Below are 55,281 nucleotides of genomic sequence, written 5' to 3' on the forward strand. Positions count from 1 at the left end.
CGCGTGCGCGGCTGCACGGCACGCGGCACGCGCTACTTCCCCGGATCCTTGACGTCGGCGAACTTGTCGAACTCCACGTTGTAGAGCTCGCCCCCCACTTTTTCCACGCGGCGGATATAGACCGACTGCACCACGTCGCGCGTGGCCGGATCGATGGTGATCGGGCCGCGCGGGCTGGCGATCTTCATGCCCTTGAGCGCGGCCAGCAGCTTGTCGCCGTCGGTGACGCCGCCGGTCTTCTTCAGCGCGTCGTAGATGGCGTGCATGCCGTCATAGGCGGCCACCGCCATGAAGTTGGGCCTGCCCGCGCCCGGGTTGGTCTCGGCGAAGGCCTTCAGGAAGGCCTTGTTCTCGGGCGAATCGTGCGCCATGGAGTAATGGAAGGACGTGATCACGCCGAGCGTGGCGTCGCCCATGGCCGGCAGCACGTGGTCGTCGGTCAGGTCGCCGGTGGCGATCACGCGGATGCCGGCCTCGGCCAGGCCGCGCTCGCGGAATCCCTTCATGAAGGCCACGCCCTGTTCGCCAGCGGGCAGGAAGAGGAACACCGCCTCCGGCCTGGCGTCCTTGATCCGCTGGATGAAGGGGGCGAACTCGGGATTGCGCAGAGGCACGCGGATGGACTCGAGCACCTGTCCGCCGCCGCCGATGAAATTGGTCTTGAATGCGGTTTCCGCATCGATGCCCGGCGCATAGTCCGCCACCAGCGTCACCACCTTGCGTACCTTGTTCCTGATGGCCCAGGTGGCCATCGGCGCCGAGATCTGCGGCAGGGTCATTGAGACCCGCGCGATGTAGCCGGACTTGGTCGTGATGGAAGACGATGCCGCATTGAAGATCACCATTGCCTTCCTGGCCTGCTCGGCGATGGGGGCCACCGCCAGGGCCTCCGGCGTGAGGCCGAAGCCGGCCAGCACATCCACCTTGTCGCGTACCACCAGTTCCTGCGCCAGCCGCTTGGCCACGTCGGGCGCGGGGCCGGTGGTGTCCTTGCTGATGATCACCACCTTGCGTCCCGCCACGGTGTCGCCGTTGAGCTTCTGGAACGCCTTGACGCCGCCCTCCATCTGCTTGCCGTAGTCGGCAAAGCTGCCGGAAAAGGGCGCGATCAACCCGATCTTGACCGGCTCGGCGGCGTGCGCGGGCGAGGACGCCACGGCAAGCGCGCCGCAGGCCGCAAGGGCGCGCAGCAAGGGGGCAAGAATCATCGATGTCTCCTGGATGGTTGCGCTCTGGTACGCGGCGCGCGGGCCGCGGATGTGCTGGCGCGGGCACTGGACGCAGAGTGTAGGGGGGTGATGCGTTCGGTGCAATCGGTGCAATCGGGAGTAGCGCTTGCAGAATCCGGGGGAGGGTTCATGCCGGTATCGTGGGGCAGTTATTTCGATATTTCAATAAATGTCGAAATAACTGCCAGCGACCTGGCCGCTGAATCAGGCATGCATCTGGTTGCTGCCTGCCGTTGCGCTGGCGACGCAGCGCGCCGGTCCGGGCCGGAGCCCGTCCCGTGCCGTTCGGTTTTACGTCTCGGGGGCTTCCGACGCGCGCTTGTCGGCGTCACGCAGGCGCTTGACTGCCTTGCCCAGCAGACCGCCTTCGCTGTTCGCGATCGATTCTTCCAGCGTGGCCAGGGCAGCCTTGACGGCCGTGCCATGGGCGGGGGAGAGCGCCTCGCTTTCAATCAGGGTGTCGGCTTCCTTGCGTGCGCGCTTGCCGAGCTTGCGGCTGAACTCGGGATCGAGCTGGCCTTGCGCGGTGGCGTTGGCAATGTGGTCAAGCAGGGCGATCAGGCCTTGCGCCGTGGTCGTGGCCGGGATCGACTCCTCGGCTTTCCTTGGCTTTTTTGGCATTTTTTTCCTCCAGTTAGGATTTGATTCTATCGTCCGGGAGGAGAGGCTTCCTGCTTCCCAGTATGAAGAGATTATGACAACTGTCATAAAGCGCGGCTTGGCACATTGCACGCGGGCGCCGCCGTCCCTGCTCGCGCGGCGGACGGTTGGCGCGGCCGGGATCGAGATTGCGCACGAGGTCCACGCAGTTCATCGCGCGTTGTCCTTGCTTGGCTGTGATGCGCGCCCGCAGGCACTGGCATGCGGACCGCAGCGGACCGCATGCGGAGCATACGCGGTGGCCGTGCTTTCGGCTACCGGGCTTCTTGTTCGCCGGCCTGTTGCCCGGATCGCCGGGCTGCCACGGCGGGTTCGGGGCCGCCGTCGTCGGCGCGCAAGCGTGCGGCCATCATGCGCACGCGCAGGTTGCCGTATTTCCTGAGATACCAGATGCCCACCAGCGCCGCCGAGAAACCTGCCGCGGCGCCGATGCCAAGCGCCCAGCGCGGGCCGAAGCGGTCCGCCACCCAGCCGMCGACCRGCGCGCCGAGCGGCGTGCCACCCAGCACGATGGCGAGCAGGATCGCCACCACGCGCCCGCGCATGGCCGGTTCGGTGGAGAGCTGGACCAGGCTGTTGGTCGAGGTGGTGATGGTCTGGGCGGACATGCCGATGATGACGAGTGCGGCACCGAACAACGCATAGCCGGGCATGACCGCGGCCAGCGTGCAGCCGATCCCGAACACGGCGCAGGCACTCGCCAGCAGCGTGACCTTGGGTTTCGCGCGCCGGGCCGCCAGGAGCGCCCCGGTGACGGAGCCGATGGCCATGGTCGATGACAGCAGGCCGTACTGGCCGGCGCCGGCGTGGAAGACGCCCACCGACATGGTGGAGATGAAGATCGGGAAGTTGAGGCCGAACGTGCCGATCAGGAAAAGCATCAGCAGTACCGCCTTCAGGTCGGGACGCTTCCAGACATAACGGAAGCCGTCGGCGAGGCCCGCGCGGCTGTGGGGCGTCTTCTCTTTCCGGTGCAGCTCGTGCAGGCGCAGGCGGCTCAGCGAGCCGATCACCGCCGCGAAGGATGCCGCGTTGATCAGGAACACCCAGCCCGAGCCCACCGCCGAGATCAGGCCGCCGGCGATGGCCGGGCCGATCATCCGCGCGGCGTTGAAGGACGTGGAGTTCAGCGCCACGGCATTGGACAGGTCCGCCTCGCCGACCAGTTCCGAGACGAAGGTCTGGCGCGCCGGCGCGTCGAACGCGGTGACGCAGCCCAGCAGGAAGGCGAACAGGTAAACATGCCAGAGCTGCACCAGCCCGGTGACGGTGAGGATGCCCAGCCCCAGCGCCAGCGCGCCCATGGTGGCCTGCGTCGCGAACAGGAGCTTGCGCCGGTCGAGGTGATCTGCCGCGTAGCCGGTGAGCGGCAGCAAGAGCATCTGCGGCCCGAACTGGAGCGACATGACGATGCCCACGGCGGTCGCGTTGTGGCGCGTGAGATGGGTGAGGACGATCCAGTCCTGGGCGGTGCGCTGCATCCATGTGCCGATGTTGGATACGATGGCGCCGCCGGCCCAGACGCGGTAGTTGAAGGTGCGCAGTGAACGGAAGGTGCTGGCCACTATGGTGTGCCCCGGTTCGCGGTCGTGCGGGCGGGGCCGGTCATGCGCGGGTTCGGCCTAGCAGTGCGATGATTTCCTGCGTGGTGCCGGTCTCGCCCAGCCGCGGGAAGATGCGCGTGACGCTGTTGGCATGGGCGTCGGGGTTCATGTCGGTCATGGCATCCACGGCCAGGGTAACGTTGAAGCCGAGTTCCTGCGCCTGGCGCGCGGTCGATTCGACGCCGATGCTGGTGGCGATGCCGGCAATCACGACCTGCGTGACGCCCAGGCTCCTGAGATGCGCCTCAAGGCCTGTGCCGGTGAACGCGCCCCAGGTCCGCTTCGTCACAAGGTGGTCCGCGGGCTGCCGGTTCAGTTCGGGGACCAGGTCGGTCCACCCGGGCGGCAGCTGCCCGAGGTTGCGGGCCTGTTCGGCCCGGCCCGGGGCGCCGCCGGCCACGTTCACGAGTACTACCGGCAGGCCGTGGCCGCGGAAGGCGCTGGCCAGTGCGCTGGCGTTCTCCACGATCCCGCCCACCGGATGCACGGTGGGGTATGACACGATGCCCTGTTGCAGGTCGATGACGATGAGGGCGGTCCTGGGGTCGAGCGTGGTCGTTGTCATGCTGTCTTCCTTGCGGTGATCAGGGCGATGGTGGTTGTGCGCAAGCGGCTTGCCGGGAGTCAGGACTCCACCAGCCGCGCGAGCAGTCCGACGACCCCCGCGAGCTGTTCTTGCTCTGCCGGGGCGAGCTTGGTTTCGATGGCGTGGAACAGCCAGTCCTCGCGCGCCGCGCGGCCGGCCCTGACTGCTTCCACGCAGGCCGGCGTGAGGGACAGGACGGTTTGCCGCCCGTCCGTGGGGTCCGGCGCGCCGCTGACGAGTCCGGCGCTCTTCAGGGCGGATACGGTTTCGCCCATGGATTGCGGGCGCATGCCCTCGGCGCGTGCGAGGGCCGACACCGTGGCCGGCCCGTCGCGCTCCAGTCGCAGCAGTACGCGCAGCTGGGTCCAGCTCAGATGGCTGAAATGCGACTTTTCGCGCAAGCGCCGGGTCAGTTTGCCGAGTACGACCCGCAGCTCCGCCGCCAGGGCATGCGCCGTGTCGGAATCGCTGTGTGGAGCGTTCATGGTGGGAGGGAGATGTGAAGGGTGTCTGTGAAGGTTACCTTCACAAATGGGCGGCAGTCAAGGCGCCACCGGGAATGTGACGCCAGGCGCAAGGCCGGCCGCAAGGGGCAGGCCTGGGGTGGTCCGGTCAGAGTCCGGTAGCGATGTCGAGTCCGGCGAGCACCACGATGCAGCTAAGCGCCAGCATGGCCGACGAGTGTTGCCCGAAATAGACCAGTGCGGCAGCGGACCAGCTTGCCACGGCAAATACGGCGAAACGTTTCATGCTGTCATCGCCGGGGCCGGCGACCTACGGATGAAAAAAAACCCGCCCACGAGGGGCGGGTTGAATCCATGTCTTGGAGACAAGGAGGAGACAGGGGCTAGTATAAACCCTAGGTGTACCGAATCCAATACCCGGATTGGAGCGATTGCTCAAAAACACTGTTGCAACAGCGCATCGTGCACATCCGCGCGCATTGCGGCGCCTGATGCGCCGCATGGCGGGGCGGCCTGCGTGGCGGTGCTCCAACATCGAAGATTGACCTCGTCACGCCTGTTGCTCATCCGGCACCCGGTACGTTGCCAGCCAGACGCGCCTGCCCGTTGAAATAGGCAAGGTTGCCCGCGAAGAACAGCGCAAGCAGCATCGCCGCGATGCCCCAGGCCAGCGGCGGCAGCCACGGCAGCACGGCGGCGACGTCCGGGTGCCTGCCCGCGCCGGCGGCCATCATGGCGATGCGCATGAAGGCCGCCAGCGCGGACAGCGCGAAGACCAGGCCGGTAAACCTGCCTTCGCGCCCGACACGGCCGGCATCCAGGGCCGCATTGGCGGCCGTGCCGAAGATCACGCCCCATAAGCCGCCCGCGGCGCATTGCATGACCAGCACCCAGGCGAGCGATGGCGCGGCGGTGAATCCGCAAAGCGCGAGCGCGCCGAGCGCGGTGGCCGCCAGCAGCAGCACGTGCGCGGGGCATCGCCTGAAGACCGCCGCGCGCGGCAGCAACACGCAGACGGCAAAGCCGATCCAGAAGGCCGGCATGAAACGCGCCAGATCGGCAGCCGGCGCGAAGCGCATGTAGGCCGGCGCCGAATTGACGGCGGTGTGGACCTGGAATCCCAGCGCCAGGCTCCACACGGCAGCAAAGAACAGCCAGGCGGCGCGGATTTTCTCGCCAGGCGCGCCTTGCCTGTCGGCGGCACCGGGCTCGGGCAGATGATCGAGCCAGCGCAACGCCATGACGGCGGCGACCAGCCCCGCGCTTGCCACGGCAAACGGCAAGGTCGGCGAAACGTGGCGCATCCATATGGTCAGCATGGGCGCCAGCGCGGCAGCCACGCCCAAGCCCAGGAGCGAGCACGCCACAAGGAAGGGTGCCGCCGACCGGTGTGTCCTCCTGGCGATGATCACCATCGGCGGCGCGCGCAGCGCGGACGATGTCGCGGCCCATAGCGCGGTCAGTCCGATCAGGAGGATGGGTGAAGTCGTCCTGGGCAGCAGGACAAAGGCAGCGCCCGAGGCTACGCTCAGGGCCAGGATCCAGCCGCCCAGATGCCGCATGGCATTCGCGACGCGGTCCGCCGCGATGCCAAGCGCGCAATCCGTCGCGACGAAGATCGCCTGGTCCATCAGCAGGATCCAGGCGATATGCTGCTTCGCAATGCCAGCTTGCGCCGCCAGCTGCGGCAGGAACGCGAGGTAGAGCGTCCACGTGACCGCAAGCAGGAATTGCACAGCGCAGAAGACCACGGCGCGCATTTGTCTCACCGATCCGACTCGTCGGTACGCAGCCGATGAACGGGGGCTTCATCGGGGGCCGTGCGGCGGCACTTCCCCGACGCCACGCACTTCGTAGCTAAGCATAGAACAGGCTTCCGGCACCGGAAAGCGCCTACTCGACCGTCACGGACTTGGCCAGGTTGCGGGGCTTGTCGATGTCGGTGCCGCGGGCCAGCGCGGTATGGTACGCAAGCAGCTGCATGGGAATCGTATGCAGGATCGGTGACAGCGGCCCGTAGTACTCGGTGAGGCGAAGCACTTCGATGCCGGGGCTTGGCGCGATGCCGCAGTCGCTGTCCGCGAACACGAACAAGCGTCCGCTGCGCGCGCTGACTTCGTGCATGTTCGACTTGAGTTTTTCCAGCAGGCGGTCGTTGGGCGCGACCGCCACCACCGGCATCTCGTTGCTGACCAGCGCCAGCGGGCCGTGCTTGAGTTCCCCGGCAGGATAGGCCTCGGCATGAATGTACGAAATCTCCTTCATCTTCAGCGCCCCCTCCATGGCCACCGGATAATGCATGCCCCGGCCGAGGAAGAGCATGTTCTCCCGGCCTGCCAGGAGCTCCGACCACGCCATGATCTGCGGCTCGAGGGCCAGCACCTTGCCTATGGCGTCCGGCAGGTGGCGCAGCGCCCGCAGGTGCTGCTGCTCGTCGTGCTCGGAGAGGCGCTGGCGGATCTGTGCCAGCGTCAACGCCAGCAGGAACAGCGCGACCAGCTGCGTGGTGAACGCCTTGGTGGACGCCACGCCGATCTCGACCCCCGCGCGCGTGATGAAGGTCAGGGCGCATTCGCGCACCAGCGCGCTGGTGGGAACGTTGCAGATCGCCAGCGTGTGCTGCATGCCTTGCCGCCTGGCGACTTCGACCGCGCCGAGGACGTCGGCCGTCTCGCCGCTCTGCGATACCGCGACCACGAGGGTGCGCGGGTTGGGCACGCTCTCGCGATAGCGGTACTCGCTGGCGATCTCGACGCTGACCGGCAGTCCGGCCAGGCTTTCGATCCAGTACTTGGCGGTCAGCGCGGCATGGTAGCTGCCGCCGCAGGCCAGCAGCAGCACCGAATCCACGCCATTGAACACGCGCCACGCCTTGTCGCCGAACAGCTCCGGCATGATGGCGGTGACATCCTGCAAGGTGTCGGCAACGGCCTGCGGCTGCTCGAAGATCTCCTTCTGCATGTAGTAGCGGTAGGGGCCCAGCTCGGCGCTGCTGCCGTGCGCCGCCACCTGCTGCACGGGGCGCTCCGCGCGCTGGCCGGCCGCGTCGACGATCCAGTAGCGATGCAGCTGCACATCCACCACGTCGCCGTTTTCCAGGTAGACGATCCGGTCCGTGACATTGGCCAGCGCCATGGCATCGGAGGCCAGGAAGTTCTCGCCTTCGCCCACGCCCACCACCAGCGGCATGCCGTTGCGGGCGCCCACCAGGCGGTGCGGCTCGTCGCGGCACAGCACCGCGATGGCAAAGCTGCCGCGCAGCCGGGCACCGCCGCCTTCACCGCCTCGAACAGGTCGCCGTCATAGAGCTGATCGACCAGGTGCGCGATCACCTCGGTATCGGTCTGGCTGGCGAAGACATAACCGCTGCTCTCCAGGCTGGCGCGCAGCTCCTCGTGGTTCTCGATGATGCCGTTGTGCGAGAGCGCGATACGCGCCGCATCCTCGCGCGGCGAGAAGTGCGGATGGGCATTGTCGGTGACCGGCTTGCCGTGGGTTGCCCAGCGCGTGTGGGCGATGCCGGTGTACCCCTGCAAGCCCTGCCGGGCGATGTCCGCCTGCAGGGCGGCGACCCGGTCCACGCTGCGCGCGCGCACCAGCTTGCGATCCGAATGCAGCGCGACACCGCACGAGTCGTATCCGCGGTACTCCAGCCGCTTCAGGCCCTCGACAAGATTCGGGACGATATCCCGCTGCGCGACGGCGCCAACGATTCCGCACATATTGCTTCCCTTTCGTGATCAGCCTAACTGGCAGTGGTCAGGATGGTAGGGTGGGTGTTATGTAATTTTCTTTCATTATTTAAAGGCCAATGAAATAATCGAGCTACTAGTATTCATGGTGAAATTTTCTTTCATCTCAATGCGGCTTGATATGGAGTATTCGTGACTGGCGTGCCCCTGGACGATCTCGATCTGCGCATCCTCAGGATCCTGCAAACGGATTCGGCGATCTCGAACACCGAGCTTGCCGAGCGTGTGCATGCGTCCGCGCCGACATGCCTGCGGCGGGTGCGCAGGCTCAAGGAGAGCGGCGTCATCCAGCGGGAGATCGCCGTGCTGGACCACCACAAGACCGGCACGCCGCTGACCGCGATCATCGAGATCAGCCTGGACCGCCAGACCGCCGAGGACCACGACGCCTTCGAAGCCTATATCTGTGCCGAGGCGGCGGTCACCCAGTGCTACCGGGTATCGCCCGGCCCGGATTTCGTCGTCACGGTGGAACTGGCCGACATGGCTGCCTACGACGCGTTCGCACGCCGGCTGTTCGCCGGGGCTTCGAACGTCCGCAACGTGCGCACGTTCTTCTCCACGCATCGGGCCAAGTTCGAGGCGAATGCGCCGGTGGGCGGGAATGTGGGTGGCCGAGATTAGGGCGGAAGTCCGGATTTGACATGGGCGTGCGGCTGCTGGAGAATCCCACACGTCACCCCAAACAAGGGTGGCCGGGCGTGGAAACCCGAAATTCGTCACAAGCGGACTGCCGCTATCTGCGGCATTTTTTTCGTCCGTTGCGTTCGCGCGCGCCTATAGCTTTCCTATGGCGGGCCGGGCGGGGCAGCTCTCGGGCTGGCCGGAGCTTGTGACGCCGGTATTTCCACCTCCGCTGCGGGCCCGCCACCCTCACGTGGAAATGAGCGGCGGGCCGTCCATGAAGTCACTGGAGGCCGTCATGCCTAGTACTTTTGCTCGTTCTGAGCCATCCACTCATATCGATCCACCAGCGTTCGCTCTTCCCCGGCAAGCTGATCTGATAGCAGAACTGATTCAAGTCACCTTTCCTGCGGATACCCCGGAGCGACTGCGGGTGCAGGAACTGGCCTGTCAACTTGACGAAGCTCGCAGCAGCATCCAGTGCGCCGCGCAGGACGGCTGTGATGCATTGCTGCGTGTCAGTGCAGGGATTGGCGCAGTGCTGCGGCTGCTCGAAGCGGACGGCGATTTGTCCGCCCCCGGTCACGAGGTGCACTGCCTGCTTGCGCCACTCAAGGCGCAGCTCGACGTGGCCGTGAACCGGGTGCAGGCGATGCTGTAAAGGGCAGGGCACACCAACGGCGACGCCGGGATGGCGCTGCCGTTCTTTCCTAGGTGGCGCTCTTGGGGTGCGCGGCGTCTGCCGCCGGCGATCGCAGGAACGTCTTCGTGATGGGAGGAGGGAGGTGGCGGCCCGGTCACGACCCGGGCCGCGAAGCCGAGGCGGGGCGCGCGCCCCACCGCGGATAACGCCAATCAGACCACGGTAGCCAGCGCCAGCGTCAGCAACAGCGCCACCACGGAGATGATCGTCTCGCAAACCGACCACGTCTTGAAAGTCTGGGCCACGGTCATGTTGAAGTACTCCTTCACCAGCCAGAAGCCGCCGTCGTTGACGTGCGACAGGATCAGCGAACCGGCGCCAGTGGTCAGCACCAGCAGTTCGGGGCGCGTGCCCGGCACGCTGGCCGCGATTGGCGCGACGATGCCCGCGGCCGTGGTCATGGCCACGGTGGCCGAGCCGGTGGCGATGCGGATCAGCACGGCGACCAGCCAGCCCAGCATCAGCACCGAGACATGCGCGCCGGTGGCGACGTCGACGATGGCGTTGGAGATGCCGGAGTCGCGCAGCACGCGGCCGAAGCCGCCGCCGGCGCCGACCACCAGCGTGATGATGGCGGTGGGCGCCACGCATTCGTTGGTGAACTTGAGGATGCTCTCGCGGGTGAAGCCGCGGGCCTTGCCGAAGGTGTAGAAGCTGACCAGCGCAGCGATCAGCAGGGCCATCACCGAGTTGCCGATGAGCTTGAAGAAGTCGTTGGCGAAGGTCTTCGGCGTGGTGAACAGGTCTGCCCAGCTACCGATCAGCATCAGCGCCACCGGCAGCAGGATGGTGAACACCGTGATGCCGAAGCTCGGCAGGTCGTGCGTGCCGGGGCTGTCTTCCTCGGTGAACTGCGCGGCCAGCGGATTGACATCGGGCAGCTTGACGTAGCGGTCCATCAGGCGCGCGAACAGCGGGCCGGCGAGGATGGCGGTGGGAATGCCCACGATCAGCGCGTACATGATGGTCTTGCCGATGTCGGCGCCGTAGGCCGTCACGGCCAGCAGCGCTGCCGGGTGCGGCGGGATCAGCCCGTGCACGACCGACAGGCCGGCCACCATCGGGATGCCGACCAGCACCATGGAGGTGCCGGTGCGCTTGGCGACGTTGAAGGCGATCGGCACCAGCAGCACGAAGCCGACTTCGAAGAACACCGGCAGGCCGACGATGAAGGCGATGGTGACCATGGCCCAGTGCACGTTCTTCTCGCCGAAGAAATCGATCAGGGTGCGCGCGATGCGCTCGGCGCCGCCGGATTCCGCCATCATCTTGCCGAGCATGGTGCCCAGGCCGATGACCAGCGCAATGTGCCCGAGCGTGCCGCCGACCCCGGCTTCGAACGATTTCACGATGTCGCCCATCGGCATGCCCACGGCAAAGCCGAGCAGTACCGAGACGACCACCAGGGTGATGAAGGGGTTGAGCTTGAACTTCGCGATCAGCACGACCAGTGCGATCACGGCGATCAGCGCATACAGCAATAGTGTGGTTCCTGTTACGGCGCCCATGTTGTCTCCTGTGTGCGGGGTCCGCCGGCGAGCCCGGCGGGGCTCACCCGCGTCCGCTATGAAAATGGCCGCGTGGCGGCCGGTTTAGTGTTTTGCTTGCGCTTGGCCGGTCTCAGGCCACCGGCTTCTTGTAGGCGATGCAGTCCACCTCGACCTTGCAGTCCACCACCATGCTGGACTGCACGCAGGCGCGCGCCGGCGGGTTGGCACCGAAGTATTCCTTGAAGATCCTGTTGAACGAGGCGAAATCGCGCGCGTCGTCCAGCCACACGCCGCAGCGCACCACGTGCTCGGGGCCGTAGCCGGCCTCGGCCAGGATGGCCAGCACGTTCTTGATGGCCTGGTGGGTCTGGGGCACGATGCCGCCGTCGATGACCTCGCCGGCCACCATCGGCACCTGGCCGGAGACGTAGAGCCAGCCGTCGGCGGCTACCGCGCGGGCAAAGGGCATGTGCTGGCCACCGGTGCCGGTGCCGCCTTCGACGCCGAAGCGCTTGATTTCCATGGAAACTCCTGAATCTGATCGTTGATCGGTGATGGTTGATTGACCGGGTGTCGGGTCGCCTGCGGGCTGTCGGTGCGCCGTCAGTGCGCCGTCAGTGCGCGGTCGGGGCGTCCTCGCCGGCGGGCCTGGCGCGGGCCAGGAAGCGGCCGGCGCGCACGCCGGTTGCCTTGCGCTGCTGCCACGACAGTTCGCCGTTGACCCACACCGCGGCGATCCCTTCGGCCGGCTGCATGGGGTCGGTGAAGCTGGCCGCGTCGCGGATGGTGGCGGCGTCGAACAGGACCAGGTCGGCCCAGTAGCCTTCGCGCACGAAGCCACGCTGCGCCAGGCCGAAACGCTCGGCCGACAGGCCGGTCATCTTGTTGACGGCCACCGCCAGCGGGAACAGCTCGCGGTCGCGCGCGTAGTGGCCGAGCACGCGGGGAAACGCGCCCCACAGGCGCGGGTGGGGCAGCGGGTCGTTGGGCAGGCCGTCCGAGCCGACCACCGTGGCGGGGTGGCTGAGGATGCGGTCCACGTCCGCGTCTTCCATGCAGTGATAGACCGCGCCGGCAGGCTGCAGGCGACGCGCGGCGTCTTCCAGGCTCGTCTCCCATTCGGCGGCGATGTCGGCCAGCAGGCGGCCGCCCATGTCGGGGTGCGGCTCGGACCAGGTGACCTGGATGTCGAAGTCGCCGGTGACCTGCTTGAGGTCGAGCGTGGAGGAACTGGCGGTGTAGGGATAGCAGTCGCAGCCCACCGGCTGCCAGCGCTGCGCGCGCTCCAGCGCGTCCAGCACTTCCGCGCTGCGGCCCCAGTTGTCCAGGCCGGCGCATTTCAGGTGCGAGATCACCACCGGCACGCGCGCATGGCGGCCGATGCGGAACGCTTCGTCCATGGCCTCGAGGATCTCGGCAAACTCGCTGCGCAGGTGGGTGGCATAGAGTGCGCCGGCGCGGGCCAGCGGTTCGGACAGCGCCAGCACTTCGTCGGTGGTGGCGGAAAACGCATTGGCGTAGGCCAGCCCGGTGGACAGGCCCAGCGCGCCGTGCGCCAGCGCATCCTCGAGCTGCGCGCGCATGGCCGCGGTTTCCTCCGGCGTGGCGGTGCGGTCGAGCCGGTCCATATGATTGCTGCGCAGCGCGGTATGTCCGACCAGCGCCGCCACGTTGACGGCGGGTTGCGCGTCTTGCACGGCCCGCACGTAGGCGCCGAAATCCGGGTAGCGGAACGCGTCGGCGCTGCCGAGCAGGTTCATGGGGTCGGGCGGATCGCCGCGCAGCGTGACCGGCGCGGCGCTGATGCCGCAGTTGCCGACGATTACCGTGGTGACGCCCTGCGAGAGCTTGGGCGTCATCTCGGGCTGGCGGACCACATTGGTGTCGTCGTGGGTATGCACGTCGATGAAGCCGGGGGCGAGCACGAGGCCATCGGCCTGCACCACGTGCGCGGCGCTGCCGGGGTCGATGCCATCGGCGCCGTCTTCCAGCATGGCGATGCGCGCGATGCGCCCGGCGCGCAGCGCCACGTCGGCCAGGCGCGCTTCGGCGCCGGACCCGTCCAGCACGGTGGCGCCGCGGATGAGGGTGTCGAACAGTTCGGGCATGTCAGTCTCCGAGCGGCTGGCGGCTGTCCGCGGCGACGCTGCCGCGGTGCGTGTCGAGCACGAGCTTGAGCCGGCGCAGCTGGTCCTGGCTCTGGTCCTGCTGCAGCAAGGCAAGCTGGGTGGACAGCACGTCCATCACCAGCAGCATCGCGTAGCGCGAGGCCGAGGGCTTGAATATGAAATCGGTTTCGAGCGTGCGCACCGGCAGCAGCACGTCCGCGCGCGCGGCCAGCGGCGAGCCCAGCGCGGTGACCGCCACCAGGCGCGCACCGTATTCGCGGGCGATGTCGCAGCTGGCGATCATCTCGGGCACGCTGCCGGTGGCTGAGAAGGCGAGCACGACATCGTCCTTGTGCAGGGTGGCAGCCACCATCTTCTGCAGCAGCGCATCCTGGTAGCTGGCCACGGGACGGCCCAGGCGGGCCAGGCGGTAACGCGCCTCGTCGGCCATGAAGGACGAGCCGCCACCCATGCCAAAAGCGTAGACCATGCGCGCATCGAGCAACAGGCGCGCGGCGCGCTCGATATGGGCGGGATCGATCAGCTTGCGGTTGACCTCGAGTGAGTCCAGGATATCCGCATGGATGCTGTCGGCCAGCGTGGCCGGAGCCGGCTCGGCCGTGCGGGCGCCCTGCGCCTGCAGGAAACGCTGGCCCACGGCAGTGGCCTGCGCCAGGCGCAGCTTGAGATCGCGCACGTCGCGGCAGCCGATGGCCTTGGCGAAGCGCGTCACGCTGGCTTCGCTGACGCCGGCCTTGCGCGCCAGTTCGTTGATGCTGGTGGCGGCGGCGCCGGCAAGATCCTCCAGGATCACCTGGGCGACCTTCTGCTCGGCCAGGCGCAGCGTGGGGCCACGTTCGGCGATGCGGGACAGGATGTCGAAGGGCGCGGACATGGGCAGGCGGGCGTGAGGTCGTGAGGTCGTGGGCCGGGTAATGAACTGCGTCGCCGGCTTTGGATGTTACTTTATAACAAGGATGAAATATCGTAATTTCAAGGCTATCATTACGTCAATCGGAATTTTTCACAGCGATGACAGACATGCATGAAATAAAGTACCAAGCCGGCACGATCGATCCGCTCAACAAGGCGCTGGGCAAGCTGGAGACGCCGCTGGCGCCCGACGCGGCAGGCCAGGTCGGCTGGCAACTGCTGAGCGAGGACCTGAGCCTGCCGGCGGCGGTACTGTATGAAGAACGCCTGGCGCATAACCTGGAATGGATGCGTCGTTTCATGCACGAATATGGCGTGCAGCTGGCGCCGCATGGCAAGACGACCATGGCGCCCAAGCTGTTCGCGCGCCAGCTGGCGGCCGGCGCCTGGGGCATCACGCTGGCTACCGCGCACCAGACCGCCGCAGCCTACGCGCACGGCGTGCGCCGCGTGCTGATGGCCAACSAGCTGGTGGGCCGCCGCAATATGGAGATCGTTGCSGACCTGCTGCGCGACCCGGATTTCGAGTTCTTCACGCTGGTGGATTCGGCCGAGCTGGTGGACCAGCTCGGCGCCTACTTCAGCAGCCGCGGACAGGCGCTCCAGGTCTTGCTGGAGCTTGGCGTGGCGGGTGGCCGCACCGGCGTGCGCGACGCGCAGCAGCAGCAAGCCGTGCTGGCCGCGCTGGCGCGCTGGCCGGGCGTGCTGTCGCTGGCGGGCGTGGAAATCTATGAAGGCGTGCTCAAGGAAGAAGCGGATATCCGCGCCTTCCTGCGCCGCACCGTGGCGGTCACGCGCGAGCTGTTCGCGGCCGGGCGCTTCGGCCGCAGCCCGGTTGTGATGTCGGGTGCCGGTTCGGCCTGGTACGACGTGGTGGCGGAGGAGTTCGCGCGCACCGAGATCGGCGCGCCGATCGATATCGTGCTGCGCCCTGGCTGCTACCTGACGCATGACGTGGGCATCTACCGCGCCGCGCAGCAACGCATCCTGGCCAGCAACCCGGTCGCGCAGAAGATGCGCGAAGGCCTGCTGCCGGCACTGCAGCTGTGGGCGTACGTGCAGTCGATTCCCGAGCCGGACCGCGCGATCATCGGCATGGGCAAGCGCGACGCGGCCTTCGACGCCGGCATGCCGATCCCGGCCCAGGTCTACCGGCCTGGCACGGCGGCGCCGGCCGCGGTGCCGGCGCACTGGGAAGTGACCGGCATGATGGACCAGCACGCCTACCTGCAGATCCGTGCGGGCGATGACATCAAGGTGGGCGACATGGTCGCCTTCGACATCTCGCATCCGTGCCTGACCTTCGACAAATGGCGCCACATCCCGGTGCTGGACGGCAGCCTGCGGGTGACCGACATCGTCCAGACCTTCTTCTGAACCCGGCCAGCGCGAACGGAACAACGCAAACCCAAGGGGACGCCTGCACCATGAGCATCGACATTCTCGCTTTCGGCGAGGCGCTGGTGGAATTCAACCAGCAGCCCGACGATCCCACCCGCTACCTGCAGGGCTTTGGCGGCGACACTTCCAACTTCTGCATTGCCGCGGCGCGCCAGGGTGCCCGCACCGGCTATATCAGCGCGGTAGGAGCAGACACCTTCGGCGAGCGCCTGCTGGCCTTGTGGACGCAGGAACGCGTCGATACCCGCCATGTGCGCATCGATGCGGGTGCGCCGACCGGCGTGTATTTCGTTACCCACGATGCGCATGGACACCGCTTCGACTACCTGCGCAACGGTTCGGCGGCCAGCCGCTACAGCCACGAAAACCTGCCGCACCATGCCATCGCCGAGGCGCGCTACCTGCATGTGTCCGGCATCAGCCTGGCCATCAGCACCCATGCCTGCGACGCCGGCCTGGCGGCCATGGAACACGCGCGCAAGGCCGGCGTGCGGGTGACGCTGGACACCAATCTGCGGCTGCGCCTGTGGACGCTGGCGCGGGCGCGCGGCATCATGCGCGAGGCCTTCGCGCTGACCGACGTGTGCCTGCCGAGCTGGGACGACATCACCGTGCTGACCGGCCTCAACGACCGCGATGCGATCGTCGATTACCTGCTGGGCTGCGGTATTGGCCTGGTCGCGCTCAAGCTGGGCGAGGAGGGCGCCTACGTGGCGACGCCCGAAGCGCGCACGCTGGTGGCCCCATACCCGGTGCGCCCGCTCGATGCCACCGGCGCGGGCGACTGCTTCGGCGGCAGCTTCGTGGCGCGCCTGGCGGCCGGCGACGATCCCTTCGAGGCCGCGCGTTATGCCAACGTGGCGGCGGCGCTTTCCACCACGGGCTATGGCGCGGTGGAGCCGATCCCGACCACCGACACCGTGCTGGCGCGGCTGGCGCAATCGGTATCGGTGATCGCGTGATGCCTGCGCCGGCATGGTCCGCGCGCGGCGGCTGACCTGCTCGCTGACCGACCTGAGATACCCGAAGTACCCGAAGTACCCGAAGTACCCGAAGTACCCGAAGTACCCGAAGTACCCGAAGTACCCGAAGTACCCGAAGTACCCGAAGTACCCGAAGTACCCGAAGTACCCGTCGAATTCTCTTCCGTCGATGAAGCGCTGCACGTCAGCGAAGCGCTGATCGGCGGCGGCCTGCCCGTGCTGGAGATCACGCTGCGTACGCCAGTGGCCATGGAAGCCCTCAAGGCGGTCGCTGCTGCCTTCCCTGACGCCGTGGTCGGCGCGGGCACGGTGCTCACGCCGGCCCAGCTCCAGGCCGTGGGCGAGGCGGGTGCGAAGTTCGCCGTGTCGCCGGGGCTGACGCCGGCGCTTGCCGTGGCCGCGCAAGGCGCCGGCGTGGCGCTGCTGCCGGGCGTGGCTACCGCCAGCGAGGCCATGGCCGCGCTGGAAAGCGGTTTTCAGTTCCTGAAGTTCTTCCCGGCCGAGGCCGCGGGCGGCATCCCGATGCTCAAGTCACTGTATGGCCCGCTGTCGCAACTGCGCTTCTGCCCCACCGGCGGCATCGACGCGGCACGGGCGCCGTCCTACCTGGCCCTGCCGAACGTGGTGTGCGTGGGCGGCTCGTGGGTGGTGCCGAAGGACGCCGTGGCCAAGGGCGACTGGGAACGCGTGCGTACCCTGGCGCGCGAGGCCGCCGCACTGCGCAAGGCAGCCTGAGCAGGCCCGGGGCGCAAGAACGGGCCGGTGCGCTCACTCCCTTTGTCCCCTGCGTCGGACAAAGGCGGATAGCCGCGCGCCGCGCCAGGCTCTAAGCTTGGGGTATCCCGACAGCCGGAGTCAGCATGCTGGCGCGTTTTGCGGTGACGGCGGCGGCAACGGCTCCGGATAAAGAGCGCGCGGCCTGCGGCCTGCGGCCTGGCGCCGCATGGGTACGCCGCTTCGGCCGCGCCCTGGCCTGCGCACTGGCGTTGTTCGCCCAGGGCTGCGCCAGCCTGCCGCAAGACGTGCCGCGCCAGCAGAGCGCTGCCTTGGCCGATTCCGGCGGCACGGCGCTGGGCCGGCTGGTGGCGCAGAGCTCGCCCGACCCGGCGCTGTCCGGCTTCCACGTGGTCGTCTCCGGCGAGGAAGCGTACGGCACCCTCATCACGCTGGCGGACCGCGCCACGCGCACGCTGGACCTGCAGTACTACATCATCGATGCCGACGAATCCTCGCGCGAGATCCTGCGCCGTGTGCGCGCCGCGGCTGAACGCGGCGTGCGGGTGCGCATGCTGGTCGACGACCTGCACAGCGACGGCAAGGATCGCGCCTTCCTTCGTTTTGCGCGTCACCGGAATATCGAAGTCCGGATGTTCAATCCATTCCCGGCCGGACGGTTTTCCAAGTTCACGCGGATGCTGTCGTCCGCGGGGGATATCCGCCGCATCAACCGGCGCATGCACAACAAGGCCTTTATCGCAGACAACGCGCTGGCCATGACGGGCGGGCGCAATATCGGCAACGCGTATTTCCTGCGCGCGCCTGACGCCAATTTCGTCGACCTGGACGTGATCGCCGCCGGGCCGGCCGTGCGGCGGCTGTCGGCGGCGTTCGACAGCTACTGGAACAGCCCGCTGGCGGTGCCGGTGGAGGAACTGGCCTCAAGCGAGGAGCTGGCGGCAGCATCGCAGCCATCCACGGGCACCGGCGCCGCAGCGGCTTCCGGCGCGGGTAGCGCAGCGGGCGCGGCCAGGCCCGAGCAAGCCCTGGTCGACGAAGAAACGGAACGCAAGCGCTTCGAGGCCCAGGGCATGACGCCCCCGGGCCGCATCGATGCGCGCGCCAGCTTCCTGGGCCGCCAGCTCGCCGGGGGCGGCAAGCTGCCGCTGGAGTGGGCCGCCGCCAGCGTGATGGTGGATACCCCGAACAAGGCCTCGCCCGATCAGGCGCCCGAAGGCACCGATACCATGGTGGAGGAGCTGGGACGCATGCTCAGCGATGCACGCCAGGAGATCATCCTGATCTCGCCCTACTTCGTGCCTGGCGATGCCGGCGTGGCATGGATGGCCAAGCTCGTCAGGCAGGGTGTGAAGGTAAGGGTGCTGACCAATTCGCTGGCCGCCACCGATGCGCCGATCGTTCACGTGGGCTACAAGCGCTACCGCGAACCCATGTTGCGCGCCGGCGTGGAATTGCACGAACTGAAGGCGCACCCTGGCCGGCCGCAGAAAGCCGTTGGGGACTTTTCTTCATCGCAGGCCAGCCTGCACGTAAAGGCCGCAGTGGCGGACCGCAGCAACCTGTTCGTGGGTTCGATGAATTTCGATCCCCGCTCGGCCAGCCAGAATACCGAAACCGGCCTGATCATCCACAGTCCGCGGCTGGCGCAGCAAGTGGCGCAGCTGTTTGCCGGCGCGATCGACGACAACAGCTACCTGCTGCGCTTGTCCGATGCGGGCGCGGTGCAATGGGTCGATGGCAGGGGGGACAAGATGGTGGTGCTGGACACCGAGCCGGATACCAGTTGGTCCAGGCGGCTGTGGATCGATGTGATGGGGCCGTTTACACCCGAAGAGCTTCTGTGAAGGGCGTGCGGTCCCGGGCCCGCATGCAAAAAAAGGCCGGCGTGCACTGACGCCGGCCTTTTGCCGCCAGGCGACCATGCGGGCGCCTGCGCGCTGTCGCTTGGCTTACTTGCTGCGGTCAGCCGCGCCTTCGAGCTTCTGGCCGCCCTTCTGAATATCCTGTCCTAGGCCGGCCATGGTATTGCAGCCAGCAAGCAGGGTGGCAAACAGAACGCAGAAGATCCATCCTTTTTTCACGCCAGACTCCTTTCGGTCGATTTGTTCGCCGCAATTCTACAGTTGTTGCGGCGAAGCATCCCAGTGCCTTGCATGGCTTTTTGTAACTTTTTCGCTGCGCAACGCAGTCGGGGTAACGCCGAAAATACGGCCTACGACTGGTCCATCAATTCGCGCGCGCGTGCGCAGATGGCCGCATGCGTCTGCGCCAGCCATTGAACGGGAAAGGGCTGCGCGAGCAGGTAGCCCTGCATGCTGCTGCAACCCCAGCGGCGCACCTCGGCCAGCTGGCGGCGGGTTTCGATGCCCTTGGCGCAGACCGGCACGCCAAGCCGGTTTGCCAGTTCGCAGGCGGCCTGCAAGCGCGCCACGGCGGCGTTCTCGTGGTCGGGGCGGTCGCTGATGCCGATGCTGCGCGCGTTGAACGTCACCAGGTCGGGCTGCAGCCGCTCCAGGGTTGCGCGGCTGGCGCTTTCGCCCGGGCCGCCGGCAAAGTCGCTCAGGACAAAGCGCAGCCCGGCGCGGCGCAGGGTGTGGAGCTTGCCGGCGGCCACGGCGTCACCCTCGGGCACGGCTGCGGCGGGAATCTCCATGCAGACCCGGGTGGGGTCGAGATGCTGGCGCTCGAGCGTGCGCAGCAGGGTGTCGATCAAAGGTGTGCCGTGCAGCTGATTGCTCGAGACGAGGAAGCCCAGCTGGACAGGATCGGCGATGCCGGGACAATCGAGCAGCGGCAGCGCGGTTTCCATCATCCAGCGCGCCACGTCGCCCATCAGTCCCAGCGCTTCGAGCGCGGGCAGGAAGTCGTGCGGGGCCACGCGGCCGAACTCCGGGCTCTGCCAGCGCAGCCGGACGGTGTAGCCGGAAACCTGGGCGGTGTGCAGCGAGGCGCGCGCCTGCAGGTTCAGCGTGAGCTGGCCGCGCGCCAGCGCTTGCGGCAAGGCCGCCAGCAGCGGGGAGGATAGCGGCGCGGGCGCGGCAACCGCGCAGCCGGCAACGCCGTCACCGCCGCGCTTGCGCACGCGCAGCATGGCGTCAAAGGCCTCGTGCACACTGCGCTCGGCAGGCTTGTGGGGATCGTCCAGCGCCACGCCGACACTGCACGACAAGAAGAGCTCGAAGCCGTTCTGCCGGAACTGCCGCGCCAGCACGGTGGCGATGCCGCGAGCCAGGCGCAGCGCCGCTTCCGGCGCGTCGGCCCCCGGCGGCAGCGCCACGATGGCGCCGATATCAGCGTTGCCGAGCCAGGCCAGATCGGCAGGCTGCGCGTGGGCGGCGACGCGCGCGGCCGCCTGCGCGCGCACGCCGCCCGCCAGTTGCGGGCCGAGCAACTCGCTGGCGTGGGTAAACCTGTCCAGGTGGATCATCAGCACCGCGAAGCGCTGGGTGGCATGCGCCTGCTGTCGCCGTGCCGCCAGCATGGCGGCGAAATCACCGGTTTCGAGCGGGTCCACCTCCGGTGTGCCGACGGTGCCGTCTGCGTCTGGATGCATTGGGGGGTCCCTGTGTATGGCGTATAGCGCTGTCTTGCCGCGCGGCGCCCGTGGGCGGCACGGCATCAGACCCGATCATACGGTAGACCGGGCACGCCCCGAAGCGCGCGGGATACAGGGATTGTGCGGAGATGCGAGGACTTGACGGAGATCAAGTTTCGAAGGCCCGGCGGCCCGCGGTGGCGGACCGGGCGCAGCAGGCGGGGGCGGGCAGGGCAGGCCGCGCGGCAGGGCGCCTGCCGCGCGCCGGGCAAGGCGGGGTGTCAGCCCGTGGTTTCCGCGTCGGCGCCGTCCTCGGGCGGCACCTGGGAGGCGAGCACCTTGTCGATGCGCTTGCCGTCCATGTCGACGATCTCGTACTTCCAGTCGCCCCAGCGGACCGTGTCGCCAGTCTGCGGCAGCCGGCCCAGCAACAGCAGCAGCATGCCGGACAGCGTGTGATAGCGTTCCTTGGATTCCTCCGGCACGTGGCGCAGGCCGAGACGGTCTTTCAGCTCGGGGATCGGAATCAGGCCATCGAGCAGCCACGAGCCGTCTTCGCGCTGCACGGCCCATTCCTCGCCAGCGCTGTCCGGCTTGAACTCGCCGGTGATGGCTTCGACCAGATCCTGCAACGTCACGATGCCCAGCACTTCGCCGTACTCGTCGATGACGAAGGCCATCTGGCCGCCCGAGGCGCGGAAGTTCTCCAGCAACTCCATGCCGGTCACGCTCTCCGGCACAAACACAGGGGACTGCAGCACGGCGGTCAGATCGGTGGGCTCGCCGCGCAGGCGGCGGGCCAGCAACTGGCGCGCGCTGACCACGCCCAGCATGTCGTGCATGCCGCCGCGCACCACCGGGAAGCGCGAATGGTCGGATTCCTCGATGCGGCGCAGGTTTTCTTCCAGCGGCACTTCCACGTCCAGGCACACGACGTCGCCGCGTGGCACCATCAGCGATGTGAGCTGGCGGTCGTCGAGGCGGAACACGTTGCGCACCATGGTGTGCTCGTGCTGCTCGATGACGCCCGCTTCCGAGCCTTCCACCAGCAGCGCGTGGATTTCTTCCTCGGTCACCGCCGGGCCACGGCCGCTCTTCACACCGAGCAGGCGCAGCACCAGGCGCGTCGAGCTGGACAGGAGCTTGACGAACGGCGTCGAGGCCACCGCCAGGAAGGCAATGGGGCGCGACGCCAGGCGCGCAATGCTCTCGGGGGCCATCTGGCCGAGTCGCTTGGGAACCAGCTCACCCAGCACGATGGAAAAATACGTCAGGCCCGCCACCACGATGGCGGTCGCCACATAGCCGGCGGTGGACACCTGCATGCCAAAGCCCTGAAGCCACATGCCGAGCGGCTGCGCCAGCGTGGACTCGCCGACCACGCCGTTGAGCACGCCGATGGAGGTGATGCCGATCTGGACGGTCGACAGAAAGCGGGTGGGATCTTCGCCCAGCTTGATCGCCTCGATGGCGCCGCGGTCGCCCTCCTCGATCTGCTTTTGCAGACGGGCCTTGCGGGCTGTCACCAAGGCGATCTCCGACATGGCGAACAGGCCGTTGAGCAAAATCAGCGCCAGTATTATGGCAATTTCCATCAGGGTGCGCGCCCTGTGCGCGCAGGAGTTATCGAGGCCCAAAGCATAACATTGCTGTGTGTCCGCACTGCTTCAGACCGGGCCGGTGTGCTGCATGCTGTCCTTCATGCCCCTTCCTTCTCTTTCAGCCAGGGCCATGTGCCGATGCGGCACGGCCGCGCCGCATCCGGAATCCGGACGTTTGCGCCCTTCGGATTTCGGACGGACCCGCCTCCTGAAGTCGGTGTTCTACTTGAAATTGTCGATATAACACATTGATAAATAACGAAGATTATCATGGGTGCCAGTGCCGGCGCAGCGCCTGTGGACGAGCGTGTCGCCGTAGCGCGCCCGGCGACGATTACCTTGCAGGTAATGGCTGCGTGGCGGCGGCCGTGCTGTAATGCCGTCATGGATACCTTGACCCCCAGCTCCGAGACCGCAACCGACTTCCCCGGGCTCTTGCGCTACTGGCGTGCCAGGCGCGGCTACAGCCAGCTCGCGCTGTCGCTGGCGGCAGGGGTGTCGCAGCGCCATATCAGCTTCCTCGAATCCGGCCGCGCGCGGCCGAGCCGCGAGATGGTGCTGTCGCTGGCGGACCGCCTCGGCGTGCCGCTGCGCCAGCGCAACCGCCTGCTGCTGGCGGGCGGCTTTGCCCCCGCTTATAGCGAGCACGGCCTCGGCGCGCCTGCGCTGCAGATGGTGCAGCAGGCGGTGGCGCTGATCCTCAGCAAGCAGGAGCCTTATCCGGCGGTGGTGCTGGACCGGTTCTGGAATATGCTCGACGCGAACCAGGCCTATCGCAACATGATCCGCGTGCTGCTGGACGGCCGCGAGCCGTCCACGCTGGAGCAGGGCAGCGGGCGCATCAACCTGATGCTGACGGTGTTCGACCCGCAAGGGTTGTGGCCGGTGATCGAGAACGCCCGGCAGGTCGGGCGATACCTGCTGAGGCGGGTCTGGCAGGAACTGCAGACGCAGGCGCAGGACCAGACTGCGCGCGCCATCTTCAGCCGCATTTCGTCCTGGCACCCGGACATGCTCGGACCCGGCGGGGTGCCGCTGGCCGACGACGAGGCCGCCGGCGGCACCCCGCCGCCGATGCTGCCGGTTGCAGTGGCCGCCGGCGGCTTCCGGGCCGCGCTGTTTTCCACGCTGACCACGCTTGGCATTCCGCAGGACATCACGCTGCAGGAAATGCGCATCGAATGCTTCTTTCCGGCCGACGATGCCTCGCGCCTGGCGCTGGAAGCGCTTTCCAGCCAGACCGCGGCCGCGCCGCAGCCGCCGGGGCGCGCCAGGCAAGCCTTGCCGCACTCGTGCTAACATTCCGCTGCCGGCGCGCCCGCCAGTCCATTGGCGGCGCGCCGGCATCGTTACGTCTTCAGGGCGGGGTGCAAGTCCCCACCGGCGGTATGTCACCACAAGGTGGCGAGCCCGCGAGCGCCCGCATTCCCGTGCGGGGTCAGCAGACCTGGTGAGAGGCCAGGGCCGACGGTCATAGTCCGGATGAAAGAAGATGGGCGGTACAACCCGGCTGGATGCCAGGCATGCGCGCGCTCGCGCCTGCCCGGTTGAATTTGCCTGTGTTTTTCCGCTGATCCCCTGGAACGCCCACTTATCGTGATTCAAGGAGCGTTTCATGCTGTCCCTTCCCACCCAGGAAAACCCCGCCGTTACCGTTGCCTTCCCGGCCGTCGCCGAGGCCGACGCGCGTCCGCTTGGCGAGCGTATTGCCCAGGCGCTGGAGGCCATGCGCGAAGGCCGTCCCGTGGTGCTGCTCGACGACGACGACCGCGAGAACGAGGCCGACCTGATCCTTGCCGCCGAACGCCTGACCCAGGCCAATATGGCCATGATGATCCGCGAATGCAGTGGCATCGTGTGCCTGTGCCTGACGCGCGAGAAGGTTGCCAGCCTGGGCCTGCGCCCGATGGTGGAAAACAACCGCAGCCAGTACGGTACTGCCTTCACGGTCTCGATCGAGGCGCGCGAAGGCGTGACCACGGGCGTGAGCGCGGCCGACCGCATCACCACCATCCGTGCCGCCATCGCCGACGATGCGGGCCTGGATGCCGTGGTCAGCCCGGGCCACGTGTTTCCGCTGGTCGCGGTGGACGGCGGCGTACTGGCCCGCCGCGGCCATACCGAGGGCTCGGTCGAACTCGCCCGCCTGGCGGGCCTGGCGCCGGCCGCGGTGTTGTGCGAGTTGATGAACCCGGACGGCACCATGGCCCGCCGGCCGGAGGCGCTGACGTTTGCCGAGATGTACCGCCTGCCGGTGCTGACCATCGCGGACCTGGTGGCCTGGCGCGAGCAACAGGGCTGAGCCCGGCGCCCGCCTGCGGAGCGGGCCTGGCGCGCTGTGCGACAATGCGGCCTGTTTTTTTGGTCCAAACGAGGGTCCGTCCATGTCCTTGCGCGCCGCTTTTCATGCTGTTGTCGTGCTCGCGGCCAGCAGCTTCTGCGTTGCCGTCCACGCCGAGCCGTCCACCGGCGCGGCCCGCCGCCGCGGGCCTGTATCAATGCCAGGGTAGCAACGGCGGCACCGTGTTCCGTTCCACGCCGCGCGAAGGCTGCTCGGTGTTGGCCGCACCCGATCCCGCCGCGCCCGATCCGCAGCGCTGGCTGCCGCTGATGGGCGCCAACGGGGTGGTTTCCTATTTCGACAAGACTTCGGTGCGCCGCCGTGGCGCCGAAGTCGGCGTGGCTGTCATGCGCAATGCGCCGGCCGGGGTGATCCGCACCGCCAGCGGCGAGCCGATCCGTTCTTCGCTCAAGCGCATGATCTTCAACTGTGCGACTTCCATGTATGCCGTGGTCGAGCAGACCCTCTATCCGAAGCGCTACGCGCGCGGCGAGTCGCTCTATACCATCAGCGCGCCACAGGCCGGCATGCCCCAGTCTGCCGCAGGCGGCACCATTGCCGGCGAACTGCTGAGCCGCCTCTGCCATTAGGCGCGCTGTCGCCCCGCGCGCTGCATGCTGCGTCGCAATGTCGATAGGCGGGACGGCGCGTCAACCCATCGCTTCCCTGTCCCGTTGCTGGTAGTGACGAAGCGCATCAGCCCAAAGCCACCACGGCCGCAGGCAGGCTTCTTTTACAGCGGACCAGGAGGCTGACATGAAGAAGTGGATCGTGATGTTGACGCTGGCCATGTTCGGTGCGGGTGCCTATGCCCAGGCTTCGGCGCCGGCCGCGCCCGCGGCCGGTGACAAGCCGGCGGCAAGCTCGGACAAGATGTCCAAGAAGCCGGCCAAAAAGAAGAAGAACCATGCGCCGTCCGATACCGACAAGATGATGAATAAAGGCGCCTGAGCGCCATCAGTGAGAGGCGACAGGCAGCGGGCACGCTCAGGCGCGTGCCTGCTGCCGCAATAGTTCGCCGCGCCGCCCGCGTCCGCCATGCCGTGCCGTTCCGGCGCGTTGCCGCGTATGCGCGGGTACCGGTGCCCAGTGGCGATATGCCATCCGGGGGGACTGGCGCCGAGGCGAAAATCCATCGAGAGGCTACGGCCTCTCTTTTTTTTGCGTGCCTCTCGCCGGACGGTGCACTGCACGAACGCCCGAGGTGCGCCATGCGCTCTTTCGGGGCATCGTGGCGCGTGTTGACGAAGCCGAATCCATATCCTAGCGTTGCAGTTTCGGGTTCCGCTCGCATCTCTGCACGACATGCCGGGCTGCGCGTGGCGCCCGCGTGTCGAGTTGTTTTCCCGCTCTGCCATGACCCAGGCCACAGCCTGCAAAGACCATCGGGCGTCCTTCGCGCGCCGTTGCGCCCGGATCCGGGTGCGGACGCTTCGCGAGTACGGATCCGATGTGATGCGCGGGGCGGGAGGCCATGTGGAATGCGGCTTTGAGCAGACTGGGGTTTCAATTTGTTGCAAACGTTGCGTGATCGAAACGTGACTTTGAAGACTCGAATTGTTAAGGTCCTATTGCGCATTGCAACAAACCTGTTACGTTGCTAAGACATTAGCGAAATGTTGCGCCGCGAGCCCGTCCGGGTTTGCGCAAGCGGCTCACCGAAACTGCCGCGCATCGTTGCGATCACCGCCTTTTTGTCGCCTGGCTGAACGATGGTCCGCCTCTTGCTGCGGACCCTTGTCCTGCCGTTGCCTCCAACCCCGCCTGCCAATGGCATCCATGTCCGATAACGCTACCTTGCCGATCTCCGCAAACGCCCCACGCCGCCAGCCGGCGCTTGCCAGCGCACGCGCCGCGCGCCTGGGCAGGTGGTTGTGCGGTGGCATGCTGGCAGTCTGCGCGGTGGCCGCGCATGCGTTCGATTTCGAGACCGTGGCGGCGCGGGCACACCAGCTGGCCGCGAGCCCTTACAAGGCACCGGCGCAAAACCTGCCGCGCGAGTTGCGCGAGCTGTCCTACGAGCGCTATCGCGAGATCGAGTACAAGCCCGAGCGCTTTCAGTGGCGCAATGCCAAGCTGCCTTTCGAGCTGTCCTTCTTCCATGAAGGCACGGTGTTCGACCAGCCGGTGCGCATCAACGAGGTGGTCAGTGGCAGCGCGCGCGAGATCCGCTTCGATCCTGCAGCGTTCAACTATGGTCCGCACAAGGTCGACGCCGCCAAGCTCAAGACGCTCGGCTTCGCTGGCTTTCGCGTGCTGTATCCGCTGAACCAGGCCAAGGGCAAGGACGAAGTGGTGTCCTTCCTCGGCGCGAGCTATTTCCGCGCGCTCGGCAAGGACCAGTGGTACGGCCTGTCGGCACGCGGGCTGGCGGTGGACACTGCGCTCAACTCGGGCGAGGAGTTTCCGCGCTTCGTCGAGTACTGGATCGAGCGCCCGTCGCCGGCTGACAAGCAGTTGACCATCTACGCGCTGATGGATTCGCGCCGCATGAGCGGCGCCTACCGCATCGTCATCCGCCCGGGCGCGGAGACCGCGATGGAGGTGAAGTCGCGGCTGTTTCTGCGCGAGAACGTCACCAAGCTCGGCCTGGCGCCGCTGACCAGCATGTTCCTGTTCGGCGAGAACCAGCCCTCGCCGGTGCCCGACTACCGGCCCGAGGTGCATGACTCCGACGGCCTCTCGGTGCAGCTCGGCACCGGCGAATGGGTGTGGCGCCCGCTGGGCAATCCCAAGCGTTTGCTGGTGACATCGTTTGCCGCCACCAATCCGCAGGGCTTCGGGCTGATGCAGCGCGACCGCGAATTCAGCAGCTACCAGGAGATCGGCGCATGGTACGAGCGGCGCCCGAGCGCTTGGGTCGAGCCCAAGGGCAACTGGGGCTCGGGCCGGGTGGAGCTGGTGCAGATCCCTACGCCCGACGAGACCAATGACAACATCGTGGCCTACTGGGTGCCCGACAACCCGCCCAAGCCCAGGCAACCTTTCGATTTCGAGTACCGCCTGCTGTGGCAGAAGGACGGCGAAAAACTGCCGCCGCTGTCGTGGGTGACACAAACGCGGCGAGGCCAGGGCCTGAGCCGCAAGCAGGACGACACCAGTTTTTCGCTGGTCGTCGATTTCGAAGGCCCTGCCTTCAAGAAACTGGCCGCCGACACCCGCATCGATCCGGTGATCTCGGCCGACAGCAACGGGGAGCTGCTGAACACTTCGACGCAGCGCAATGATGCAACCGGCGGCTGGCGCATGACGATGATCGTGCGTCGCAAGGACGAGAACAAGCCGGTCGAATTGCGCGGCTATCTTCGCAACGGCAATACAACCCTATCCGAGACGTGGAGCTACATCTTACCCCCAGGCTGAAGCGGCGCGCCGCCCCGGCGGCGGCATGCGAGCGCTATCTCGATCGCGTGCCGGTCTCGCCAGACCAGCGCCGCGAGCTGCTTAACAACATTACGGTCAGCGACAGCGCCGACACGGAGTCGGCCATGAACTTGCTGCAACGCCAACTCACCGCCAGGGACGGCGCTCAGCCGCCGGCTGGCGGCACCGCCTACGCATCGGTCGGGCGCCGCCTCAATCTCGCCTACGGCGCGCCGCAGGCCGCCGGCGAACCGCTGATCCAGCGCCATGACGACGGCACCGTGCATATCGATACGGGCCCGGCGCCCGAGCGTGCCTCGATGGTGCCGCGCGCATGGCCGCCGCATATCGTCACCGGTTTCCTGCGCAACCTGGGCCGCCGCATGCTCGGCCGCCCGCCGGTGCCGGAAACCTGGGACACCCTGCATGACGGCCCCGATGCCGAAGGCAAGTGGCACCCCGCCGGTGCGCACCGCCGCTGGGTGTTGCTCGGCCTGGTCACCGGGCAGACCGCGCTGGCGACGTATTTCATGACGAAGGTGCTGCCATACCACGGCACCGACCCGCTGGAGATCGCCGTGCTGGCGCTCTTCGCCATCCTGTTCTCGTGGGTGTCGGCCGGCTTCTGGACCGCCATGATGGGCTTCCTGGTGCTGGCCAAGGGCGGCGACCGCCACCTGATCTCGCGCTCGGCGGCGCAGGCGGGCCCGATCGCCGAGGAGGCGCGCACCGCGGTCATCATGCCGATCTGCAACGAGGACGTGAACCGCGTGTTCGCCGGCCTGCGCGCCACCTATGAATCGATGGAGCGCACCGGCGAGCTGGCGCGCTTCGATTTCTTCGTGCTGTCGGACAGCGGCAACCCCGACCTGCGCGCCGCGGAGACCGACGCGTGGATGGAAACCTGCCGCGCGGTCAATGGCTTCGGCCGGATCTTCTATCGCTGGCGCCGTCACCGCGTCAAGCGCAAGACCGGCAACGTGGCGGACTTCTGCCGGCGCTGGGGCAGCGCCTACCGTTATATGGTGGTGCTCGACGCCGACAGCGTGATGAGCGGCGAGTGCCTGAGCACGCTGGTCAAGCTGATGGAAAGCAACCCGGGCGCGGGCATCATCCAGACTGCCCCGCTCGCGGTGGGGCGCGAGACCATGTATGCGCGCGTGCAGCAATTCTCCACGCGCGTATACGGTCCGCTGTTTACCGCCGGCCTGCACTACTGGCAGCTTGGCGAGTCGCATTACTGGGGCCACAACGCCATCATCCGCATCCAGCCCTTCATGGAGCATTGCGCGCTGGCGCCGCTGCCGGGCAAGGGGCCGCTGGCGGGCGAGATCCTTTCGCACGATTTCGTCGAAGCCGCGCTGATGCGCCGCGCTGGCTGGGGGGTATGGATCGCGTACGACCTGGAAGGCTCCTACGAGGAGCTGCCACCCAATCTGCTCGACGAGGTCAAGCGCGACCGCCGCTGGTGCCAGGGCAACCTGATGAACTTCCGCCTGTGGATGAAGCAGGGCTTCCACGCAGTGCACCGCGCGGTATTCCTCACCGGCGTGATGGCCTACCTCTCGGCGCCGCTGTGGTTCTTGTTCCTGGTGCTGTCGACCATCATGCTGGCCAAGCACGCGCTGGTGCCGCCCGAGTATTTCACCCAGCAGTACCAGTTGTTCCCGACCTGGCCGGAGTGGCATCCGGAGAAGGCGCTCGCGCTGTTCTCGGCCACCGCCACGCTGCTGTTCCTGCCCAAGGTGGCAAGCATCGTGCTGCTGATGAAAGATGCGCGCAACTATGGCGGGCCGGTGCGGCTGGTGCTGTCGATGCTGATCGAGGTGCTGATGTCGGCCTTGCTGGCGCCGGTACGCATGCTGTTCCATACCAAGTTCGTGGTGGCGGCCTACAGCGGCTGGGGCATTACGTGGAAGTCGCCCCCGCGCGAAGATGCCGAAACCACCTGGGGCGAGGCATTCCGCCGTCACGGCCTGCATACCTTGCTCGGCCTCGCATGGGGCGGGCTGGTGCTGTGGCTGGATCCGAACTTCGTCTGGTGGCTGTTGCCGATCGTCGGCGCGCTGGCGTTCTCGATCCCGCTGTCCGTGCTGCTGTCGCGCGTGTCGCTCGGCCGCGCGCTGCGCCGCGCCAGGCTGTTCGTCACGCCCGAGGAAGCCAGGCCGCCGCGTGAGATGGTGGCGATGCAGGAGCACGTCGAAGCCGCCGGCGAGCCGCCGGCCTTTATCGATGCCGTGGTCGACCCGGTCACCAATGCGCTGATGTGTGCCACGGCCACGTCCCGCCTGATCCAGCCGGAAGCCACCAAGAGCGAGCGTGCCGCGCTGGTGCAGCAGGCCCTGACGGGCGGCCCCGACGAACTCAGCGCCGCGCAGAAGCACTTGTTGCTGGGCGATCCGTTCGCGCTGGCCAGGCTGCATGAGCTGGTATGGGGATCCGCGCTGGCGCACGCGCGCTGGAAGGAAACGCGCATCCTGCCGCGGCGCGCGGCCAATGTGGTGCCGCTGCGGCCGCGCCTGGCCTGATTCATCGCACGCCCTGGCATGCCGGCACCCTGCGGGGTGCCGGTTTTTTTTGCTCCGCGGATTCGGGGGGAGAGGAGCGTCGCCTAGCGCAATGCCGAGGCGCAGATCGGGGAGTTGATATAGACGTCGCCCACGCGGCGTTCGCTGCGTTCGTTGCGGGTCATGTAGCGGAACATCATGCTCACGCCCAGCTTAGTCAGGATTTCCACGTCGCGATTGGCGCAGATATTGCGCTGCAACGGCGCGGCATAGCTGAGCTCGAAGCTGGCGAGATCCAGCATCGGGCCGCGGTACTTGGTGAGTTCCAGCTGAAAGAGTACGTGTTTGCCGGGCACCGACTGGCAGCGGCGCAGGCGTGTTTCGCCGTCGATCTCGATGGGCAGCGCGTCGTTGAGCTGGCGGCAGGCGCGCGCCAGGATATTGTCCGGGCGCGCCGTGTTGCGCAGCAGTTCGGGCACGCCGGCCGCGCCGGTGTTCTGGCCGGTGGCCGCGCCCTTGAGCATCTGCGCCAGCGCTTCGGCCTCGTCAGGCGCCGCCGGGGCGGACGCGGCCGACACGGCGGCCTTGGCCGGCGCCGGCACCGGAGCTGGGGCCGCGTGCGCGCACGGCAAGCTGCCCGCGCCGGCAGCCAGGGTCAGTAAAGCGGAAAGCAGAGCGTATCTTGTTCTCATGCAGGAAAACGTTGCCGGAAACCGTGCCGGTGAGCGGGCTTCCGCGGTGCGTCGGGCTGCTTGACCGTCCGCCCCGGGCGGCCGACAGGGTGGCATTGTACCCTTGGCCCCGCTGGCGTTGAAAGCGGCACCCCGCGAACCGCGGGCGCGGGCCCGCATCATCCACGCTTGCCGCGCCGAATACGCAGCTTGTTACGGTATGCAACAATTACGTCTTTCGCCTCGCCTTGCGTGTCTCGCTTGCCCCTGGCCCTGCCGCTGCCGGCGCGCTTGCTAGTTCCTCTGGATGTCCCGATGACCCGTTCCACCCGCGCACCCCAGTCCGCGCGTTTTCCACTCTGGCTCCTGGTATGCGCTTCGCTGACAGCACTGGCGCCGCTGTCCATCGATATGTACTTGCCGAGTTTCCCCGCGCTGGCGGGCGATCTCGGCGTGGACATCGGCCGCGTGCAGCTGACGCTGGGCACGTTCCTGGTCGGGCTGGCAGTGGGGCAGGCCTTCTATGGTCCGATCAGCGATCGCTTCGGCCGCAAGCCGCCGCTCTACGTCGGGCTGCTGGTGTACGCTGCCGCGGCGGCCGGCTGCGCCCTCGCGCGGGATGTCGAAGCGCTGATGCTGTGGCGCTTCCTGCAGGCGCTGGGCGGCTGCGCCGGCATGGTGATGGCGCGCGCGGTCATCCGCGACCGGCTCGAAGCCCATGAATCCGCGCGGGCCTTTTCCTCGCTGATGCTGGTCATGGGCCTGGCGCCGATCCTGGCGCCGGTCATCGGCGGCGCCGTGCTCGGGGCGTTCGGCTGGCGCGCCATCTTCTGGCTGCTCTGCGGCAGCAGCCTGGCGATCCTGCTGGTGGTCCACCGCTATATGGAGGAATCGCTCGACCACGCCAGCGCCATGCCGCTGCGCCTCGGGCATGTGCTTTCCAACTACGCCCAGTTGCTGCGCGACCGCAGCTTCGTGGGCTATTCGCTGTCGGCCGGCTGCGGGCAGGCTGGCATGTTCGCGTATATCGCGGGGTCGCCGTTCGTGCTGATCGAGTTGCATGGCATCGCGCCCTCTCATTACGGCTTCGTGTTTGGTGCCAATGCGCTGGGCCTGATCGCAATGTCGCAGCTCAATGCGCGCCTGGCGCGCACCCGCCCGCTCGACCACGTGCTGCGTGCCGCGCTGGTGGCGCCGTGCGCGGCTGGCGTGCTGCTGGCCGCGGCGGCGCTGGCGGGCATGGCATCGCTGCCGGTGCTCCTGGCGGGCTTTTTCGTGTTTATCGCCAGCCTGGGCTGCATCCTGCCGAATGCCTCGGCGCTCGCCATGGCCCAGCAAGGGCACCGGGCCGGCACGGCCTCCGCGATGATGGGCACGCTGCAGTTTTCGCTGGGCACGCTCGCCGGCGCCGCGGTCAGCCTCTGGCGCGATGGCAGCGCGCTGCCGCTCGCGGTGGTCATGGCCGTATGCGGCGTCGGGGCCGTGGGCATGCGCATGGTCGGGCGCRCCGGCATGCAGGCGCAGCGCCACGCGTGAGCCGCGCCAGCGTGCCGGAGCACGGTCAGGCTGCGGCGTTGCTGCTGCCTTGCTGCAGGACCACCAGCTGGGCCGGCATCGGCGCGGCGTAGCCCGCCTCGCCAAAGCACTCGCGCATGAGGCGGTTGGTGTCGAAATACACCTGCCAGTAGTGATCGGTATGGCAGTAGGGGCGCACGGCCAGGACCGGCCCCACCAGGGTGAACTCGAGGATCTCGACGTCGGGCGCGGGTTCGGCCAGCACGTTCGGCAACGCGGCGATGCGTTCCTTGAGCAGGGCAATGGCAGCGGCCGTATCGGTGCTGCCGGACAGCTGGGCCTTCAGCTCGACACGACGGTAGGCGTTGGCGCTGAAGTTCTGGATGGTGTCGGCGAAGATCTTGTTGTTGCCGACCACCGTCAGCACGTTGTCGGGCGTGTCCATGGTGGTGGCGAACAGGCCGATCTCCCTGACAGTGCCTGTCACCCCGGCCACCGTGACGAAATCGCCCACCTTGAATGGCCGCAGCACCACCAGGAAAGCGCCCGCGGCAAAATTGGCCATCAGCCCCGACCACGCCATCCCGACGGCGATGCCGGCCGCTGCGATCAGCGCGGCGAAGGTGGTGGTCTGGATGCCGAAATAGCCGAGGATGCCGATCACCAGCACCACGTTCAGCGTGACCGTGACGATGGATCCGACATAGCGCAGCAGCGTCGGATCGACCTTCTGCTTGGACAACGAGCCCTGGACCAGGCGTACCACGACATGGATCAGCCAGCGGCCGATCACCCAGAAGGCGAGGGCGGCAAGGATCTTGACCCCGAATTCGGTCGCATAGGCGACCACGACATCCTGGAGCTTCTGCAGCGTTGTGGCATCCATCGCGTTCTCCCTTGCTGGCTCTTGCAGGTTCACAAGCAACGAACATCATGCAGCGGATGCCCGGGCGCGGCGAGGGCGTGACGCGGGGGCGGTCAAGGCATTATTGCTTTGCCGCGAGCGGAAGTTCAAGCACAAAATCGCGCGGCACGGCGGGCCTGGCTGGCCCGGCGTGCCGCGGCGGGAGCGGCGGGAGCGGCAGGCGGCTGCCTTGCCGCGTCGATCTACCAGTTGGTTTCGCGCTCCGGCGTGGCCGAGATGCGATGCAGGGACAGGTCGGCGCCGTTGTATTCGGATTCGGCATCCAGCCGGATGCCGACCACCTTCTTCAGCGTGCCATAGACCACGGTGCCACCCACGAGGGCGATGACAATGCCCAGCAGGGTGCCGATCGCCTGCGCGCCCAGCGAAACCCCGCCGATGCCGCCCAGCGCCTGCGCACCGAAGATGCCGGCGGCAATGCCGCCCCACGCGCCGCACAGGCCGTGCAGCGGCCACACGCCCAGCACATCGTCGATGTGCCATTTGTTCTGGGCCAGCGTAAACAGATAGACGAACAGCACGCCGGCCACGCCGCCGGTCACCAGCGCGCCCAGCGGGTGCATCAGATCCGAGCCCGCGCACACCGCCACCAGCCCGGCGAGCGGCCCGTTATAGGCGAAGCCGGGATCGTTGCGGCCGGCCGCCCAGGCGGCCAGCGTGCCGCCGGCCATGGCCATCAGGGAGTTGATGGCGACCAGTCCGCTGATCTTGTCGACGGTCTGCGCGCTCATGACGTTGAAGCCGAACCAGCCCACCGCCAGCACCCACGCGCCCAGCGCCAGGAACGGGATATTGGAGGGCGGGTGTGCGCTGATGCGGCCATCTTTCTGGTAGCGGCCGCGGCGCGCGCCGAGCAGCAGGATGGCCGGCAACGCGATCCAGCCGCCCATGGCATGGACCACGACGGAGCCGGCGAAGTCGTGGAAGGGCGCGCCGGCGACCGAGGCGATCCAGTCCTGCACGCCGAAGCGGTTGTTCCAGGCGATGCCTTCGAAGAAGGGGTAGACCAGGCCGACCAGGACGAAGGTCGCCACCAGTTGGGGATTGAAGCGCGAACGCTCCGCGATGCCGCCCGAGATAATCGCCGGGATGGCCGCGGCGAATGTCGCCAGGAAGAAGAATTTCACCAGCTCATAACCGCTTCTTTGCGCCAGCGTCTGGGCGCTGGCGAGAAATTCGACCCCATAAGCTACCGTATAGCCGATAAAGAAATAGGCGATCGTGGAAATCGCAAAATCCACCAGGATCTTGACCAGTGCATTGACCTGGTTCTTCTTGCGTACGGTGCCTAGCTCAAGAAAGGCAAAGCCCGCATGCATGGCAAGCACCATGATCGCCCCCAGCAGGATGAACAGGGCGTCGGTGCCGCTCTTCCAATTGTCCATACATTCCTCATGCTCAAAATGGGAGCACTGGTATGCAATATCCGTTCCAGTTTGAGCCAGGACGGTGCGAAAATTGCACCGAGTTGGTGGATCACGCACCGGATTGTCGCGCGCGGCCTGCCCGGAGCCCACGCGCCCCGGCGAGCGTGCAGCCGGGAAGCGGCGGATGACACGGCGGCGTGCGCCCGCGCCGCGCGTTCTGCTTGCGCCAATATGAGGCAATGCCTTGTTTTGGGGCGAAACATCTCACTTTGTATGCACCAAAAAGAGCGGTGTTACCATATTGGTGCAAAAAGCTGGCGAGCAGGATGGCCGGCGCAATGGCCGGCGCAATCGCAAGCCGAATCGCAGGCCGAATCACAAGCGCAATCGACTAACGCAATCGACTAGCGCAATCGACTAGCGCAATCGACTAGCGAAATCGCGGGCGCAAGACGCAGAGAATGTTCTGAACCCTCCGTCGTGCATGCGCACAGAGCGGCGCTTTGCCGTTGGCCGCGGGTGTCGGCAAATGCCAGGATCGCCGCGGGGCATCGCGGTCCTGCGCGCGTACGCATGTTCGATTTCCCGATACCGCCAGCAGCCGCATTTGAAAGCCCGGAAAAGGGGGGGTAAATTCCCCGCAAAGGCGCTTGACTCAAGGATTTGCGGCTTTTTTCGTTGCATTGGTGCCACTGGGGATTGCCCAATGCGTAAAGCGCAGATTAGACTGCGCCGATCGGTGATTTGCCGCGTGGCAGACACTCCGATGACGACGACCAACAAGGGAAATCAGCCATGAATAAAGGTGAACTGGTATCTGCCATCGCCGCTGACGCGGAACTGAGCAATGCTGCAGCAGAGCGCGCGCTGAATGCTGCTCTGGACAACATTAAGAAGGCGGTTGCCAAGGGTGATTCGGTAACGCTGGTGGGTTTCGGCAGCTTCGGCTCGGGCAAGCGCGCTGCGCGCACCGGCCGCAATCCGCGCACCGGCGAGACCATCAAGATTCCGGCCGCCAAGACGGTCAAGTTTTCCGCCGGCCAAGGCTTCAAGGACGCTGTGAACAAGAAGAAGTAAGCAGTTCGCGTCTGCAGCGCCATTGAAATGAGAAGGCGGCCTCGAAGGCCGCTTTTTTATTGTCCCGGCCGGCTGTCCGGGGCGCCTCCAGGCACGGCGCGGCGGCCGTTCCGGGTTACACTGCCGATCGTCGGCGCCGGCCCTCCGGCTGGCCTTCGCGGATCCGCCCGGCAGTTTCGAAAACCCGGATTTTCATCATGAATGACCTGTCCCACCAGCTTTCCATGACCGTGTTGATGACACCGGACATGGCCAACTTCTCCGGCAACGTGCACGGCGGCACCATCCTCAAGTACCTCGACATGGTCGCGTACGCCTGCGCCAGCCGCTACGCCGGGCGCTATGTGGTGACGCTCTCGGTCGACCAGGTGGTGTTCCGCCAGCCCATCCATGTGGGCGAACTGGTGACCTTCCTGTCGGCGGTCAACTTTACCGGCCGCAGCTCCATGGAAATCGGCATCAAGGTCATCACCGAGAACATCCGCAGCAAGCTGGTGCGCCATACCAATAGCTGTTACTTCACCATGGTGGCGGTAGACGACAATGGTGCGCCGGCCGAAGTCCCGCCGCTGCAGCCGCGCGACGAGGTGGAGCGCCAGCGCTTCGCCGCCGCGCAGCTGCGCCGCCAGCTGCGCCAGGAAATGGAAAAGCGCCATGACGAAATCACCGGCGCGGTGTCCTGAGGTGGAGGGAGCCGGCGTGCGTACCATGACGACCCGCCTGGCGGGCCGCGTTGCGCTGGCCGTGCCGGTCTTGCTGGCGGCGCTGCTGGCCCTGCCGGCGGCGCATGCCGAGGAAATCGGCAGCGTCAGCACGAACTTCCGCATGACGGGCTCGGACAAGGTGGTGATCGAAGCCTATGACGACCCGGAGGTGCAGGGCGTGACCTGCTACGTTTCCCGCGCGCGTACCGGGGGCATCAAGGGCTCGCTCGGCATGGCGGAAGACCCGCCCGAGGCGTCGATCGCCTGCCGCCAGGTCGGGCCGATCAGCTTCAAGGGCCCGCTGCGCCAGCAGGACAATGTGTTCTCCGAGCGCATGTCGATCCTGTTCAAGGCCCTGCACGTGGTGCGCACGGTCGACCGCAAGCGCAACACGCTGGTCTACCTGACGTATTCCGACCGCATCGTTTCCGGCAGCCCTCAGAACAGCGTGACGGCGGTGCCGGTGGCGGCGGACACGCCGATCCCAGTCAAATAGGCGCCCGACGAACACATCCCCCGCTTACCGCCGGCAAGCATTCCTATCCCGCCGACCGGGCACGCCAGCCAGCCCGTGGCAGATCCCATTATTTTTTCGGAGAACAGCATGAGTGAGCAAGGCAAGGTTGCACTGGTGACGGGCGCGGCCCGCGGCATCGGCAAGGCAGTGGCCCAGGCGCTGCTGTTGGCGGGCTACCGCGTGGTGTTTGCCGGCCGTACCGCCGAGCCGCTGGAAGTCCTGGCCGCGCAGGCGCGCGCCGCGGGCCATACGGCGCTGGCGGTGCAGTGCGACGTGAGCGATCCGGCATCGGTGGACGGGCTGTTCGGGAAGATTCGCGAGGAATTCGGCCGGCTCGACGTGCTGTTCAACAACGCCGGCATCAACGCGCCGGCGGTATCCATCGACGAGCTGTCGGTGGAGCAGTGGCTGGCCGTGGTCAACACCAACCTCACCGGGGTGTTCCTGTGCTCGCGCGCCGCTTTCGCGCTGATGAAGTCGCAGAGCCCGCGCGGCGGCCGCATCATCAACAACGGCTCCATCTCCGCGCACGCGCCGCGCCCCAACACGGTGCCGTACACGGCGACCAAGCACGCCATCACCGGCCTGACCAAGAGCCTCTCGCTGGACGGCCGCGCCTACGACATCGCCTGCGGCCAGATCGACATCGGCAACGCCGCTACCGACATGGCATCGCGCATGGCCCGCGGCGTGCCGCAGGCCAACGGCGAGATCGCGCCGGAACCGCTGATGGATGTGGCCCACGTGGCCAGCTCGGTGGTCCACATGGCCAACCTGCCGCTCGACGCCAACGTGCAGTTCATGACCGTGATGGCCACCAAGATGCCCTTCGTCGGGCGCGGCTGATCTCGTCCGGCCAGGGTACGGCCTGCCGCCAGGCTACTTGCCGCCCAGCGCCTCGCGCTCGGCCGCGCAGTCGCCGGCGGGCTTGAGTCCCCTGGCGCGGACGTCGGCAAGCTCTGCCTTGGCCGCGACCAGGTCGGCGCGGAAGAGCGGATCGGCATGCAACCGCGCCACGGTGGCCGCGCCCATGATGCGGCCCTGCATGGCGTCGCTTTGCCAGTGCACATTGCAGACCAGCCGGCTCTGGCCGTACGCCAGGCCGCGCGCGAGGATGGCATCGGACTGCTGCGGCGAAGTCTCCGCCAGGATCAGCGCCCACGCCCAGCCAATGGCGTTGTGCCCGGACGGGTAGGAACCGTCCTTGACCAGCTTGGGTTCTTCATCCGGTGTACAGGTTGGCTCGTGGTTGACCATGAACGGTCGCGGCCGCACGTATTTGTCCTTGACGCCGTAGGTCGACAGACCTGCGTCGGCCAGTGTGCGGCGCAGCAGCAGGTAGAGCCGCGGCGTCTGCTCCTGCGACACCGGCGCATCCAGCGCGCAGGAAAAGATCTGCGCTGCCCGGGGGAATCCGAGGTTGGCGTCGACGGCGGCCTGGCGCCAGCGCGCGGTGCCGCGCAGGGCCACGCTGGCGCGGGCGGTCTCGTCGTCCATTGCCTGGGCGGCGGAGCCCGGCGCGGGCGGCGGCGGCACCAGCTGCAGGCTGTCGGGGCGCGCCTCGGCCGGCAGGTAGCCGGCCAGGATACCCGGGCGGATCTCCGGCACCGGGGCGGCAGCGCTGCCCTGGCCCTGGCCGGCACAGCCGGCCGCGAGCAGTGCGGCGGCCAGGACCGGCAGCGCCGCGCGGCATGTGGATGATGGATGGCGATGCATCGGCATGGTCTCCCGTGGTGCGGTCGTGATTGTCAGGCCGCGGCGTCGAGCATCTTGCGCAGCGTCGATTTCAATATCTTGCCATTGGCATTGCGCGGCAGCATCTCCGGGCAGAACACGATCCGCACCGGCACCTTGAAGGCGGCCAGCCGCTCGCCCACGAAGGCCTGCAGTTCCGCTTCCGTGACCTCGGCCCCGGGCTTGAGCGCGACCACGGCGGCCGGCTCCTCGCCCAGCGTGCGGTGGGCAATGCCGACCAGCGCCGCGTCCATCACCGCCGGGTGGTCGTAGAGCGTGCTCTCGACCTCGATGCAGTAGATGTTCTCGCCGCCACGGATCAGCATGTCCTTCATGCGGTCGACGATATACAGGAAACCATCGTCGTCAAGCCGCGCGATGTCGCCCGTCTTGAGCCAGCCGTCGATGAATGTCTGCGCGGTGGCTTCGGGCTTGTTCCAGTAGCCGCGCACCACGTTGGCCCCGCGCACCATCAACTCGCCGGTCTCGCCGACGGGCAGGCTGCGCCCGCGTCCGTCGACGATCTTCATCTCGCCGATCGGCAGCGCCGGGCCGCCGCTTTCCGGCCGCGCCACGTATTCCTCCCCGCTATGGCTGGTGAAGGTGGCCGAGGTCTCGGTCATGCCCCAGCCGATGCCGGGCGCGGAATGCGGGAACACTTCGGTGATGCGGCGGACCAGTTCGGCCGAGGCGGGCGCGCCGCCGTAGTTCATGTTCTCGAGCGAGGACAGGTCGAAGCGCGCGCGCTCCGGATGCTCGATGATCTGCCACGCGATGGTGGGTACGCCGCCAGCGGCCGTGCAGCGCTCGCGCTCGATCAGTTCCATGGCGCGCACCGGTTCCCAGCGGCGCATCAGGACGATCTTGGTGCCGTTGGCCAGCGCGCCATTGAGCACCGCCATGCAGCCGGTGACGTGAAAGAAGGGCACCGCCAGCAGCATGCCTTTTTGCGGCGCCTCCGGATCCGGCGCGGGAATGGCTTCGCCGCGCCGCAGGTAGTTGCGGATCGGGCTGAACAGGCCGGCTACCGCCACCGTGGCCGAATTACGGTGAGTACCCAGCGCGCCCTTGGGTTTGCCGGTGGTACCGGAGGTGTAGAAAATGGTGGCGTCGTCGTCGGGCTCGATGCCGATGTCCGGCACGGGCAGCGCGGGCAGGCCAGCCCACTGGTCCGGGGTGCCGACCAGGCTCTCCAACGCGGCGATACGCGTGTCGCCGTGCGTGTCGCCGTGCGCGGCGCCGCCGGCACGGCCGACGTAGATCCGTTCGACCGCGGGGCAGCCCGGCAAATGCTCCAGGATACGGCCCAGGCGCTCGGCGTCGACGAAGGCAATCTTGCTGCCGGAATCGGCCAGGCCATATTCCAGCTCGGCGCCGGTCCACCATGCGTTGAGCGGCGTGATGATGGCGCCGGCCAGCAATGCGCCGTAGAAGATCACCGGCCACTCCGGCAGGTTGCGCATGGCCAGCGCCACGCGGTCGCCCTTGCGCACGCCGTCGCGGATCAGCGCGTGAGCAACGGTCAGCGCGGCGCGGCCGAACGCGTCATACGACACGCGTTCGTCCTCATACACCACGAAGATCTTGTCGCCCAGCGCGCAGGCTTGCAGGAACAGCTCGCGCAGCGTGGGCGGCGCGTTCTTGAAGACGGTGGTGGGAATGCCGCGGATGACGCGCGTCTCGGTTTCGAATGGAGCGCCGGGCGCGGTGAGGCGGGCATGCGCCTCGGCCAGGCTGATGGCCGGCCAGGACGTAGCTGCTTGCGATTGGTTCGACATCGGTGCCTCCCTGACTGCATGGCAGGATGGACCCCGCCCGGGCGCACCGGCGCCTGGGAAGGCGCCTCACGCCGGGAGCGGGAGCCCGGATGGGAACAGCGGGAACAGCGGGAACAGCTTGGGCAGCGCGCAAGGCGGGAACGGGCGTTCCCGCGCGGATCAGATCGTCACGCCGCCGTCCACCACCATGGCCTGGCCGGTCATGAAGGTGCTGGCCGCGGAGGCCAGGAACACCGCGGCGCCGGCGATCTCCACCGGCTCGCCGATGCGGCGCAGCGGGGCGCCCTGCGTGGATTGCTTGTAGCGCTCCGGGTCTTCCCACAGCGCGCGCGCGAAATCGGTCCTGATCAGGCCCGGGGCGATGCAGTTGACGCGCACATTGTGCGGGCCGAATTCCACCGCCAGGTTGCGCGCGAGCTGGAAGTCGGCTGCCTTCGACACGTTGTACACGCCGATGGTGGGCGAGCCGCGCAGGCCGCCGATGGACGACACGATGATGATGGAGCCGTCGCGGCGCTCGATCATCTGCGGCGCCACCATCTGGATCAGCCAGTGGTTGGAGATGACGTTGTTGTCCAGCACCTTGCGGAACTGCTCGTCGGTGACGCCGCTCATGGGCCCGTAGTAGGGATTGGAGGCGGCATTGCAGACCAGCACGTCGACCTTGCCGAAGGTGCGGTTGGTCTCGTCGACCAGGCGCTGCAGGTCTTCCTTGGAGGAAATATTGGCCGGCACGGCGATCGCGGTGCCGGCGCCATGCTTGGCGTTGATGGCGTCGACGACTTCCTGGCAGGCTTCGGCCTTGCGCGAGGAAATCACCACCTTGGCGCCCTGTACCGCCATCTGTTCCGCGATGGCGCGGCCGATGCCGCGAGAAGAGCCGGTGACGATGGCAACCTTGCCGGTCAGGTCGAACAATGACATGCGTGTCTCCTGGTTTCCATGTCCTCGCCGAGCGGGACTGGATGTTTTGTAAAGGGTGCTATCGGATCAGGGAATGCGCGGCAGGCGCAACCGGCTTGCCGCCAGGCACTGCCCGATGTTACCGCCCGGTACATTATGGTTGGGCGCCACCGGCCAGTCCACACGCAAATCGGCCGCCGCCCTGGCTTATCAGTGTTTTTTCTTTTGGCAATTCATGCGGTGCATGACGGTGTTCTGCACTGCGGGAGAAGGTATGCTGGCGTCGCTGCGGCGGGCAAGTCAGCCCGTCCCGACATAGGGGTATACGCTTTATGCTTTGGCAGGTCAGGAACACCGGCGTCACGCTGCTCGGCGCCATCCACGTACTCGACGCGCCGCTATCGGCCCTGGACCCGGCCGCCGAGCAGGCCTATCGTTCGGCCGCGCGCGTGGTCTTCGAAGTGGCGATGGATCGCGCGCCGGATGCCGGTGCGGCCTATTTCCCGCCGGGGGACAGTCTCGGCCGGCACCTTGCGCCCGCCGTCCTCGAGCAGGTGCGAAGGCTGTGGGAGAGCTTCGGCCTGCCTGTCGCCGAGCTGGAGCGCCTGCGCCCGGTATTCGCGGCGATGCACCTGCAGTTCGCGCTGGCGGCGCGGCACGGTATCGTCGCGCAGCACGGCGTGGACCGCCACCTGTGGGCGCGCGCGCTGGCGGACGGGCTTGCCAGCGACGCGCTGGAGGATGCCAGCGACGCACTGCGCCTGCTGCAGGGCGTCCCGCTGGACGAACAGGTCGACATGCTTTCATGCTTCGCCGGACAGCCGGATCTGGCTGCCGCCGAGCCGGTCGACATGGTGCGCTGGTGGCGGCTGGGGCAGGCCGGGCCGTTCGCAACGCTGCTGGCGCAGCGCCGCGCGCAGTGGCCGGTCACGCTCGCTGCCCTCGTCGACGAACGCAACCGGCTGTGGATGCCAAAGATCCTGGCGCTGATCGCGGACCGTGAGCCGACCCTGGTGGTGGTCGGCGCCCTGCATCTGGTCGGCGAGACCGGCTTGCCGGCGCTGCTTGCGCACGCGGGATTCGATGTGCAGCCCTTGCGCGCCTGAGCGGTAGCCGCTCAGTCCGCGCGCTGCGCCTGCAGCAGCGCGGGCAGGATCGCCTTGAGCGCCTGCGCGTCGGCGTGTTCCAGCGCAAGGCCGAAGCGCTCGGCCAGCACCTCGATGATCTTGTCAGGCGAATCCAGCCGCTGCCGGTGGACGCTGCCATCCGTCGCGCGCACGGCGAATTCGTCGTTCAGCAGCGTCATCCGCGTATCGACCTGCGAGCGCGCCACGCACAGTGCCTGGCGGAAAAGGCTGTCCGGATGGGTCGAGGTGTACCAGTTGCGCGCTTCGTAATCGATGGCCTGCTGCGGCGACAGGTCGAAGCGGTAGATACGGAACCAGCCGTCCGCGCCGCGCACTTCCATGTCGTAGAGGTGGAAGGCGGCGCTGGCGGAATCGTCGACCAGATTCAGCCGGTAGGGGAATGCCGGATCGGCATCGCCGGCGGGCGGCAGGGGCAGCGCGCGATAGGGCGTGGGGCCACCGAATCCCGCATCCACGATATGGCTCAGGTGCGCGGCCTCCACGCGCAGCAGCATATGCGACTGCATGGTCGGCACGTCGTCCGGCACGTTCCAGCGCACGCGCGCCGCCAGCAGGGTGACGGCGTAGCCAAGGGCGCGCAGCGCCGCCGCCAGCAGGGTGTTGTGCTCGAAGCAGTAGCCGCCGCGGCGCCGCCCGACCAGCTTGTCGAAGACCGCGTCGACGCCGATCCGGACCGGGCGCTGCAGCAGCACGTCGATATTCTCGAAGGGGATGCGCGCCAGGTGTGCTGCGATCAGGCTGTCCAGTGCAGCGCGGTCGGCCGCCGCCGGCAGCGGGTGGCCGATGCGGTCGAGATAGGCTTGCAGGCGGGTCGCGTCCAGCGCATCTGGTGCGTCCGGCGTGTTCAGTGTGTCTGCTGCGGTCATGGTGACTCGATATGTTGGCGCCGGCCTCGGCCGCGCATCAGGACAATGCCAGCAGCGCCGGCACGTCGAGCAGCTCGATGTCGGCGTAATGCAGCCGCAGCATCCCGCGCGCCTCCAGCTCGCGCAACGCGTGGTTGACGGTCTGGCGCGACAGTCCGAGCATCTGGCCGAGCTGTTCCTGCGGAATGTGGACGGAGCGGCGCTCTACCCCGGGCAGGTCGCCGTAGGCCTGCGCCATCGCCACCAGCCGGCGCGCGGTGCGCGCCAGCGGCGGCAATACCTGGGTTTCTTCCACGTAATGAAAGGCCTCGCGCGTCTTGGCCGCCAGCAGCTTGCCGAACTCGCGCCACCATTGCGGATGCTGCGCCAGCATGGCGTAGAGCTTGTCGCGCTGCAGGTGCAGCACGGTGGCGGCGCTCGTGGCATGCGCATCATGGGTGCGCGCCAGGCCGTCGAACAGGCAGATCTCGCCGAACCAGGCGCCGGGTTCCAGCAGGCCGAGCAGGGCCGCCTTGCCCGCGGCGCTGTGGGCGTCGATCTGCAGCGTGCCGGAAAGCACGACGAAGATGCCGTCGAAGGCGTCGCCGCGCACGAACAACAGCTGTCCGGCGGACAGCCTGCGGGTGACGGCGTCGCGCAGCAAGGCTTCCTGCATGGCCGGCGGCAGGCCCGCGAACCAGCTTCCCGCGCGCAGCACGTGCAGCGGCTCGGGTGCCGGCGCCTGCTGCGTACGTTGCGTTACGCCCATCATCGTCTCCTGTGTCGTCTTATGCGTGCTGCCGCTCCCAGTCGGTACGGGAGTGTCAAAAACCCGACAGACCGGCGTTTTGCTGCCCGATACCATACCGCCACATCGAGCCGCGTCACAAGCAGCGGCAGCCCCCACGCCGGCAGGAGACCCCCGTGAAAACACTGATCGACCACCTCGCGGCGTACGCGGCGTATCACCGCGACCCGCGCAATGTATTCACGCATTTTATCGGTATTCCCATGATCGTCCTGGCGGTCACCACCTTGCTGGCGCGCCCCGCCATGCCGCTGGGCGACGGCGCGGGCTACCTGACGCCGGCGATGGTGGTGTACGCGCTGTCGTGCCTGTTCTATCTGCGCCTGTCGGCCGGCTTCGGCGTGGCGATGACGCTGATCCTGGCGGGCTTCGTCTATGTCGGCGGCCTGCTGGCGGCGCTGTCCACCGGCGCCTGGCTGGCCTGGGGCGTCGGCTTGTTCGTGGTGGGCTGGGTGATCCAGTTCATCGGCCACTATTACGAAGGGCGCAAGCCCGCCTTCGTCGACGACCTGGCCGGCCTGCTGGTGGGGCCGCTCTTCCTGGTTGCCGAGGTGGCCTTTGCCATGGGCCTGGCGCGCGATACGCGCGAGGCGGTCAGCGCCCATGCGCACTGAGGCTGGGCCGACGTGCCCGTAGCTGCCTAGACGGCTTGCGCCAGCAGCCAGTCGCGCAATTGCAGGACCTTGTCGTCGGGCGCCAGCCCGCGCCGGTGCGCAAGGTAATAGGCCTTGCGGCTGTCGGCTTCCGCCGGCAGCGTGGCCAGCGGTACCACCAGGCGCCCCTGAGCCAGTTCTTCTGCAATCAGGATGCGCGGTATCAGGGCCACGCCGACCCCGGCCGCCGCCGCCTGCGCCAGCATGGTGTAGAGGTCATAGCGTGGGCCGCGCATGGCCTGCGCCGGCAAGGCCGCGCCCGCCGCTGCCAGCCAGTCGTCCCACGCGCGCAGGCGGGTGGTCAGGTGCAGTAGCGGCAGCTCCAGCATCTGCGCCAGCTCCAGCCGCTTGCGACGCCCCAGCAGCGCCGGGCTGCACACCGGCACCGAAGGGCCTTCCTGCAGGATGCGCTCGCCTTCGGTGCCAGGCCACAATCCCTCGCCGTAGTAGATCGCCGCATCGAAGGCGGTATCGCTGAGTTCGAACGCCTCGGTGCGCGCCGACAGGTGCAGCGTGAGGTCGGGGAGCGCGCGCGCCAGTTGCGGCAGGCGCGGGATCAGCCACTGGCTGGCGAAGGTGGGCCCGATCGCCAGCTCGATGGCGCGCCCGCGCGGGCGCTGCGCCATCACATCCAGCGTGACCTGCTCGATCTGGTCCAGCCGCTCGCGCACTTCCTCGGCGTAGGTGCCGCCGGCCGGCGTCAGCACGATGCGCTTGCGGATGCGGTGGAACAGCGGCACGCCAAGGCGCGCTTCCAGCCCGGCGATCTGCCGGCACACGGCGCTTTCGGTCACCGCGAGCTCGTCGGCTGCGCGCGTGAAGCTGCCCAGCCGTGCCGCGGCCTCGAACATCTGCAGTGCGGTGAGACTGGGAATGCCTTTGCGCATAGTGCGTTTTTGGAAGGAAGTTGGTGCGAAGTTATCAATTGTACGAAGTCCGGCGCGGTCTCACAATAAGCCCGCCGGGAAGCTACGTGCTCCCTCCATCCCCCGAAAACAAACGATTTCCAGCGTATCGACCATGACCAAGCCGAATCTGCAACGACTTCTCGAGACCATCTGCGGTGAAGCACAGGCAGCCGAGTTACTGCAATTGATGAATGTTTCGCCGGAGTTGCTGACGGCAGGCAGCGATACCGCCAGCCGCGCCGAAGTGGCGCAGGCCCTCAATATGGTGCTGTTCGCCGATATCCTGGAGCGCGTGCCGACCGGCATGGCCTATACCCGCGACGTGATCAAGGCCGGTGGCCAGGTGGTGTTCGACCACGGCGCGCTGCGCACGGTGAAATGGGATTGCGGCCGCCTGCCGGGCGGCGAGATTGCCTTTACCCGCATCCTGGGCCCGCTGGGCTACCGTCTCAACGGCACTTATCCGCTGGACCRTATCGGCATGACCGGCCGTTCCTACGCGCACGCCGACCTGCCGGACGATATCGCCCAGTACTTCCTCAGCGAACTGCACCCGGAGCGTTTCAGCGCAGGGTTCCAGGCTGCCGTGTCGCGCGTGGTATCCGATTCCGCCGACCCGCTCGGCGAGGACGCCGTGGTGCAGCTCGCCGTGCTCGAGCGCGACGCCTGCCTGCCGCTGGCCGACGCCGCGCGCCTGGTGCCGCAGCTTGCGGCGTGCTTCGCGCGCCACCACGCCGAACCTGCGCTGGCCGACTACGAGCTGCTGCTCAAGGAATCGGCCGAGATGGCCTGGATTTCCACCGAGGGCAACGCCTTTAACCACGCCACCGACCGCGTGGCCGACGTGCGCGCCGTGGCCGATACGCAGCGCGAGCTGGGTCGTCCCATCAAGGATGCGGTGGAGGTCTCGCGCTCGGGCCGCGTGCTGCAGACCGCGTTCAAGGCTGACCCGGTGGAGCGCGGCTTCGTCGGCGCGGACGGCGTGCGGGTCGGGCGCACCGTGCCGGGCTCGTTCTACGAGTTCATCACGCGCGATGTCGTGCCCGCCACGGCAAGCGCCGCGGCCACGCTGGACCTGTCCTTCGATGCCGGCAACGCGCAGGGCATCTTCAAGATGACCGCGGCCTGCTGAGCCCGGTACGCGCCCGCCTCAGGCCTGGCCCGCCGGCAGCCTGAGGCGGGCCAGCAGGCCGCCCAGTTCGCTGCGGCCCAGTTCCAGCCCGCCTTCGTAGAGGGCGGCCATCTCGCTGACGATGGCCAGCCCCAGGCCGCTGCCCGCGGCGGCTTCGTCCAGTCGGCCAAAGCGGGCCGTGGCCAGTTCGCGGGCTTGCTCCGGCATGCCGGGGCCATCGTCTTCCACCACCACGTCCAGCATGCCGGCGCGCTCCGCCAGCGTGACGCGCACGCGCGAGGTGGCCCACTGACAGGCGTTGTCGAGCAGGTTGCCGAGGATCTCGATCAGATCCTGGCGGTCGCCGGCGAAGTGCCCGCTGCCTTGTACTTCGATGGCAATCTCGCGCCCGGCGTGCAGGCGGGTCAGTGCGCGCGCCAGGTGACGGTCTACCTGGCGGCGCATGGCCTCGACCTGCGCGGCGGCGGCGCGGGCCGCCTCGCCGGGCAGCCGTCCGGCCTCGTTGGCCAGGATGGCCAGCGGCGTCTTGACGGCGTGGGCAAGGTCGGCGGCCTGGCGGCGCGAGCGCGCCAGCGCATCGGCGTTGCGCGCGAGCAGGGTGTTGATCTCGGTCACCAGCGGCACCACCTCGGATGGCCACGTGCCGCCCAGGCGGCTTTCGCGACGCGCCTGCATGGCGGCCAGCGCTTGCCGCAGGCGCGCCAGCGGGGCCAGGCCGAACTTCACCTGGGCCGCCACCGCCAGCAGCAAGCCGGCACCCAGCGCGGTCAGGGACCAGCCCAGCAGGCGGTTGAAGGCCTGGCGCGCGGCCCTCAGCTCAGTGCGGTCGAGTGCCACGGAGAGCGTCACGGGCGTGTCGGCCGAAGCCAGCACGATGGGGCGTGACACCACCAGCAGCGATTGTCCGTTTGGCCCGGGGCGGATCTCGGCGTGGCTGCCCGCCACCCGGTTGCCCACCGTGGCCGGCATTTCCGCATCCCACAGCGAGCGCGAACGCAAGGTGGCGCGGCCGGACTGCGCCTGCCAGTAGGCGCCGGAGTAGGGCAATTCATAGCGTGGATCGGCCGGCGCGCGCGTCAGCGTGAGCTTGCCGTCGGCGCTCCAGTCCAGCGCGGCGGCCAGGCTGGTGAGCTGGTTGTCGAGCTGGCGCACATAGGTCTGGTTGACGTGGCGCGCGAACAGCGTGGAGAGCAGCCAGCCGGTGCCGCCGAGCGCGGCAACCAGCCAGATTGCCGCCACGGCGAGCAGCCGGATTGCCAGGGACTGGCGCATGGCTCAGTGCGCCGCGGGGGCGGGCGGCGGGCGCAGGCGGTAGCCCTGGCCGCGCACGGTTTCGATGACGTCCACGCCGAGCTTGCGCCGCAGGCGGCCGACGAAGACCTCGATGGTATTGCTGTCGCGGTCGAAATCCTGGGCGTAGATATGCTCGGTCAGCGCCGCCTTGCTGACGATGGCGCCCGGATGATGCATGAGGTAGTCCAGCACCTTGAACTCATGCGCCGTCAGCACCACCGCGGCACCGTCCACGGTGGCCACGCCCGTGCGCGCGTTCAGCCGCACCGGCCCGCAGGCCAGCTCCGGCGCGGGCATGCCATGGGCGCGGCGGATCAGGGCGCGGATGCGGGCCAGCAACTCCTCCATGCGAAAGGGTTTGGCGAGGTAGTCGTCGGCGCCTGCGTCGATGCCTTCGACCTTGTCGGTCCAGCTGTCGCGCGCCGTCAGGATCAGCACCGGCACGTTGACCTGCGCAGCGCGCCAGCGGCGCAAGACGGACAAGCCGTCCAGCCCGGGCAGGCCGAGGTCCAGCACCACTGCGTCGTAGGGCTCCTGGGCGCCGAGGTGCCAGCCGTCGAGGCCGTCGGCGGCCGTATCCACGGCATAGCCGGCGCTGACCAGGCTGGCGTGGATCTGGGCGGTGAGCGTGGCTTCGTCTTCCACCAGAAGGATGCGCATGCGGGCTCAGGTGTTGTCAGGGGGTATGCGGGGTGTCTTCAGGGTGTCTTCAGGGCTTCTTGCGGGCCTGGTCGAGGTCGCGTCCCTTGGCCTTGAGCAGGGTCGCGGTGCTGGCGTCGTACTCGAGCTTGGCGACCGAGCCACCGGGCAGCAGCAACTTCACCTCGTACTGCCAGATACCGTCGTCGCGGTCGAGCTTGACGCCGATCACGTCGCCCGCGAACTGCGCGGAGACTGTCTCAAGTATGCGCGAGAGAGGCAGGATCTGGCCGGACTGCACCGCGGCGCGCGCGCGGTCGGCGTCATTGTCGGCACGCGCGGGCGGCACCGCGCCCAGCAGCGCGAGCGCGGCGAGCAACGGCAGCAGCGCGCGCGGAGCGCGGGCGAGCATGGGCTTGCGGGCGGGAAGGCGTGCGGGAGAGCGGGGGTTCATCGGGCGCAGTGTGCGGAGTCTTGCCTGAACGGAAGCTGAATGCCGTACTCAGGCTTGGTTCAGGGAGCGGCCGTCAGAATGAACCCATTCATCGTCACCGCATTCCAGGAGCCAGGCCATGCAAGGCATTCGCGTCACCCATGATAGCCCTTCCCGCCGCCGCGACGGCAGCACGCGCGCTGCGCTCCTGCTGGCCGGTGCGGTGCTGGCAGTCCTGCTCGGGGTGGTCGCGCCGTTCTGGGCGCAGGTGGATGCGCATGCGGTGCTGCACGAGTGGAAGCATCTGGACAGCGGGCTGTCGATGATCCTGCTTGGCGCGCTGGTGCTTGGGCCGGTGCTTGCCTTCGGGCTCGACGCGTAAGCGTAGCCGGCTCCGCCTGCGTTCAGCGCCCCCGGTTGAACAGCGGCGAAGTGTGGCTGGCCGCCGCGAGTTCGGCCGCCGCCGCAAGCAGCGCGGGCCCCAGGCTCGCCATGCGCTTCTCGTCGAGCCGGATCAGCGGGCCGGCAATACTGATCACGCCGATGGCGGGATGGCCGCGCCGCTGCACCGGCGCCGCCATCGCCGTCATGCCGGGCGCGAAGACTTCGTTGATGGTCGCGTAGCCGCGTTCGCGCGCGGCGTGGATGAAGGCGAGCAGGGCCTTGACCGTGGTCGGCGCATTCGGCCCGTATTCCCGGGGCTGTCCGTAGCCCTGCCGCGACACCAGTTCCAGCGCGCGCTCGTCGCTCATCGTGAGCATCCAGGCGTGCCCCGTCGCGCTGCAGGACAGGGTCGTGTCCATGCCCATGTCCGGGTCGTAGCGCAGGCCTTTGAGCGCGCCTTGTGCCTTGGCTACCCAGGTCAGCCGGTCGCCGTCGACGATCGCCAGCCGCACCAGTTCGCCCGAGGTCTCCGCCAGCCGGTCCAGGGTCGCCTGCGCCATGTCGACGATGCCGGCCGTGGCCAGGAAACCCAGGCCGAGGCCGACCAGCTTGGTCGTCAGTACGTAATCCCCGTGTTCGCGCAACTGGCGCACGTAGCCATAGGTCTTGAGGTCGGTCAGGAGGCGGTGGCAGGCGCTGCGCGGAATATCCAGTTCGTCCGCGATGGCGGCAAGTGGCGTGCCTTCCACCTGTGTCGCGAGATATTCCAGGATTCCCAGCGTTCGTTCCATCACGCCTGACATGGCGTTCTCCTTCCGTGGTGCGCGGCAGCGGCAGGCGGCCGCCTCAATCCACAATTACTTGCATCGTCATTTCATAATACAACAAGAGATTCCACTTTGGAATGCGGTTCCACAACTGCTGCTACGATGGTTTCACTGGGCCGGCCGGCATGGCGACGGGCCAAGGACACCCTGGTGAGAGCATGCGAGGCATTCGACCCGCAGCATGACGGATTGAAGGAGACAATATGATTGACGAGACCCAGCACCATTCACACGCGGCGATGCGCACGCGGGCAGTCACGGCCGCCACGATCGGCACCGCGCTGGAATGGTTCGATTTCACGCTGTACGGGGCGCTGGCGGCGACCATCCTGCCGAAGCTGTTCTTCCCGGCGATGGATCCGACTTCGGCGCTGCTCGCGTCGCTGGCCACGTTCGGCGTGGGCCTGGCGGCCCGGCCGCTCGGCGCCATCATCTGCGGGCATCTCGGCGACAAGCTCGGGCGCCGCAATCTCATGCTGGGCACGGTATCGATCATGGGGCTGTCATCGGTGCTCATGGGCCTGCTGCCGACCTATATGCAGATCGGCGTGTGGGCACCCGTGCTGCTGGTCGCGCTGCGCATCCTGCAGGGCTTCGCGCTCGGCGGCGAGTCCACCGGGGCGCAACTGATGGCGATCGAGCACGCCAGCCCGGACCGTCGCGGCAAGTACTCCGGCCTGCTGGGCCTGTGCTCGCCGCTGAGCCAGATCCTGGCCAACGGGGTGTTGCTGCTGCTGGCGTCGACCATGTCGGCCGATGGCTTCGAATCCTATGGCTGGCGCATTCCGTTCCTGCTGAGCTTCGTGCTGGTGGTGGTGGGCGTCTATATCCGCCTCAAGGTCAGCGAAACGCCGGCGTTCGTCGAATTGCGCAAGACGCAGGTGGCCGAAGCCGGCAATCCGCTGCGCGATGCCCTGCGTTTCCACTACAAGACCGTGATCCGCTGGATGCTGTTCTTCTGCGGCCCGGCGGCGATCTTCTACCTGATCGTGGTGTTCTCGCTGAGCTACATCACCAAGACGCTCGCAGTACCGAAACAGACTGGCTTCCTGTTGTTGATGGGCGCCAACGTCTGCGCCATCTTCGGCGCGATGGCGGGCGGCATGCTCAGCGACAAGATCGGGCGCAAGAAGGCGCTGGCCATCGGCTCGATTGCCACGCTGCTGATCCTGTTCGTGTATTTCGCGATCCTCGACACGAAGAGCTTCGTCCCGATGCTGGCGATCATGGGCCTCTTCCTCGGTTTCACGCAGTTCCAGAGCGGCATCCAGCCGGTTGCATTCGCCGAAGCCTTCCCTACCAATGTGCGCTACTCGGGCTCCGCGCTGGCCTATACCGGCGCCAACCTGATCGCCGGCGGCCCGATGCCGGTGGTAGCCGTGTGGCTGCTCGCGGTGTGCAATGGCTCTCCGTGGGGCGTGGTGGCCGTCTGCGCGGTGTTCAACCTGGTCTCACTGGCCATGATCCTGACCGCGCCGGAAACGCTCGGCATCGACATGAACCGTGTCGATCCCGCGGTCGACCCCGCCGCGAATATCGTCGGCCGCGAGCCTTTCGCRCAGCCCGGCATCAGCAAGACTCACTGAATTTCTAGCGTTCCGAACACCATCATGTCCAAACTCGTCTATGTATTGAACGGCTCGAACCTCAACATGCTGGGCAAGCGCGAGCCGCACCTGTATGGCACCACGACCCTCGCCGAAGTCCGGCAGCAGGTCGAGGCGCTGGCCGACTCGCTCGGACTCGCCTGCGAGTTCCGCCAGACCAACAGCGAAGCCACGCTGGTCGACTGGCTGCAGGAGGCGTTCGAGCGCGACGCCGGCGTGATCATCAACCCGGCCGGCTTCTCGTTCGCCTCGATCCCGGTGCTCGATGCCGTGCGGCTGATCCATCGGCCGGTGATCGAGCTGCACATCACCAATATCCACAAGCGGGAAGAAACGCACCGGCATTCGCTGATCTCGCGCGCGGCGACGGCCGTGATCTGCGGGCTGGGCGTGGATGGCTACCTGGTCGCCATGCAGGCCATGGCCACGGCGCTGCGCAAGTCCGCCAGCCAGTAAATTGGGGGCCGGCTGCGCCTACCTCGACCGGATGCGCCGCCGGCCCCGCGCTTGCGTGCGATCGCGCCAGGCGTTGCGTCCTTGCTTCGGGAACTGCGCCCTGAACTTCGGCGAGGTCCCGGGAGCGGACCACTCGCCTTAGGCAGTTTCCGAACGGGTTTCCATGTGTGGACAACGTCCCGTCCCGGGTCCTAAACTGAGCCAACAATAAAAAACGTACGACCGTTCTTATTTATTTGCCTGGCGCATGACCAACCATGCGCGAGCGGCATGGCCGGTGCGATGCGTTCATCTTCCGGGTCATTCTCTCTCGCAAGGTCATTCAGACAGGAGACAGGCATGGAATCAAAAAACGCCCCGCTGGTAGCCGAGTTGTTGCGCGATGCGCCGAAGAACTGGGGCAAATGGGGCCCCGATGACGAGGTGGGTTCGCTGAACTACCTCACGCGGGCCGAGGTGTTGCGCGGCGTGGCATCGGTGCGCTCGGGCAAGACCTTCACCTTGCAGATCCAGATGGGCAATCCCGCCGGCGATCCGGTCTGGCCGGGGCGTTCGCAGGCGCGCCGCCTCAACGTGATGGACAAGGGCCACTATCTGTGCGGCAAGGGCCCGAAGTTTCCCGGCGAGGCCGAGTACGCCGACGACATGATGATCATGTACCTGCAGGGCTCCACCCAGTACGACGCGCTGGGCCACGTCTGGTACGGCGACCAGTTGTGGAACGGATTCGATGCCAGGTCCACCATCGGCGGACTGGAAAAAGCCAGCGTGCTGCCCATCGCCGAGCGCGGGGTGGTGGGGCGCGGCGTCCTGATCGACATGGCGCGCCATCGCGGCAAGGCGGTGCTGGACCCGGGCGAGACCTTTACCCACCATGACCTGCTGGCTGCCGCCGAAACCCAGGGCGTGCGCATCGAGAAGCACGACATCCTGGTGGTCCGCACCGGCTGGATCGGCTCGTTCTACAAGCGCGACCAGGCCGAGTTCTACCGCAATTTCGTCGAACCGGGCCTGACCTATAGCCCCGAACTGGTCGAATGGTTCCATCGCATGGAGATCCCCAATCTGGTCACCGACACGATCGCCAACGAGGTCACGGTGGATCCGGAATCGGGCGTGGTCCTGCCGCTGCATAATGCGCTGATGCGCAACCTCGGCGTGACGCTGACCGAGATCGCGCAGCTCGACCCGCTGGCTGACGACTGCGCGGAAGACAAGCAATGGACCTTCCTCTACACGGCGGCACCTCTCAAGGTGGTCAACGGTAGCGGCGCGCCGGTCAATCCGGTGGTGATCAAGTAAGGAAGCTTGCCGCCGACGCCGGCCGTGCGCCGGCCTGCGTTCCTCCCGCAACCGCCGTCAATGGCTGCCGGATGCCGTCCGCGCTGCATCCGGCATTGGGCATCCGGCAGCCGTGCCAATCGAGGTACCTCATGACCCCTTACGAAGCCAAGCCCTGGTTGTCGAGCTACAACCCGGGACAGCCGCACGCCATCACCCCGCAGTACACCGACGCGCTGTCGATCTTCCGCGACGCCGCGCGCCGCGCGCCCGCCAGCCCGGCGATCCATTATTTCGACGCCACGCTCAGCTATGGCGAGCTGGACGAACTCTCCGACGCGCTGGCGGTGGCGCTGTCTGCCCGCGGCTGCGCGCGCGGCGAACGGGTCGCGCTCTATCTGCAGAACGTGCCGCAGTTCGTCATCGGCCTGCTTGCCGCTTGGAAACTCGGCGCCATCGCCGTGCCGGTCAACCCCATGAACCGTGCGCGCGAACTGCGTCTGGTGCTGGCGGACTCTGGCGCCAGGGCGCTGATCTGCCACGAATCGCTCTACGCGGAGGTGGTGAAGCCACTGTTCGAGGCGGAAACGAACCGGCAGGGCGGGCAGGAAGCGCCGCTGGCGTTGCCCGCGGTCATCACTACCTCCGAACTGGATTTCCAGGCGCGCGATGATGCGCGCGTGTTCGCCGCGGCCCGGCGTCAGCCCGCCGCCGGCGTGCCCGACCTGCTCGCGCTGGCGCAGGCGCATCGCGGCCAGCGGCCGCCTCCGGCCGCATGCGGCCCGGACGACCTGGCCATGCTGGTCTACACCTCCGGCACCACCGGCGTGCCGAAGGGCGCGATGAACACGCATGCAAACGTGGCGTTCAATGCGCAGGTCTACCGCGACTGGATCGGCCTGCGCGAGGGTGGCCCCATCCTTGGCGTGGCGCCGCTGTTCCATATCACCGGGCTGGTCGRCCATATTGCAGCGGCGTTCATCTGCGCCGCGCCGCTGGTGCTGGCCTGCCGCTTCGAGCCCGGCGTGGTGCTGGAGGCCATCCGCGAGCGCCG

The 55,281-nt window shown here is 67.5% G+C and carries 52 protein-coding genes, 2 pseudogenes and 1 riboswitch (1 of these 55 only partly in view); of the genes and pseudogenes, 26 read left to right on the forward strand and 28 right to left on the reverse strand.

Annotated features, from left to right (window positions below):
* Nucleotides 1-32: 32 nt before the first annotated feature.
* From AB4Z48_RS14740 to glmS, 8 genes and pseudogenes are all read right to left on the reverse strand, one after another.
* Nucleotides 33-1,208 carry an ABC transporter substrate-binding protein gene (locus tag AB4Z48_RS14740; protein WP_441615119.1) on the reverse strand — a complete coding sequence of 392 codons (1,176 nt, stop codon included), beginning with the start codon at nt 1,206-1,208 and terminating at the stop codon, nt 33-35.
* 312 nt (nt 1,209-1,520) lie between these two features.
* Nucleotides 1,521-1,850 carry a hypothetical protein gene (locus AB4Z48_RS14745; RefSeq protein WP_441615121.1) on the reverse strand — a complete coding sequence of 110 codons (330 nt, stop codon included), beginning with the start codon at nt 1,848-1,850 and terminating at the stop codon, nt 1,521-1,523.
* Nucleotides 1,851-2,143: 293 nt separating this feature from the next.
* Entirely contained in the window at nt 2,144-3,454 is a 1,311-nt protein-coding gene (locus AB4Z48_RS14750; RefSeq protein WP_441615123.1) for an MFS transporter, read from the reverse strand.
* Nucleotides 3,455-3,494: 40 nt separating this feature from the next.
* Nucleotides 3,495-4,058, reverse strand: a complete 564-nt coding sequence (locus tag AB4Z48_RS14755) for an isochorismatase family protein (RefSeq protein WP_441615125.1) — start codon at nt 4,056-4,058, stop codon at nt 3,495-3,497.
* A gap of 59 nt (nt 4,059-4,117) precedes the next feature.
* Nucleotides 4,118-4,564, reverse strand: coding sequence for a MarR family winged helix-turn-helix transcriptional regulator (locus AB4Z48_RS14760; RefSeq protein WP_441615127.1), 447 nt, complete (start codon nt 4,562-4,564; stop codon nt 4,118-4,120).
* A gap of 127 nt (nt 4,565-4,691) precedes the next feature.
* Nucleotides 4,692-4,829, reverse strand: a complete 138-nt coding sequence (locus AB4Z48_RS14765; protein WP_441615129.1) for a hypothetical protein — start codon at nt 4,827-4,829, stop codon at nt 4,692-4,694.
* Nucleotides 4,830-5,106: 277 nt separating this feature from the next.
* Nucleotides 5,107-6,303, reverse strand: a complete 1,197-nt coding sequence (locus AB4Z48_RS14770; protein WP_441615131.1) for an MFS transporter — start codon at nt 6,301-6,303, stop codon at nt 5,107-5,109.
* 133 nt (nt 6,304-6,436) lie between these two features.
* Nucleotides 6,437-8,265, reverse strand: a pseudogene (gene glmS, locus AB4Z48_RS14775) (glutamine--fructose-6-phosphate transaminase (isomerizing)).
* Between the two features lie 162 nt (nt 8,266-8,427).
* Here glmS and AB4Z48_RS14780 point away from each other — a divergent pair.
* Together AB4Z48_RS14780 and AB4Z48_RS14785 are read left to right on the forward strand one after the other, a co-directional pair.
* Nucleotides 8,428-8,919, forward strand: a complete 492-nt coding sequence (locus AB4Z48_RS14780; protein ID WP_441615133.1) for an Lrp/AsnC family transcriptional regulator — start codon at nt 8,428-8,430, stop codon at nt 8,917-8,919.
* A 277-nt stretch (nt 8,920-9,196) separates the two neighbouring features.
* On the forward strand, nt 9,197-9,580 hold the full coding sequence (locus AB4Z48_RS14785; protein ID WP_441615135.1) for a DUF1484 family protein: 384 nt from the start codon (nt 9,197-9,199) through the stop codon (nt 9,578-9,580).
* Nucleotides 9,581-9,774: 194 nt separating this feature from the next.
* Here the strand turns inward: AB4Z48_RS14785 and AB4Z48_RS14790 are convergent, their stop codons facing one another.
* From AB4Z48_RS14790 to AB4Z48_RS14805, 4 genes are all read right to left on the reverse strand, one after another.
* Nucleotides 9,775-11,130: a GntP family permease gene (locus AB4Z48_RS14790; protein WP_441615137.1), complete on the reverse strand. Its 1,356-nt coding sequence runs from the start codon at nt 11,128-11,130 to the stop codon at nt 9,775-9,777.
* A 112-nt stretch (nt 11,131-11,242) separates the two neighbouring features.
* Complete coding sequence (locus AB4Z48_RS14795) at nt 11,243-11,635, reverse strand: RidA family protein (protein WP_441615139.1); 393 nt, start codon at nt 11,633-11,635, stop codon at nt 11,243-11,245.
* A gap of 91 nt (nt 11,636-11,726) precedes the next feature.
* Entirely contained in the window at nt 11,727-13,220 is a 1,494-nt protein-coding gene (locus AB4Z48_RS14800) for an N-acyl-D-amino-acid deacylase family protein (RefSeq protein WP_441615141.1), read from the reverse strand.
* A 1-nt stretch (nt 13,221) separates the two neighbouring features.
* Entirely contained in the window at nt 13,222-14,115 is an 894-nt protein-coding gene (locus tag AB4Z48_RS14805) for a MurR/RpiR family transcriptional regulator (RefSeq protein ID WP_441615143.1), read from the reverse strand.
* 146 nt (nt 14,116-14,261) lie between these two features.
* Between AB4Z48_RS14805 and AB4Z48_RS14810 the strand changes: the two genes are divergently transcribed.
* From AB4Z48_RS14810 to AB4Z48_RS14830, 5 genes and pseudogenes are all read left to right on the forward strand, one after another.
* Nucleotides 14,262-15,530: an amino acid deaminase gene (locus tag AB4Z48_RS14810; protein WP_441615145.1), complete on the forward strand. Its 1,269-nt coding sequence runs from the start codon at nt 14,262-14,264 to the stop codon at nt 15,528-15,530.
* A 50-nt stretch (nt 15,531-15,580) separates the two neighbouring features.
* Nucleotides 15,581-16,516: a sugar kinase gene (locus AB4Z48_RS14815; RefSeq protein ID WP_441615147.1), complete on the forward strand. Its 936-nt coding sequence runs from the start codon at nt 15,581-15,583 to the stop codon at nt 16,514-16,516.
* Nucleotides 16,517-16,529: 13 nt separating this feature from the next.
* A complete protein-coding gene (locus AB4Z48_RS14820) occupies nt 16,530-16,736 on the forward strand; it encodes a hypothetical protein (RefSeq protein ID WP_441615149.1) in 207 nt (68 codons plus the stop codon).
* Nucleotides 16,673-17,272 (forward strand): annotated as a pseudogene (gene eda, locus AB4Z48_RS14825) (bifunctional 4-hydroxy-2-oxoglutarate aldolase/2-dehydro-3-deoxy-phosphogluconate aldolase); the annotation flags it as partial. The gene AB4Z48_RS14820 and the pseudogene eda, both read left to right, overlap by 64 nt.
* A gap of 125 nt (nt 17,273-17,397) precedes the next feature.
* Complete coding sequence (locus AB4Z48_RS14830) at nt 17,398-19,119, forward strand: phospholipase D family protein (protein ID WP_441615151.1); 1,722 nt, start codon at nt 17,398-17,400, stop codon at nt 19,117-19,119.
* A 105-nt stretch (nt 19,120-19,224) separates the two neighbouring features.
* Here the strand turns inward: AB4Z48_RS14830 and AB4Z48_RS14835 are convergent, their stop codons facing one another.
* The 3 genes from AB4Z48_RS14835 to AB4Z48_RS14845 all read right to left on the reverse strand — a co-directional run bounded on the left by AB4Z48_RS14835 (nt 19,225) and on the right by AB4Z48_RS14845 (nt 22,405).
* On the reverse strand, nt 19,225-19,356 hold the full coding sequence (locus AB4Z48_RS14835; RefSeq protein ID WP_006163387.1) for an entericidin A/B family lipoprotein: 132 nt from the start codon (nt 19,354-19,356) through the stop codon (nt 19,225-19,227).
* A 131-nt stretch (nt 19,357-19,487) separates the two neighbouring features.
* Nucleotides 19,488-20,828, reverse strand: coding sequence for a GGDEF domain-containing phosphodiesterase (locus AB4Z48_RS14840; protein ID WP_441615153.1), 1,341 nt, complete (start codon nt 20,826-20,828; stop codon nt 19,488-19,490).
* A 263-nt stretch (nt 20,829-21,091) separates the two neighbouring features.
* Complete coding sequence (locus tag AB4Z48_RS14845; RefSeq protein WP_441615154.1) at nt 21,092-22,405, reverse strand: hemolysin family protein; 1,314 nt, start codon at nt 22,403-22,405, stop codon at nt 21,092-21,094.
* A gap of 390 nt (nt 22,406-22,795) precedes the next feature.
* Here AB4Z48_RS14845 and AB4Z48_RS14850 point away from each other — a divergent pair, with 390 nt between their 5' ends.
* From AB4Z48_RS14850 to mdoH, 6 genes are all read left to right on the forward strand, one after another.
* Complete coding sequence (locus AB4Z48_RS14850) at nt 22,796-23,710, forward strand: helix-turn-helix domain-containing protein (protein ID WP_441615156.1); 915 nt, start codon at nt 22,796-22,798, stop codon at nt 23,708-23,710.
* 50 nt (nt 23,711-23,760) lie between these two features.
* A riboswitch (FMN riboswitch) is annotated at nt 23,761-23,909 on the forward strand.
* A gap of 117 nt (nt 23,910-24,026) precedes the next feature.
* Complete coding sequence (ribB, locus tag AB4Z48_RS14855) at nt 24,027-24,713, forward strand: 3,4-dihydroxy-2-butanone-4-phosphate synthase (protein ID WP_441615158.1); 687 nt, start codon at nt 24,027-24,029, stop codon at nt 24,711-24,713.
* Nucleotides 24,714-24,817: 104 nt separating this feature from the next.
* Nucleotides 24,818-25,342, forward strand: coding sequence for a surface-adhesin E family protein (locus AB4Z48_RS14860; protein WP_441615160.1), 525 nt, complete (start codon nt 24,818-24,820; stop codon nt 25,340-25,342).
* A 166-nt stretch (nt 25,343-25,508) separates the two neighbouring features.
* The gene (locus AB4Z48_RS14865) at nt 25,509-25,703 is read left to right on the forward strand and encodes a hypothetical protein (RefSeq protein WP_441615162.1); all 195 of its coding nucleotides are present in this window, start codon (nt 25,509-25,511) and stop codon (nt 25,701-25,703) included.
* A gap of 828 nt (nt 25,704-26,531) precedes the next feature.
* Complete coding sequence (locus AB4Z48_RS14870) at nt 26,532-28,115, forward strand: glucan biosynthesis protein G (RefSeq protein WP_441615164.1); 1,584 nt, start codon at nt 26,532-26,534, stop codon at nt 28,113-28,115.
* Nucleotides 28,088-30,643, forward strand: coding sequence for a glucans biosynthesis glucosyltransferase MdoH (mdoH, locus tag AB4Z48_RS14875; RefSeq protein WP_441615166.1), 2,556 nt, complete (start codon nt 28,088-28,090; stop codon nt 30,641-30,643). The genes AB4Z48_RS14870 and mdoH overlap by 28 nt, the downstream gene beginning before the upstream one ends.
* Nucleotides 30,644-30,726: 83 nt before the next feature.
* Here the strand turns inward: mdoH and AB4Z48_RS14880 are convergent, their stop codons facing one another.
* Nucleotides 30,727-31,314 carry a hypothetical protein gene (locus AB4Z48_RS14880; protein ID WP_441615168.1) on the reverse strand — a complete coding sequence of 196 codons (588 nt, stop codon included), beginning with the start codon at nt 31,312-31,314 and terminating at the stop codon, nt 30,727-30,729.
* Between the two features lie 294 nt (nt 31,315-31,608).
* Here AB4Z48_RS14880 and AB4Z48_RS14885 point away from each other — a divergent pair, with 294 nt between their 5' ends.
* Nucleotides 31,609-32,829: a Bcr/CflA family multidrug efflux MFS transporter gene (locus tag AB4Z48_RS14885; RefSeq protein WP_441615169.1), complete on the forward strand. Its 1,221-nt coding sequence runs from the start codon at nt 31,609-31,611 to the stop codon at nt 32,827-32,829.
* A 25-nt stretch (nt 32,830-32,854) separates the two neighbouring features.
* Here the strand turns inward: AB4Z48_RS14885 and AB4Z48_RS14890 are convergent, their stop codons facing one another.
* Entirely contained in the window at nt 32,855-33,694 is an 840-nt protein-coding gene (locus tag AB4Z48_RS14890; protein ID WP_441615171.1) for a mechanosensitive ion channel family protein, read from the reverse strand.
* A 221-nt stretch (nt 33,695-33,915) separates the two neighbouring features.
* A complete protein-coding gene (locus tag AB4Z48_RS14895; protein WP_441615173.1) occupies nt 33,916-35,118 on the reverse strand; it encodes an ammonium transporter in 1,203 nt (400 codons plus the stop codon).
* Nucleotides 35,119-35,895: 777 nt separating this feature from the next.
* Here AB4Z48_RS14895 and AB4Z48_RS14900 point away from each other — a divergent pair.
* The 4 genes from AB4Z48_RS14900 (at nt 35,896) to AB4Z48_RS14915 (ending at nt 38,244) form a co-directional block, all read left to right on the forward strand.
* The gene (locus AB4Z48_RS14900) at nt 35,896-36,177 is read left to right on the forward strand and encodes an HU family DNA-binding protein (protein WP_020202816.1); all 282 of its coding nucleotides are present in this window, start codon (nt 35,896-35,898) and stop codon (nt 36,175-36,177) included.
* A gap of 197 nt (nt 36,178-36,374) precedes the next feature.
* Nucleotides 36,375-36,860: an acyl-CoA thioesterase gene (locus tag AB4Z48_RS14905; protein WP_441615175.1), complete on the forward strand. Its 486-nt coding sequence runs from the start codon at nt 36,375-36,377 to the stop codon at nt 36,858-36,860.
* Nucleotides 36,861-36,885: 25 nt separating this feature from the next.
* Nucleotides 36,886-37,377 carry a CreA family protein gene (locus AB4Z48_RS14910; protein WP_441615418.1) on the forward strand — a complete coding sequence of 164 codons (492 nt, stop codon included), beginning with the start codon at nt 36,886-36,888 and terminating at the stop codon, nt 37,375-37,377.
* Between the two features lie 108 nt (nt 37,378-37,485).
* Nucleotides 37,486-38,244: an SDR family oxidoreductase gene (locus tag AB4Z48_RS14915; RefSeq protein WP_441615177.1), complete on the forward strand. Its 759-nt coding sequence runs from the start codon at nt 37,486-37,488 to the stop codon at nt 38,242-38,244.
* Between the two features lie 33 nt (nt 38,245-38,277).
* On the opposite strand, the gene AB4Z48_RS14920 is transcribed toward AB4Z48_RS14915, so the two are convergent.
* The 3 genes from AB4Z48_RS14920 to AB4Z48_RS14930 all read right to left on the reverse strand — a co-directional run bounded on the left by AB4Z48_RS14920 (nt 38,278) and on the right by AB4Z48_RS14930 (nt 41,834).
* Nucleotides 38,278-39,114 (reverse strand): acid phosphatase, encoded by an 837-nt coding sequence (locus AB4Z48_RS14920; protein WP_441615179.1) that lies wholly within the window; start codon nt 39,112-39,114, stop codon nt 38,278-38,280.
* A 32-nt stretch (nt 39,115-39,146) separates the two neighbouring features.
* Nucleotides 39,147-40,910: a class I adenylate-forming enzyme family protein gene (locus AB4Z48_RS14925; protein ID WP_441615181.1), complete on the reverse strand. Its 1,764-nt coding sequence runs from the start codon at nt 40,908-40,910 to the stop codon at nt 39,147-39,149.
* Between the two features lie 159 nt (nt 40,911-41,069).
* The gene (locus tag AB4Z48_RS14930; RefSeq protein ID WP_441615183.1) at nt 41,070-41,834 is read right to left on the reverse strand and encodes an SDR family oxidoreductase; all 765 of its coding nucleotides are present in this window, start codon (nt 41,832-41,834) and stop codon (nt 41,070-41,072) included.
* A gap of 311 nt (nt 41,835-42,145) precedes the next feature.
* Here AB4Z48_RS14930 and AB4Z48_RS14935 point away from each other — a divergent pair, with 311 nt between their 5' ends.
* The gene (locus tag AB4Z48_RS14935) at nt 42,146-42,919 is read left to right on the forward strand and encodes a TraB/GumN family protein (protein ID WP_441615185.1); all 774 of its coding nucleotides are present in this window, start codon (nt 42,146-42,148) and stop codon (nt 42,917-42,919) included.
* A gap of 11 nt (nt 42,920-42,930) precedes the next feature.
* Here AB4Z48_RS14935 and AB4Z48_RS14940 read toward each other — a convergent pair whose 3' ends face one another.
* Both AB4Z48_RS14940 and AB4Z48_RS14945 read right to left on the reverse strand, forming a co-directional pair.
* Nucleotides 42,931-43,827 (reverse strand): arylamine N-acetyltransferase family protein, encoded by an 897-nt coding sequence (locus AB4Z48_RS14940; RefSeq protein WP_441615187.1) that lies wholly within the window; start codon nt 43,825-43,827, stop codon nt 42,931-42,933.
* A 37-nt stretch (nt 43,828-43,864) separates the two neighbouring features.
* Entirely contained in the window at nt 43,865-44,575 is a 711-nt protein-coding gene (locus AB4Z48_RS14945; RefSeq protein ID WP_441615420.1) for a Crp/Fnr family transcriptional regulator, read from the reverse strand.
* A gap of 155 nt (nt 44,576-44,730) precedes the next feature.
* Between AB4Z48_RS14945 and AB4Z48_RS14950 the strand changes: the two genes are divergently transcribed.
* Nucleotides 44,731-45,228, forward strand: coding sequence for an Mpo1 family 2-hydroxy fatty acid dioxygenase (locus AB4Z48_RS14950; RefSeq protein ID WP_441615189.1), 498 nt, complete (start codon nt 44,731-44,733; stop codon nt 45,226-45,228).
* 26 nt (nt 45,229-45,254) lie between these two features.
* Here AB4Z48_RS14950 and AB4Z48_RS14955 read toward each other — a convergent pair whose 3' ends face one another.
* A complete protein-coding gene (locus tag AB4Z48_RS14955) occupies nt 45,255-46,154 on the reverse strand; it encodes a LysR substrate-binding domain-containing protein (protein ID WP_441615191.1) in 900 nt (299 codons plus the stop codon).
* 133 nt (nt 46,155-46,287) lie between these two features.
* Between AB4Z48_RS14955 and AB4Z48_RS14960 the strand changes: the two genes are divergently transcribed.
* Nucleotides 46,288-47,307, forward strand: a complete 1,020-nt coding sequence (locus AB4Z48_RS14960) for a DUF1338 domain-containing protein (protein ID WP_441615193.1) — start codon at nt 46,288-46,290, stop codon at nt 47,305-47,307.
* 18 nt (nt 47,308-47,325) lie between these two features.
* Here the strand turns inward: AB4Z48_RS14960 and AB4Z48_RS14965 are convergent, their stop codons facing one another.
* The 3 genes from AB4Z48_RS14965 to AB4Z48_RS14975 are packed head-to-tail and all read right to left on the reverse strand — an operon-like array spanning nt 47,326 to nt 49,651.
* Nucleotides 47,326-48,579 (reverse strand): ATP-binding protein, encoded by a 1,254-nt coding sequence (locus tag AB4Z48_RS14965; RefSeq protein ID WP_441615194.1) that lies wholly within the window; start codon nt 48,577-48,579, stop codon nt 47,326-47,328.
* A 3-nt stretch (nt 48,580-48,582) separates the two neighbouring features.
* Nucleotides 48,583-49,260 (reverse strand): response regulator transcription factor, encoded by a 678-nt coding sequence (locus AB4Z48_RS14970; protein ID WP_441615196.1) that lies wholly within the window; start codon nt 49,258-49,260, stop codon nt 48,583-48,585.
* A 49-nt stretch (nt 49,261-49,309) separates the two neighbouring features.
* Entirely contained in the window at nt 49,310-49,651 is a 342-nt protein-coding gene (locus AB4Z48_RS14975; protein WP_441615198.1) for a PepSY domain-containing protein, read from the reverse strand.
* Between the two features lie 160 nt (nt 49,652-49,811).
* On the opposite strand from AB4Z48_RS14975, the gene AB4Z48_RS14980 reads away from it, so the two are divergent.
* Nucleotides 49,812-50,054: a hypothetical protein gene (locus tag AB4Z48_RS14980; RefSeq protein ID WP_441615200.1), complete on the forward strand. Its 243-nt coding sequence runs from the start codon at nt 49,812-49,814 to the stop codon at nt 50,052-50,054.
* Nucleotides 50,055-50,076: 22 nt separating this feature from the next.
* On the opposite strand, the gene AB4Z48_RS14985 is transcribed toward AB4Z48_RS14980, so the two are convergent.
* Entirely contained in the window at nt 50,077-50,859 is a 783-nt protein-coding gene (locus AB4Z48_RS14985) for an IclR family transcriptional regulator (RefSeq protein WP_441615202.1), read from the reverse strand.
* Between the two features lie 227 nt (nt 50,860-51,086).
* On the opposite strand from AB4Z48_RS14985, the gene AB4Z48_RS14990 reads away from it, so the two are divergent.
* From AB4Z48_RS14990 to AB4Z48_RS15005, 4 genes are all read left to right on the forward strand, one after another.
* On the forward strand, nt 51,087-52,469 hold the full coding sequence (locus AB4Z48_RS14990) for an MFS transporter (RefSeq protein WP_441615203.1): 1,383 nt from the start codon (nt 51,087-51,089) through the stop codon (nt 52,467-52,469).
* A 24-nt stretch (nt 52,470-52,493) separates the two neighbouring features.
* Nucleotides 52,494-52,946 carry a type II 3-dehydroquinate dehydratase gene (locus AB4Z48_RS14995; RefSeq protein ID WP_441615205.1) on the forward strand — a complete coding sequence of 151 codons (453 nt, stop codon included), beginning with the start codon at nt 52,494-52,496 and terminating at the stop codon, nt 52,944-52,946.
* A 339-nt stretch (nt 52,947-53,285) separates the two neighbouring features.
* Nucleotides 53,286-54,248, forward strand: a complete 963-nt coding sequence (locus AB4Z48_RS15000; protein ID WP_441615207.1) for a cyclase family protein — start codon at nt 53,286-53,288, stop codon at nt 54,246-54,248.
* A gap of 131 nt (nt 54,249-54,379) precedes the next feature.
* On the forward strand, nt 54,380-55,281 hold the 5' portion of the coding sequence (locus AB4Z48_RS15005) for an AMP-binding protein (protein ID WP_441615209.1). It continues 781 nt past the right edge of the window; only the first 902 of its 1,683 coding nucleotides appear in the window; the start codon lies at nt 54,380-54,382; the stop codon falls past the right edge of the window.

This window comes from Cupriavidus sp. 2TAF22, from assembly GCF_052115045.1.
Taxonomy (GTDB): domain Bacteria; phylum Pseudomonadota; class Gammaproteobacteria; order Burkholderiales; family Burkholderiaceae; genus Cupriavidus.

What these genes read in the sequence shown, in the direction of transcription:
- AB4Z48_RS14830 (WP_441615151.1), top strand. Translation starts at nt 17,398, where the DNA reads ATGCTGGCGCGTTTTGCGGTGACGGCGGCGGCAACGGCTCCGGATAAA.
- AB4Z48_RS14915 (WP_441615177.1), top strand. Translation starts at nt 37,486, where the DNA reads ATGAGTGAGCAAGGCAAGGTTGCACTGGTGACGGGCGCGGCCCGCGGC.
- AB4Z48_RS14965 (WP_441615194.1), bottom strand. Translation starts at nt 48,579, where the DNA reads ATGCGCCAGTCCCTGGCAATCCGGCTGCTCGCCGTGGCGGCAATCTGG.
- AB4Z48_RS14955 (WP_441615191.1), bottom strand. Translation starts at nt 46,154, where the DNA reads ATGCGCAAAGGCATTCCCAGTCTCACCGCACTGCAGATGTTCGAGGCC.
- AB4Z48_RS14890 (WP_441615171.1), bottom strand. Translation starts at nt 33,694, where the DNA reads ATGGATGCCACAACGCTGCAGAAGCTCCAGGATGTCGTGGTCGCCTAT.
- AB4Z48_RS14945 (WP_441615420.1), bottom strand. Translation starts at nt 44,575, where the DNA reads ATGGGCGTAACGCAACGTACGCAGCAGGCGCCGGCACCCGAGCCGCTG.
- AB4Z48_RS14860 (WP_441615160.1), top strand. Translation starts at nt 24,818, where the DNA reads ATGCTGTTGTCGTGCTCGCGGCCAGCAGCTTCTGCGTTGCCGTCCACG.
- AB4Z48_RS14820 (WP_441615149.1), top strand. Translation starts at nt 16,530, where the DNA reads ATGGTCCGCGCGCGGCGGCTGACCTGCTCGCTGACCGACCTGAGATAC.
- AB4Z48_RS14930 (WP_441615183.1), bottom strand. Translation starts at nt 41,834, where the DNA reads ATGTCATTGTTCGACCTGACCGGCAAGGTTGCCATCGTCACCGGCTCT.
- AB4Z48_RS14985 (WP_441615202.1), bottom strand. Translation starts at nt 50,859, where the DNA reads ATGTCAGGCGTGATGGAACGAACGCTGGGAATCCTGGAATATCTCGCG.
- AB4Z48_RS14925 (WP_441615181.1), bottom strand. Translation starts at nt 40,910, where the DNA reads ATGTCGAACCAATCGCAAGCAGCTACGTCCTGGCCGGCCATCAGCCTG.
- AB4Z48_RS14910 (WP_441615418.1), top strand. Translation starts at nt 36,886, where the DNA reads ATGACGACCCGCCTGGCGGGCCGCGTTGCGCTGGCCGTGCCGGTCTTG.
- AB4Z48_RS14770 (WP_441615131.1), bottom strand. Translation starts at nt 6,303, where the DNA reads ATGCGCGCCGTGGTCTTCTGCGCTGTGCAATTCCTGCTTGCGGTCACG.
- AB4Z48_RS14940 (WP_441615187.1), bottom strand. Translation starts at nt 43,827, where the DNA reads ATGACCGCAGCAGACACACTGAACACGCCGGACGCACCAGATGCGCTG.
- AB4Z48_RS14900 (WP_020202816.1), top strand. Translation starts at nt 35,896, where the DNA reads ATGAATAAAGGTGAACTGGTATCTGCCATCGCCGCTGACGCGGAACTG.
- AB4Z48_RS14980 (WP_441615200.1), top strand. Translation starts at nt 49,812, where the DNA reads ATGCAAGGCATTCGCGTCACCCATGATAGCCCTTCCCGCCGCCGCGAC.
- AB4Z48_RS14995 (WP_441615205.1), top strand. Translation starts at nt 52,494, where the DNA reads ATGTCCAAACTCGTCTATGTATTGAACGGCTCGAACCTCAACATGCTG.
- AB4Z48_RS14845 (WP_441615154.1), bottom strand. Translation starts at nt 22,405, where the DNA reads ATGGAAATTGCCATAATACTGGCGCTGATTTTGCTCAACGGCCTGTTC.
- AB4Z48_RS14850 (WP_441615156.1), top strand. Translation starts at nt 22,796, where the DNA reads ATGGATACCTTGACCCCCAGCTCCGAGACCGCAACCGACTTCCCCGGG.
- AB4Z48_RS14765 (WP_441615129.1), bottom strand. Translation starts at nt 4,829, where the DNA reads ATGAAACGTTTCGCCGTATTTGCCGTGGCAAGCTGGTCCGCTGCCGCA.
- AB4Z48_RS14975 (WP_441615198.1), bottom strand. Translation starts at nt 49,651, where the DNA reads ATGCTCGCCCGCGCTCCGCGCGCGCTGCTGCCGTTGCTCGCCGCGCTC.
- AB4Z48_RS14880 (WP_441615168.1), bottom strand. Translation starts at nt 31,314, where the DNA reads ATGAGAACAAGATACGCTCTGCTTTCCGCTTTACTGACCCTGGCTGCC.
- AB4Z48_RS14905 (WP_441615175.1), top strand. Translation starts at nt 36,375, where the DNA reads ATGAATGACCTGTCCCACCAGCTTTCCATGACCGTGTTGATGACACCG.
- AB4Z48_RS14790 (WP_441615137.1), bottom strand. Translation starts at nt 11,130, where the DNA reads ATGGGCGCCGTAACAGGAACCACACTATTGCTGTATGCGCTGATCGCC.
- ribB (WP_441615158.1), top strand. Translation starts at nt 24,027, where the DNA reads ATGCTGTCCCTTCCCACCCAGGAAAACCCCGCCGTTACCGTTGCCTTC.
- AB4Z48_RS14895 (WP_441615173.1), bottom strand. Translation starts at nt 35,118, where the DNA reads ATGGACAATTGGAAGAGCGGCACCGACGCCCTGTTCATCCTGCTGGGG.
- AB4Z48_RS14795 (WP_441615139.1), bottom strand. Translation starts at nt 11,635, where the DNA reads ATGGAAATCAAGCGCTTCGGCGTCGAAGGCGGCACCGGCACCGGTGGC.
- AB4Z48_RS14785 (WP_441615135.1), top strand. Translation starts at nt 9,197, where the DNA reads ATGAAGTCACTGGAGGCCGTCATGCCTAGTACTTTTGCTCGTTCTGAG.
- AB4Z48_RS14760 (WP_441615127.1), bottom strand. Translation starts at nt 4,564, where the DNA reads ATGAACGCTCCACACAGCGATTCCGACACGGCGCATGCCCTGGCGGCG.
- AB4Z48_RS14970 (WP_441615196.1), bottom strand. Translation starts at nt 49,260, where the DNA reads ATGCGCATCCTTCTGGTGGAAGACGAAGCCACGCTCACCGCCCAGATC.
- AB4Z48_RS14800 (WP_441615141.1), bottom strand. Translation starts at nt 13,220, where the DNA reads ATGCCCGAACTGTTCGACACCCTCATCCGCGGCGCCACCGTGCTGGAC.
- AB4Z48_RS14870 (WP_441615164.1), top strand. Translation starts at nt 26,532, where the DNA reads ATGTCCGATAACGCTACCTTGCCGATCTCCGCAAACGCCCCACGCCGC.
- AB4Z48_RS14815 (WP_441615147.1), top strand. Translation starts at nt 15,581, where the DNA reads ATGAGCATCGACATTCTCGCTTTCGGCGAGGCGCTGGTGGAATTCAAC.
- AB4Z48_RS14920 (WP_441615179.1), bottom strand. Translation starts at nt 39,114, where the DNA reads ATGCATCGCCATCCATCATCCACATGCCGCGCGGCGCTGCCGGTCCTG.
- AB4Z48_RS14840 (WP_441615153.1), bottom strand. Translation starts at nt 20,828, where the DNA reads ATGCATCCAGACGCAGACGGCACCGTCGGCACACCGGAGGTGGACCCG.
- AB4Z48_RS14745 (WP_441615121.1), bottom strand. Translation starts at nt 1,850, where the DNA reads ATGCCAAAAAAGCCAAGGAAAGCCGAGGAGTCGATCCCGGCCACGACC.
- AB4Z48_RS14755 (WP_441615125.1), bottom strand. Translation starts at nt 4,058, where the DNA reads ATGACAACGACCACGCTCGACCCCAGGACCGCCCTCATCGTCATCGAC.
- AB4Z48_RS14865 (WP_441615162.1), top strand. Translation starts at nt 25,509, where the DNA reads ATGAAGAAGTGGATCGTGATGTTGACGCTGGCCATGTTCGGTGCGGGT.
- AB4Z48_RS15000 (WP_441615207.1), top strand. Translation starts at nt 53,286, where the DNA reads ATGGAATCAAAAAACGCCCCGCTGGTAGCCGAGTTGTTGCGCGATGCG.
- AB4Z48_RS14740 (WP_441615119.1), bottom strand. Translation starts at nt 1,208, where the DNA reads ATGATTCTTGCCCCCTTGCTGCGCGCCCTTGCGGCCTGCGGCGCGCTT.
- AB4Z48_RS14935 (WP_441615185.1), top strand. Translation starts at nt 42,146, where the DNA reads ATGCTTTGGCAGGTCAGGAACACCGGCGTCACGCTGCTCGGCGCCATC.
- AB4Z48_RS14805 (WP_441615143.1), bottom strand. Translation starts at nt 14,115, where the DNA reads ATGTCCGCGCCCTTCGACATCCTGTCCCGCATCGCCGAACGTGGCCCC.